This window comes from Peptococcaceae bacterium 1198_IL3148, assembly GCA_036763105.1.
In the GTDB taxonomy this organism is placed as follows: domain Bacteria; phylum Bacillota; class Desulfotomaculia; order Desulfotomaculales; family Desulfohalotomaculaceae; genus JBAIYS01.
This window is the reverse complement of the sequence record JBAIYS010000014.1, coordinates 1-57,671: the sequence shown is the minus strand read 5'-3', so window position 1 is coordinate 57,671 and position 57,671 is coordinate 1. Positions and strand designations below refer to the sequence as shown.

Genomic DNA, 57,671 nt, shown 5'->3' with positions numbered 1-57,671 from the left:
GCGATGCCAACAACACGTTTACCAGTTCTCTCATCTCTGTAATTGTACAGGTCGGAAATGATTTGTTCTTCTAAATCGTACTTGTCTTTGGGATCTACAATCCCGTACTTGTCCCGGCCCTTGAGGTTGATATAAATGTAGTTACTGCGGATCTGCACTGCTCTGGTCTTTTCCCAGTCAACTTCTCTAATGGAATTGCCGTTTTCATCTTTTTTCATCACTGTATAGCCCAGCTCTTCCATAACCTTTGTATTTAGGCCACCGTATTCACCTAAAATAGGAGGTACGTTTTCCCCAACCATCAGTCCATGGTCACTTACAATTAATACAGTCCAGCCTTCATCTAACAAATGCAAGAATTCGCCGAGATAATCATCTGTTTGCTCATAGAATTTTTCAATAAATCCTTGATAGGTTTTTTCATCGGTATAGTTCCATGGCTCCAATGTCTTAGCTAAATGCCATAACTGGTGACCTGCACAGTCAATGTTGTGAAGGTGGGAGAATACCACTTCGTAACCTTTTTCTTTGATGCAATAATTTAAACAATCCGCTTGCCATTTGTTGTAGATAGCCCAAGAGGGTTCAAAGATTTCCCGCACCAGTTCGTCATCTTCCCCACCAATTAAACTAACCGGTGGAACATGACCAACATTTTCAACAATCTCTTGGTAGAGAGTTTTGGGATGCCATAGTTGGTCATTGGAGATATCCAGGGCATTACTAATCCAAACTCTAACATTATTGCCTGCTGGATCCAGTTCTAAGATCTTATAAGAACGGCATGCCGGTTTAGTAACATCTTTTTTAGTTACTTCATCGATAATGCCGGTTACCATTTTGCCTTTTTCTAACACCACAATGGGCTCTGCAGCTTTTTTGTTCTTGTAGATGGCCACCCGGTCGTACTCGCCAGCTTCATTTTTCAGAATCAATGCCGGACGTCTCATTACGCCGCCAGAGGTTAGAATGGTGAATTCTTTAGCACCCTCTGGAGCATTGGCCCAGCCTTTAGCTTCCTTCAGCGGAGAGTTAATGATGTCATAAGCCACTTTACTACCAATAACCACTTCGGTATCTTCATCATCCATCACATAGGTGCGAATCTCGCCACCTTCGCGAGCTTTATCGCCCCACCAAAGTTCCATCATTTCATCATCAACTTCATCGTCTAAGGTGTCTTCCAAGTCAGTGATGATGCAGCCAACACCTGCCGGTTTTTCCACCCTTGGTGCATAACGCACTTCTTCAATGTCAGGAGAAGCAACAATAATTTTTTCCCAGTCTAGCTGGGCCACACCCATATTGACTGAACCTGGTTGGGTACCGTCCACAACATTTAGGTTTTCGCTATTGGAGGTTGGAGGCCAAGAACTGCCAGGCCAGTGCCAAACCATTGTCTTTAGACCAGATTCAGCGGTGATGTTCCAAACTTGTTCTGCAGTACAGTTGCGAGAATCCATATTATAAACCACTGCGTCCAGACTTTCTGGTGATTGTCTCCAGTAGCAGGTAATGCCATGGGTACCTGGATAAGCACCGGTGGCAAGGGTTGTCCAACAAGGAGGAGTAATGGTTGGAATTGCTCCCAACATGTGTAAATCTTCCCGGGCTGCTCCGCGTTCGATGAATTTTTGTAGGTTAGGCATTTTCCCTTCTGCTAAAAATTTCTTACTAATTCTTGGGTCCATGCCGTCAACACCTAATACCAATAATTTATTGGTTAGTGCGGTTCTTTTCATATCATCTATCTCCTTTCTAATTTTTATTTAATTAATATACAGTTGATTTTTTAAATAAGTTAAGTCCTCTATAATTTTGTGAGGACCATCACAATGATTATGTGTTTAATTTATCATTTTTACTTTTCACTGAGAATCAGCAAAAACTGATAGGGGATATAGATAAACTTAGGGATGGGAGTAGATGTTTACCACTTAAAAAAATCAATAAAGTAGGTTATAATTAACTATATGTTTTGTAGGAAAATGTCGTGATATAGAGGGGGGTCGATTACACTATGAAGTTAGGGCAACTTCATCATTTAATTGAAGCAGCCAAGTATAATTCTATTTCCATTGCCGCAGAGAAGAATTATATTTCACAATCAGCGTTAAGTTCTTCCATCACCAGTTTAGAGAAGGAGCTTAGCATTCTTTTGCTTGAACGCAGCTGCAAAGGGGTACATCCCACCCATCTTGGCGAACTGGTTATTGAAAAAGCCAATGATATTTTTTCGATTATCGAAGAAATCCGGGCGCTCTCGCCTGAATATCAATCAGAAATGATTAACATTTCTGCCATTCCCTGCGTCTGTGATTTTATCATTCCCAAATGCATTCTGAGCTTAACAAAGGGTAAACAACCTTTAAAGCTATCCGTTCAAACTGCTGAAAGTACCGAAATCATTCGCAATGTAACCTCTGGTCTTTCAAGTCTGGGGTTAATTCTTAATGACCCAACTTTAGATTTAGGCTCCCTTAAATATCACGGACTATTTGAAGATCGCTATGTATTATATGTGGGGCAGCACTCGCCACTATTTAATAAAGAAAGTGTCACTTTGGAAGAAATGTTATTGCAACCATATATCGCTTATCGCCAGGAATTCCAAACTTATAATACCGGGCTAAGTTCCCTTTTTAATAATATGCCAAAGCCCAACATTGCTTTTCGGGCCGATGAAAATAGAACCATTCTTAAAATGATTGAGTACTCAGATTATGTGGCTTTCTTTCCAGAAAAAATGTCACAAAGGGATATTTACTTGCGTGACGGGCTAATCCATGCCATACCGATTTCAGACTTTGACACCAGCATTTCAGTTGGTTATATTACCAACCCAAAATATAGATTGCCTAAAATTATTAATGATTTCTTAAAATCGCTGCACGAAAACATTGCTGAATTATAAACCACACAAAAAAAGTCACCCTCTGCATTACAGGGTGACTTTTTTAGTCTTAAACACTTTATACGGTAAACCTGTCTATCATTTGATTTAGGTTGTTAGCCATTAATTTAAGTTGCTCGTTAGCGGCAGATATTTCTTCCATGGCGGCAGTTTGCTCTTCGGTGGTGGCAGAAACATTTTGTATACCGGCAGCAACTTGTTCGGCTGCCACCGCAACCCCCTGAATTTGTTTCACCAGATCCTCTATGGAATTGGTAATACCCACAAAATTACTACCGACCTGCTCCACCACCATAACACCTTCGTTCACCTGTCTGCTTCCTTCAGACATAGCCTCCACCGCCTTTTGTGAATCCACTTGAACCCGATTAATCAGGCCGGTAATGTCCTTGGAGGCATCTGCCGATTGTTCGGCCAACTTTCTAACCTCCTCAGCAACCACCGCAAATCCACGCCCTTGTTCTCCAGCCCGGGCTGCTTCAATGGCGGCATTGAGGGCCAGTAAATTAGTTTGCTCCGCTATGCTGGTGATTAGATATACAATTTCATTAACCCGATTTAATGATTGAGCCAGCTCTTCCACCACCCGCGAGGCATCATCATTGGTGCTGGAAATTAGTTTCATTTGATTTGTGACCTTCTCAACACCTATAGAACCTTGTTCCGCCTCCCGGGAAACTTTTTCTGACAGATTGGCCACTTCGTTTACATCACTGGCCACCTGATCTATAGTAGCAGCTATTTCACTGACGGTGGCCGCATTTTCTGACGACCCGGCCGAAGTTTGTTGCGATTGAATATTTAACTGCTCGGCTGAATCATTTAAATTAGCTGAAGAAACTTGCAACCCTTGGATTATTTCTTTAAGATTCTCTTTCATTCGGTTTAAGGCATCTATTAGCAGCCCGTTTTCATCACTTCGTTTAATATCGATATTTTCTACCGTAAGGTTGCCATTGGCAATTTCCTGGGCAAAATTTGCCGAGGTGATTATTGGCTTTGATATTCTGTTGGCAATATATGACGCCAACAAAGCTATGCCTAATAATAACACTATTAACAGCACCATCAGCTGTTGGGCAATGCCGACAAATTTGTCCATCAGCTCCGCCTTTTCCACAATGGCGATAAACTTCCAGCCAGTATCGGCGGAGGTAAAGACATTTACAAAGCAATCCCGACCATTAACATTGGTTTCAAAGTCCCCGCTATTTATGGTGAGCGCAGCGTTTAATTGTTCATTCTTTAGGTCTTGGATGTTTTTACCATTCATTGCTTCATCCTTGGGGTGAGCAATGATGGTGCCGGTGCTATCCGTCAGTATGATATAGCCGGTCTTTTCAATTTTAATATTTTTAATCATGTCGGTAATAATGTCTAAGGTGACGTCAAGCCCTTGCACCCCAATGACCTCACCGGCATCATTTGTAATGGCTGTGGTGGTGGTAATTATAAAACAATCATCTGCGGGATAATAATACGGGTCAATTCGGGACACTTTGCCCTGATTGGCCATGGCGGTCTGAAAAAAGGGTTTTTCTCTGGGGTCATAATTGCTCATGATTTTGCCATCGGGCCATTGCACATAATTACCATCGGTGGTTGCCATGTATACATAGGCCGACCGGGGGTGAGATTCTGCATAGGCTAAGTAAACATCGTATATTTCCTTCTCTATACCTGTGCTCAATGATGGGGACATTTGAACTAAGCCATCTGCCCCGCCGGGATTATTTACGTAGGATGTTATTGTGTCATCGGCGTTTTTCACCGCAACATTTTCCGCCAGAAATTTAACGTTTTCACTGATACTTTCAAAAAACACATTAACCGCATTGTTCACCTGTTGAATTTGCTTATTGGTGTTACTAATAAAATCCTTTTCCACAATGTTGGATAAATATAACGCAAGATAACCGGTCGATATAATCATCGGCACCAATGCCACCGCCAGCAATATGGCGATCAGTTTATTCTTAATTAAGAAAAAGCTTTTCACGCACTTTCGCCCCTTTCCACACATAAAAGCACTCAGCAACATAATTCCAATATCTTGGTTGGTAAATGATAAGGCAAATTAGATATTCAATAACCTAAAGGTAATTAAACGATACCCTTTACACTTGGCGAGTAACGCTATGATTTAACGTATTTGGATGTTTCACTTCATCCAGTTTTAACAACATAGCCCCAAAAATAATCAATAAAGCACCAGTTAATTGGATAATTGTCAATCTATCTCCTAAAAGTAATCCGGCCAATACAATAGCAAAAACTGGTTCTATGTTGCTTAAAATAGAGGCTCGACTTGCCCCCAACACCGCTATCCCCTTGGCATAACAAAAGAGTGGCATGACGGTACATAATAAAGCTGTGCCCAGACCAACTAAGCACATAGCTGAATATGAATGACCAACAAAAGCATTAACAGGAGGAAAAACAATCACAGTTGCTAATAGGCAAACAATTGATGTATAGGTTGTAATGGTCAAGGGTTGCAACTTCTTTTTAGCAAGGTACTGTCCGTTAATATTATATATGGCATAAAATACGGCTGAGCCTATGCCATATAAAACCCCCAACCTACTCATTTGCTGGGTGGACATGCTTATGACGTCTATCACCAGCAAGCAACCAAAAAAAGTAGTCAGTAAGGTTACGCCCTTAATCAACGTTATTTTTTCTTTAAAAATGAACGTTGACATCAGCACCACCATTAGAGGATAAGTATAAAGCAATATATTGGTAATGGTGGCAGACATATACTTAATGGACAGGGTGTAGCAATAGGCGCTGCCAAAAAACACCAAGCCATGCACCACCAATTGGGGTAAGTATGATTTATATGTATAAAACCGGTTGCTTTTGCTCATTAACAATAAAAATACCAATGTGACACTGGCTATCAGAAATCTTAATAACAACATGATGCCTTCAGTTAAACCAAGGTTATAGCCTAGCTTGGTGATTACCGGCAAAGCAGCAAAACCGATGGCAGTTAAAATAATTTGCAAATAGCCATTTAGCATAACCGTTATTTCCTCCTCTCGCTCCCTTTGTTAAAAAGCTGCGGCATAGTTGACCTCAACATTAAAGCCCCCTGCTAACCAGAACAGGAGGCTTTAACATTTAAGGAGAGCAAGTTTTTAATCAGTAAATCTTGTCTTAAAACTATTTTGCTTTAGCGCCAGCTAGTTCAGTAGCTACAGCGGTTTCCGGTTGATCTTCATCCCCTTCAGCAATTGCTTCCAGTGAACGACCAGCTGTTCTTTCGCCCCAGAAACCAGTGACAACGGCTATGGCTACATACATAGCACCGATAATGCCGAACAAAACGGCGTAGCCAAATTGTTGGTAAATGACAGGCACCATCGCCATGGCACCGACGTTAAGGATACGGCCTGTACTAAAGATAAGGCCTGTACCACTACTTCTAAATTCGGTGGGGTAAGCCTCGGCAAGGTAAGACCACATCAAAACAAAGATACCATCCATCAAGATTCTAATAACAAAACCGATAATCACAATCAGCATTGGCAGCTTCAGAGTACCGAACAGCACCGTCAGCACACCGATTACTGCGGCATAGACAACAATTGGAATCTTACGGCCACCTTTATCAGTGAAGTACGCTGCAATGTAGTTACCAATGGGGCTACCGAAGGATACCAGCGCCACCATCCACAGGGCATCTTCCAGCGAAAAACCATACTCGTTGAGCAGGGTAGGCATCCAGGCAAAGAACATGAAGTAACCAACAGTGTTCCAAACCACCAGGTTGATCAACACCAACGTCTTTTTTCTGTACTCTTTACTAAATATAAACTTAAGTACCTCTAAGGTATTGGTTACTTCCTTCTCTTTGTGTACTTTAACTTCGCCTCGTGCTTCGGCACTGAGGTCCACCTTGACATCTGGTCTAAAATACTGGATTACCTCTTCGGCCTCTTTATAGCGGCCTTTACTGATTAACCATCGGGGGGATTCCTTCAACCAGTGACGACTAAATGCTAAAATAACAAAGCCGAAACCACCAATGTACATCACATAGCGCCAACCTTCGGGATCTCTAGGTACAATCCAAGACGCAAATTGGCCAAGTAATGGGATACTTAATAGTCCAGTGGCCAAAGCAATGGCCTGCCATCTTCCCCTAACTGCGGCTGGCAATAACTCGGCAATGTAAACCATTGCCACCACCACCATACCCATCATACCGACACCCGTCAATGTTCTGGCGGCTAGGAATATGTCAGGGTTAGGTGCCCAACCGTTTACTAAAGAGCAGATGGAAAACATTAAAATCGATGCTAAAAATGTTGTCTTTCGTCCAAAGCGGTCAGCAGCCCAACCGCCCAACCAACAACCAAGCAACATACCGATAAAGGCACAGGAGTTGACTAAACCAACCCACTCCATTGATACACCCCAGTACTGTGTCAGTGCTGGAGCCGCGAAGGAAAAGTTAAAAACATCAATCTGTTCAAAGGTATAACCAAATGCTAACAGAAATATGAACTTATAATGGGACTTGTTCATCGTAGCATTATCCATATACTCGGCACTGGTCATTGGCCGATTATTTTCTGCCATAATTTTTCACCTCTAATTTCAAAATTAAATCTTTGGTCACTAAAATTATGCTTTGTTATATCTCCTCCTATTCTTTCTTTCTTAACGCAACCGGTAACGCCCACTGTGGTGATTGTTATTATCTTCACTTTCATGATGTTATTATAAAGTATATTGTCATGCAATGTATAATACATAATATTTATACCGGGTATAAGTAAAAATTGTTGTTACTTGTAAAATCAGACCTCATAACTATGTGTTGATGACGCGGTAATAGTTGGTTAAAGGACCTTCGCTATGGACAAATTTGCCGGTGTTGATGTATGTTAGTAGTGGTTAAACACTTAGCAGTTTCTAACGTTTTGTGCTTCGCAGCACTTTTATTGAATACAAGGAGTAACTAAGTAGTATGGAAAATTCTAAGCAGCAAGGCACCGGCTACCTTATACAGATAGTGGACGATGAACCAGATTTGGTCAGTGGTTTAAGTAACACCTTAACTGCCTCTGGATTTAGAGTGGTTATTGCCAGAGACGGCGGTGAGGCACTAACTGTTTTTAGATTACACATGCCTCAACTTGTTATTCTTGATCTAATGCTTCCGATTAAAGATGGACTTGAGGTTTGTCAAGAATTACGCAAAAACTCCGATGTGCCTATAATAATGCTAACTGCCCGGGACGACAGCATTGATAAAATTTTAGGACTGGAGTTTGGAGCTGACGACTATGTAACCAAACCCTTTAACAGCCGGGAGTTGGTGGCACGCATCCGCTCAATACTGCGCCGCACCAAAAGGCAGTACCATGGAGCAACTATAACGGTTTGCAACGACCAAGTTCGAATTGATTTGCATAAGCAAACTGTTGCTGTACGCGGTAAGCAGCTTACCCTAACCCCCACCGAATTTGCGTTACTTACTCATTTAGCCCGCCACCCCGGACAAGTTTTTTCACGGGTTAGTTTACTAGAAACTGTTTGGGGTTATGATTTCCCAGGTGATTTGCGAACGGTAGATGTGCACGTCAGGAGATTGCGCCAAAAAATAGAGCAAGACCCTGCTAATCCATCAATTATCCTGACAAGGTTTGGTGTCGGCTATGTTCTGGCTAAATAGCAAATTTACAAGTCTGCGCTGGCGTTTGGCCATTAGCTACGCTGTCATTGCCATTACCGTTACTGCGCTATTGACGGGGCTGGCGGTACAAACTTCCCTCAACATGTCGCTGGAAGCCCAAAGGGAAAAGGCCCTTTCCTCTATGGAGGGAATAGTTGCTGCCTTTTCTCACTCCCTTAAATCCTCTGCCGACCCTGCGCAAGCGGCTCAACAACTGGGGTTGTCTGCGGGTGGTCGCCTTTTATGGCTGGGGCCAGACAACCGAGTGCGGGTGGATGGCTATGGTGACGGCAGTTTAAGCGGTAAGCTCCTACCGCTGCCATCTCAACTTATAGAACCTAACATTCTCCGTGCCGCAATCTTTGACACCGGTGAAAGGTGGGTGGCCTACACCGTTGCCCCTTTAAAGATTACAGACAAAACATCCGGTCGTCTATTGCTGATACAGGATTTATCAGTGCTGCGGCAGGAGGAGGCCCAGTTAAAGCACCGACTTTGGCTGCTTGGCGGGGTATTTTCCATAATATTCGCCAGTTTTGGTCTGCTGTTGGCAAACTCAATGTCCAGACCGCTGGAACACCTTACCCATGCCATCGGTCGGCTTCAGGCTGGAGAGTTGAATCAATCGGTTGCTGTGGCTGGGGGGTACGAAATTGTCACTTTAGCTAAGGCTTTCAATAATATGTCTGCCCGCATTGCTAAAATGGATGAACAAAGGCGGGCATTTATAGCGGACGCCGCCCATGAACTGCGCACGCCACTGGCTTCATTACAGGCGCTGGCCGAAGGGATGAATCAAAACTCTTTAACTAAGCCCAAAGAACTTGAGGCTTTTGTACGCCAGACCGAACGACTGGGCCGTTTAGTGGACAGTTTGCTGCTTTTGGCCAGGTTGGATAACCCGGAACTAAAAATTAATAACGTACCCATTAGGGTTACTAACCTTATAGAGGAGGCCCTCTGGGTAATTAAACCTCTGGCCGCCGAACGGCAAATTAAAATACATCCGGCTGAAGCAAAGGAAATCTGGCTCGAAGGCGACCCAGACTGGTTACATCAAGCGTTGGTTAATGTGCTTATTAATGCCGTTTACTACTCACCAGTTGGTGGTTTAGTTCAATTAAAGTCAGAGGCAAAACAAGGCTTCGTCTATATCACCATTCAAGATTCGGGACCCGGGGTACCGCAGCATGTGCTTGCCCAACTGGCAACCAGATTTTATCGTCCAGCCACCGCCCGAGAGAGAAATTCGGGCGGATCGGGACTGGGGCTGTCCATCGTCAAAGAGATACTGGGCTTACACCGGGGCAAATTAGAGTTTGCATCCCCTCCGGGACAGGGGCTTATAGTAAGGATTATTGTTCCCGAACTACCTCCAAAAGCGCTAGCATCTGTAACAAGTTTGTAACATCCCGTAACAGGATTGCAAAACCAACGTGTTATAACTTGTAAAAAAGGAGGTTGAAAAACTTGAGTTTTAAACCATTTACCCGTCCGATAATAATTTGTTTGGTGTTGGTGGGGGTTTGGTGATGCGCTGCAACCCACCTGGTCTTATGACGGTGAGTGCTTGGCTTTTATCCAAGTGACCGATAAAAGTGCAATGAGTGGCCCTCTTTGGCTGGTGCGCAAAGACGGTACCCAGGCTCACCAGGTACAGGGTTTACCGGGCCCGGTGATGGCTGATAAATTTTCTTGGTCTCCCACTGCCAACGTCATGTCTGTAAGTACCGAAGAAGGCCTTTGGCTGTTATCAACAGAGGGGGCACCCCAGCGGCTGGTTAAAACTTCCGGTAAGTTTCCCAACTTCACTTGGTCTCCCGATGGAAAAACCATCGCCTACAATGATACCATTGCCGCTAAAGAACCAGGGAATATGGATGACGTGCTGTTAACGGTGGCTGTTAACGGTGGTAAGCCTGTTAACCACCTGCAAACCCCTGGTACAGGAATCCAGCTGGCAGGTTGGCAGAAAGATGGTGCCGGGCTACTTTTTTGGTTAATTCCCGCCCACGGCCAGTCCATAGCAGCGGATGGAGTTGATCTGTATAAACTGCAATTGGGTGAAACCGACCCCAAACCTAAACCAATTACCTCTGGATTAACCTACAATGAGTGGCTGTCCTTTTCACCACAGGGGCAGTTGTTAATGGTGGCAGGTGGTGGGCGCATTGCCTGGGCGGATAAAAGCCTTGTCTTGGTTAATTTAAAGACCGGCCAGCTTGAACCTTTACAAAACCCAAACGGCTGTGTAACCATTGACCCTCAATTTTCACCGGATGGCAAAAAAATAACCTTTGTTGCTGCCAAAAACCTGGGCAACGATGTCTGGGGATTTGAAAACCTTGATTCTCTAAATGCCTGGGTGAATTCACGAACACTTTATGTAGCCAATGCCGACGGCTCAAATGTCCAGGCTTTGCCAACGGCGGGACAAGGCATTTATCAACCATCTTGGTCTAAGGATGGACGTCACATTTTGTATGTAAAGGATAATGCCCTTTGGAGCATCAAGGCGGAGGGTGGCGAACCAGAAAGAATATTTGGTCCGGTATTTGACCAGCAGGACCCCTTGGGTTTTTATGGGTTTGCTTCCTATCAAAATGTATTATCCTGGTATAAAGGCTAAAGCTTAATGCATATATTTTTTAATAAGTTTTTTTAAAATTGCTATTGACTATCGTTGCTCAATGTGGTAACCTTGCTCCTAACATAATTAATCCCAACGACAATGATGGAGAAAAGTAGATCAAATGCTGCCCTTCAGGGAGAAGAAGTCTAGACTGGAAGCTTCTTTAGGGCAAGGTTGATTGAAGTTCGCTCCGGAGTTGCTTCCTGAAATTCAAGTAGGGACAGCCGGGTTTTCCCCCGTTATCAAGGAAGAGGTATCGGATAAACAATCCCGTACCGGTAAAAGTGGCCAACGCAATTAGGGTGGTACCGCGGAATTAACTCTCCGTCCCTTGCTGGGATGGAGAGTTTTTTTATTAAGGATATCCGATGGGAGGAGGACAATTGAAAGAGAAAAACATTATTCTAATTGGTTTTATGGGAGCGGGTAAAAGCTCAGTTGGCAGCAAGTTAGCAGAGGAATTAGACTTTGATTTTATGGACACCGACAAAGAAATTGAATGTATGATGCAAATGGATATTCCCAGCATTTTTAGACAATATGGAGAAAGCTACTTCCGTTCCGCTGAAACAGCTTTATTAAAAAGGTTAGCTTCCAAGCAAAGGACGGTAATTTCCACCGGTGGTGGCGCCCCTGCGTTGGAGAAAAATTGGCAAACCCTTAACCAGTTGGGTCTGGTGGTTTACTTATATGTCACACTGGACACCGCCATGCAGAGAACCGGAGGCAAAAACCGCCCGCTGCTGCAACAGAGCCGATCCCAACTTGAAAGTCTGTGGCAAAAACGGCAACTTACCTATCAACGGGCAAAGTATACCGTTGACACCGAAGCTAAAAGTATTGAAGCAGTTACTAAAGGTATTTTAGATTTTATTGAACTGGAAGGAATTAAATTTACTAAAAATAAACTTTAGGAGGAAGCAAAATGATTGTTATACTGAAAGAAAATAGCCCAGATGAAAAGCAGGTGGAACCTCTGATTACTTGGCTAAAAAGCCTTAATATCAGTACCCACTTTATGGTGGGAACAAAACAAACTGTCATCGGTCTTATAGGTGATACCAGTATTGTTGATATTGATCTAATCAAATCTCTGGATATCGTGCAAGACGTTCAGCGGGTGCAGGAACCCTATAAAAAGGCCAATCGCAAGTTTCACACCGATGATACTGTAGTTGATATCAACGGTATTAAAATTGGCGGTGGTAATTTTCAAATAATTGCTGGCCCTTGCTCTGTTGAATCCCGGGAACAAATTTGTACCATTGCTGAAAGCGTGAAAAGTTCTGGAGCCACCATGCTGCGTGGCGGTGCTTTTAAACCCCGCACCTCACCCTACTCTTTCCAGGGCATGCACGCCGAAGGAATTAAGCTTTTGCTGGAAGCCAAAAGGCTGACCGGACTGCCCATTGTAACCGAAATTATGAACATCTCCCATATCCCATTGTTTGAAGAGGTGGACGTAATTCAGGTGGGTACCAGAAATATGCAAAACTTTGAACTGCTAAAGGCGCTTGGCAAGCTACAAAAGCCAATTTTACTGAAGCGTGGTTTATCCAATACCATCGAAGAGCTGCTGATGAGTGCAGAGTACATTTTGGCCGGTGGCAACGAAAATGTGATTCTCTGCGAAAGGGGTATCCGCACCTTTGAAACGGCCACCAGAAACACGTTAGATATATCAGCCATTCCGGTGTTGAAGAGTAAAACCCATCTGCCCATCATTGTGGACCCCAGCCATTCCGCAGGGATGTCCCGCTTGGTAAGGCCCCTTTCATTGGCAGCCATCGCAGCCGGAGCAGACGGTCTGATTATTGAGGTGCACAATGATCCCAGTCGCGCCCTTTGCGATGGTCCGCAATCGTTGAAACCCGAGGCCTTTAATCAGTTGGCCGGTGAGGCCCGGGAGTTATTACAACTGATGAGGAGGTTTGAACAATGAACATTGGGGTGGTAGGCCTTGGATTAATTGGCGGGTCCATTGCCAAATCCATTAAACAAAATACCGACTATAAAGTATTTGGCACGGATATTCAAGATTCAGTGATATATTGTGCCAAATTGTTTGAGGCCATTGATGATGCCCTTGATGAAAAGAACTTGTCGGAATGTGATATGCTAATCGTAGCCCTTTATCCTAAAGACACCATCGACTATATAAATACTCACGCAGCCAGCTTTAAAAAGGGTTGCATTGTTACAGATTGCGGTGGGGTTAAAGAAATGGTCTGTGAGGCCCTGCTGGATACCGCCATTGCTAACGATTTTGTTTTTATAGGGGCACACCCAATGGCGGGCATTGAAAATTCCGGCTTTAGATATGCCCACGAGCAGCTCTTTTGTAACGCCTCGATGCTGATAACCCCTTACCACCAAACTCCGCTGGAGATATTGGACTTTATGAAACAATTTTGGCTAAAGCTTGGCTTTTCTAACATTACCCTTTGTTCGCCCGAGGAGCACGATCGGATGATTGCCTACACATCCCAGTTGGCCCATGTGGTTTCAAGCGCTTATGTTAAGAGCAAATTGGCGCCGAAGCATCAAGGGTTTTCCGCCGGTAGCTTTCGTGATATGACCAGAGTGGCAAAGCTGAACGAAAATTTGTGGACTGAACTGTTCTTTGCCAATCGGCAAAATCTAATCAGCGAATTGAACGGTTTGCTAGAACGCCTGGTTGAATATCGAGATGCGCTCCAATTTAATGAACCGGAGCGGGTAAAGGAATTGCTACAAGAGGGAAGAAAGATTAAAGAATCCATTGCTGACTAAAAAGGAAATGAGTATCTATGAAAATTGTTACTGTTAACGCATCAAAGAGTTATGACATCATCATTGAACAGGGAATTTTGCAGCGAACCGGGCAGCAGGTGGCCAAAAGGTTTTCACGTTGTACGGTAGCACTGGTGACCGACGATATTGTAGATTCACTGTATGCAGAGGTTGTAGGCAAAGCGTTGACCGCAGCAGGCTTTACGGTATGTAAATTTGTTTTTAAACACGGTGAAAGTTCAAAAAACATTAATGTTTTAAGTCAAGTGCTGGAGTTTTTGGCTCAGCAGCCACTGACCAGATCGGACCTGGTGGTGGCACTGGGTGGTGGTGTCACCGGGGATTTGGCTGGCTTTGCCGCTTCTGTTTACCTACGGGGCATTGGGTTTTTGCAAATCCCCACTACCTTTTTGGCGGCCATTGATTCGTCCGTTGGCGGTAAAACCGGCATTGACCTGGTGGCCGGAAAAAATCTGGCCGGCACCTTTTACCAACCAAGTTTAGTACTTTGCGATCCGGCGGTTTTTGCCACGTTGCCAGATAAAGTTTATGCCGATGGTGTGGCTGAAGCCATTAAGTACGGAGTTTTAGCCGCACCGGAATTGTTTGACCAATTGGCAGCGGGAAAAGTCCAACAAAACATGGTAAACATCATCACAAAGTGTGTCACCATTAAACGGGACTTGGTGATGCGGGATGAATATGACCACGGTGATCGTCAGTTGTTAAACTTTGGGCACACCATCGGTCACGCTGTGGAACGGTGCAGTGGTTATGCCATTACCCACGGTCAGGCGGTGGCCATGGGTATGAAAACCATCAGCACCGCAGCTTGGCGCTTGGGGCTTTCCGAAGAGGACTGTTCCCAACCCATTACAGCGGCACTGCTGGCCAACAACCTGCCCCTGACTGTTCCCTTTAGCGCCAAGGAACTGGCAGAGGCAGCACTGCTGGATAAAAAGCGTCGCGGAGACACCATCACGTTGGTAATTCCCAAAAGAATAGGTCACTGTTTGTTGCACAAAATACCTGTTACCGCTTTAGAGGATTTTATTAAACAAGGAATTGGTGAGGGGGCCTAGCATGAACGTTCGTATCACGCCATCGGCTTTAAAGGGGCGGGTGAAAGCGCCCGCCTCCAAATCAGATGCCCATCGCATTTTAATATCTGCCGCCTTAGCAGATCAGCCCACAACTGTTAGGCTTAGTTCATATTCCGATGATATTCATGTCACTATGGACTGTCTAAGGGCGCTGGGGGCTAAGATTGCAATTACTGAACCGGATCTGTTGACGGTGACACCCCTTTGGTCAAACCAGTCTGCTGTGGCAGAACTTGACTGTGGTGAAAGTGGTTCTACTTTGCGTTTTCTCATCCCGGTGGTGGCGGCTTTGGGTGTAAAGGCCACCCTAACGGGACATGGTAGGTTGCCCCACCGCCCCATTCATCAAGTGCTCGATCAGCTTAAAGACCACCGTTGCCAATGGGATCGCACTGCACTACCGGTGACGCTACAGGGCCCCATTACCGGCGGAACCTATACCCTGCCCGGGGATGTTAGTTCTCAGTTTGTCTCCGGCCTGTTGTTTGCACTGCCACTGTTGGCCGAAGATAGCCGCATTGTGCTGACTTCCCACTTGGAGTCCAAAGGCTACGTCAACATGACAAAGGCCACGCTGAAAAAATTTGGCATTGTGATAGAGCAATCGGCAGAGGGCTACGTTGTTAAAGGCAGGCAAATCTATCGCTCCCCACAAAGTCTGCAAGTGGAGGGAGACTGGTCCAACGCTGCTTTTTGGCTCTGTGCCGGCGCCTTGCCGGGCAGTGAAATTTTATGTGACGGTCTCAGGGAAGAGTCGCTGCAGGGGGATAAAGAAATAATCAATGTGCTGAAAGGCTTTGGTGCCCAGGTGTCTTTCTCCAATGCCACCGCCCATGCCACCGGAAAAGCACTAACGGCCAGCACCATTGACGCTGCTGAAATTCCCGATTTAATTCCCATCCTGTCGGTGGTGGCCGCCGCCGCTGAAGGTACCACCGAAATCTATAACGCCGGGCGCCTGCGAATTAAAGAAAGCGACCGCCTGGCAGCCATGGCTGAGAATTTAACCAGAATTGGCGTCGCTGTGACCGAGAAGCAGGATGGACTGGTCATCCGTGGCGGTAAACCCCTACAAGGTGGAGTGGTTAATGGCTTTGGAGATCACAGAATTGTCATGTCAATGGCCATTGCGGCCATGCTATGTCAACATGAATTGATAATTGAAGGTGCCGAAGCCATCAATAAGTCCTATCCACAATTTTTTGAGCACTATAAAATGTTGGGAGGGTTGGTCAATGTCCTTTAATTTTGGTACGAAACTAAAGATCTCGATTTTTGGACAGTCCCATTCCGCGGCCATGGGGGTAGTTATTGACGGCTTGCCACCTGGCGAAGCGATAGACTTGGCCCGGGTGCAAAAGTTTCTAGCCCGCCGGGCCCCTGGTAAAAATCAATTTTCCACCACGCGCCGGGAAGCTGACCAAGCAAAAGTTATCAGCGGCCTTTTGGCAGGCAAAACCTGTGGCTCCCCCCTTGGGGCCATCATTGAAAATACCGATTGTCGATCGGCAGACTATGCCAATATTTTGGATGTACCCAGACCTTCCCATGCCGATTATTGTGCCCACATGAAATATCATGGTGCCAATGACATTCGCGGTGGGGGTCATTTCTCCGGGCGGCTGACCGCGCCACTCTGCTTTGCCGGTGCCGTTTGTTTACAGCTTTTAGAACGTCGCGGCATCTCCATCGGAGCCCATATTTACTCCATCGGAGAGATTAACGATCGGCCCTTCGATGCGGTGGCGGTGAATGCCACAGAACTTGAAACTATCACCCAGAAAGAATTTCCGGTGCTCAGCGATGAGGCAGGTAAACAAATGCTTGAGCAAATTCAACTGGTTAAGGGGCAGGCCGATTCCATTGGAGGAATTATAGAAGGCTGCGCCCTAGGCGTTCCTGTGGGTGTGGGCGAACCAATATTTGATGGCCTGGAAAATAGGTTGTCAGCGGCCCTTTTTGCTATTCCCGCTGTCAAAGGTGTGGAATTTGGTAACGGCTTTGCCGCTGCTAAACTGAGAGGTTCCCAAAATAATGACCCCTTCTACTACGATGATCAGGGTCAAGTAAAAACCAAAACTAATCATCATGGCGGTATTTTGGGTGGCATTGCCTCGGGCATGCCAATCATTCTAAGGGCGGCCTTTAAGCCTACGCCTTCCATTGGTATTCAGCAAAACTCTATCAGTCTTGCTGATAAAAAAAATACTGCCCTTACCATTAAAGGACGCCACGATCCCTGTATCGTGCCCCGGGCGGTGCCCTGTGTAGAGGCAGTAATGGCCATTACTTTGCTGGATCTGATACTTTAAGTTAGAAGGAGACAGAGGCATGGACATAAAAAAGTTACGGGAAGAAATTAATCAAATTGATTCGCAGTTGGTGGAGTTATTTTTAAAGCGGATGAACACCGCCGCGGATATTGCCAGTTATAAGATCGAAAACCAGCTGCCTGTTTTCGATAGCCAAAGGGAAAGGGAGGTATTAAACCGCATTGCCGAACTTGCGGGGGAAGAAATGGAGTCCTATGCCAGCCAGTTATATAACACCCTCTTTGACCTGAGCAGAGCCTATCAGAATCAGTTGATCCCTCATAACTCTCAGCTTGCCCAAGAAATTAAAGCGGCCACCTGTGATTTGACCCAATCTTTTCCCACCAAAGCTAGGGTTGCCTGCCAGGGAACCGAGGGGTCTTACTCACAACAGGCTGGTGATAAATTATTTTCACTACCAGCACTGATGTTTTTTAACGATTTTGAAGCGATTTTCCAGGCAGTCGAAAAAGGTCTGTGCGAATACGGCATTTTACCCGTTGAAAATAGTTTGGCTGGTACGGTGGTCCCTGTCTATGACTTAATGGAAAGATACAAATTTTATATCGTGCGCAGTATCCGCCTGAGAATCAATCATGCATTGTTAGCCAAACCCGGGGTGGCTTTGGGCGATATTCGTGAAATTGTTTCCCATGAACAGGCCATTCGGCAATGCAGTGAGTTTCTAAAGGCCCACCCCCAGATCAAGGTGACCTATTTTAGCAACACCGCAGCGGCCGCCAAATATGTAGCCGCTGCAAACCGCCACGATCTGGCTGCCATTTCTTCTGAATGCTGTGCCAAACTTTATGGATTGGATATTTTGTCGGACCACATTCAAAATCGAGACAATAATTATACCCGCTTTATTTGCATTTCAAAAACAATGAAGATTTATCCTGGGGCCAACAAAATTAGTGTGATGCTGACTCTGCCACACAAATCCGGCTCCCTTTACACTTTGTTAGCCAAGTTCTCGGCGTTGGGCCTTAACCTAACCAAACTGGAAAGCCGCCCGATGACTGGCCGGGATTTTGAATTCCTGTTTTACTTCGATTTTGAGGCTTCAGCCTATTCGCCTCAAACTGTTAACTTGCTGAGCCAGCTAGATGCCAACCTGGAAAAGTTTATTTTTTTGGGCAGCTACAGCGAAGTGATTTAGCCGTTACTTGTGGTACGGTTCATTTTTAATTATTTTAAAGGCGCGGTAAATTTGTTCTACTAAAATTAACCGCATTAGTTGGTGGGGGAAGGTCATTTTGGAAAAGGATAGTTTCAGTTGACAGCGCTGCAGCAGTTGTTGGCTGATGCCCAACGAGCCGCCAATGATCATGGTAATGTCACTTTTGCCCCTGAGCATTAAATTTTCCATATAAGCGGCCAGTTCCTCTGAGCTGTACATTTTACCGGCTAAGTCCAGGGCAATTAGCAGGGTGTCATGTCTGATGTGCTTTTCAATCCGCTCTGCCTCTTTTTGTTTTACCTGTTCCGCCCCTTGGGGAGATAGGCCCTCACCATGGGGCTGGTCATTTACTTCAATTATTTCCACTCTGGCGTAGGGCTGCAGACGTTTTAAATACTCCTGCACCCCATCCCTTAGGTATTTTTCCTTTAACTTGCCCACCGCGATAACACTGATACGCACATTATCACCTCTGTAAGTTTAAACAAAAGGGGCACAGGTACTCCTTTGAGCACATGCACCCCTTCGATTATTATAACCGTTATACAATTTTCACATCTGCCCCTAGGTTTTGCAGCTTGCTATCAATATCTTGATAGCCACGATAAATATAGTGGGAATCGTTAATAATGGTTTCGCCCTTGGCCACCAGCCCGGCTATCAACAGTGCCGCCCCGGCCCGTAAATCTGTGGCCTTCACCTGGGTACCGTGTAATGCTGGCACCCCTTCGATTACTGCCATTCTACCCTCTACTTTAATATTGGCCCCCAGCCGCTTCAGTTCGTCAGCAATTTGAAAACGGTTTTCAAAAATATTTTCAATAATGACACTGGTGCCCGGTACAGTACAAAGCATTACCGCCATTTGGGACTGCATGTCGGTGGGAAACCCTGGGTAAGGCATGGTTTTAATATCCACCGGATTTAAAGACTGGTCGGCCTTAACCCGCACATAATCCTCATGCTCTTCCACTAAAACATTGGCTTCCCTTAGCTTAGCAATTACCGGTTCCAAGTGTTTGGCAATCACATTTTCCACCATTACATCGCCGCGGGTGGCGGCGGCAGCCACCATATAGGTTCCCGCCTCGATGCGATCGGGAATAACTGTATACCGTTCACAGCTATCCAATGCGGTTGCCCCTTCAATTTTAATCACATCGGTGCCAGCACCCCTTACTTTGGCGCCCATGGCATTTAAGAAATTGGCTAAATCCACAATCTCCGGCTCTTTAGCCACGTTCTCAATAATGGTCTGTCCTTCGGCCAGACAGGCGGCCATCATAATGTTTTCGGTGGCACCAACGCTGGGAAAATCTAAATATATTCTGGCGCCGGTTAGCTTTTTGGCAGTGCCCACAATGCAGCCGCGGTTAATGGAAACTTTAGCCCCTAATCCGGACAAGCCCTTAAAGTGTAAGTCCATCGGCCTAACGCCGATATTACAACCCCCGGGCAAGGCAATGTTTGCTTGACCATACTTCGCTAAAAGGGGTCCCACCAGCAAATTGGAGGCTCTGAGTTTTTTTACTAAATCGTATGGTGGGTTGTCCTTTAATTCAGCAGAAGGAACAATGCGCAATGAATTGGGTCCTTCCCAACGGACGTTGGCACCAATGGTGCCGATTATTTCTATAATTACACGCACATCGCTGATATCGGGTACGTTATCTAAAACCAAGGGTTTATCGGACATTAGTGCAGCACAGATTAAAGCCAGCGCAGCATTTTTGGCCCCACTAACTCTGATGCGGCCAACAAGGGGCTGACCACCATTAACAACAATTCTTTTCAAATTATAACTGCCTCCTTTAGTGCATACCAGGGATAAATATATTTACATCATATTCCTACATTAACATAAAAATACATGTTTATAAACTCTAATTTCAACACTATCTATGATAACACATGCCAGTTATTATCCAACCACTTATTTAGCTGATTTTCAAAATTTTTTAAATCAACGTCACAGGTGCGTTGTAGCGCTTGGTCCATGGTGGCACCGCTCATCAGCTCATCTAATATTTCTGTTAATACCCCTTCGCCATAGACCGCCACCAAATAATATGTTGCCGCCAGCGATTGTCGATAGGCCAATGATTGGTTAGGCAATTGATCAAATTGGTTGGTTAGTTGTTCAATTGAATAACGTTGTTGATCCAACGTGCCCGCTGGATCTTTAAACCGAAACCCGGTCAATTCTAACTCTATATATTGGGCTATCCCTTCGGTGAACCAACGGGTGTAGTTACCCCTGGTGCGATAATCCACAGCCAAGTGGGCAATTTCATGGGCCATTGGACCAGATGAAAAAAATATTTCTCGCATATCAGCAGCGTTGTCTGTATTAATCCATTCCCGGGGTGCCAGCACTCTAATGGTGCCAGCCCAGTAAACCCCCATGGCACTCTCATCCGCCGGCCAGCCAAAATAGTTATTTAGTTTTTCTCTGGTTGGGTAAACAACAATGGTTACTTCTTGCTCTGGTATATATCCTAATTTTTCTGCAATCGGCCCGACAAAGTTTTCTGCCGCCTCTAAAGCTAATGTCGCCTGTTCTTTATCTCCTGGATAATATTTTACCACAAAATGGTCCCCTTTGAGATAGGACAAATGATAAGTCTGGACTAACGTCCCATATTTGGCTATTTCTCTACCAATACTATAAATATATGAGCGGTGGTTTTGCCAGCCTAGCACTATGCCAACGCCAACCACCAATATCATCAGTAACGTCAATATTACCGTTACAGCGGATGTGCCGTTATGCAGATCTCCCGTTGTCATGTAGTGCACCTCCAATAAAAACATGTAATTAAATTATATATGTTTGTTTGAAGGGGCTTCCAGCGGTAAAATATGCCAACAAAAAAGGGTGCATTGGTTAATGCACCCGTGGTCTAACTACTTTTTAATTTGTTTTTTCCATTCGGCCAGATCATTCTTGGCCTGTTCCACCCCTTGACCTTCTTCGCCAACCATCTCAATGTATTTTTCTATTTGCGCCACCGCCCCTTGATAGTCTTCTTTGGCCGCCAGCACATAGGCATACATGTTAATGGCCCTGGCATCTTCCGGTTGTTTGTCCACCACATATTTAACCTGTTCCTCTGCCAGATCAAATTTTGCGTTGTGGAAATGTACATTGGTCAGCATTAGACGAACATCATAGTTGTCTGGATTGATCTCGATCACTTTATTAAAGTGTTCCGTTGCTTTATCCACATTGCCAACAATGTCATAGCAGATGGCCAGCGCCAGTAAAGTATCGGCATCTTTAGGGTTTTCTTTATTCAGCCCGGACAAAGTATCTATTTGCCCTTGGAAAAACTTCAGGCCCTGTTCGGTTTCACCACTTAACTGGTATATATAGGCCAACTGGGACATCAATGTAATATCCTTTGGCTTTTCCGTTACCTCTTTTTCCAGCTTAGTAATTTGCTCCTTCAATGCCTTCTGCATTTCCTCTTGGGATACTTGCTGGTCGTTACTTGACGTAGCCGCCGGCAGCGGAGCGCTGGCCCATTGGATAGAGCTCATAATTAAACCCACTGATAATACTATGACAAGGATAACAACTATCACCCGTGCATGTCTTTTTAGTCTTTTACGATCGAAAAAGAACAAATATATCTCCTCCTAATATAATCTTCAACATTATTATTATAGCACCTGGTATTATCGTTATAAAGGTAATTCTACTGGTAAAATAAAAACCCCTGCCCCAGTGGCAGAGGTTTTATATTATAAGTAGTTTGCAGGGTTTTGTGGTCGTCCATTAATTAACACTTCAAAGTGCAGGTGTGGGCCGGTACTGCGACCGGTGTTACCTACATTGCCAATAACCTGTCCCCGTTGGACACTTTGACCAACAGAAACGCTGATTTTGGAAAGGTGAGCATAGCGGGTAACCATGCCGTTGCCATGGGATATATCCACGCAATTGCCATAGTCGGCATACCAACTGGCCCTGATCACAGTACCAGCCTCGGCAGCCACCGCTGCGCTGCCGTTTGCGGCCCCTAAGTCTATGCCTTCATGGCTTCTGCCCCAACGTCCGCCAAAGGGCGATGTTATTGAGCCGCCGGCGGGTTTAGCCAATCTGCCACCACCGTAGTTACGGGTGGCAACCAAAGTGCGGGTGCCCTTTTCCACAATTTCCGTTACCGGTTCCTTCAGTGTCTTCTCAGCGATGATTATTTTATCATCCACTTCGCCGTTTTTAGCCACCACTTGGTACTTGACTTCCTTTAACCCTTGCTCACCGGTTTGCACCACTTTGCTCTTGCCCTGTAACATGGTGCTGTTTCTTCTAACTTCAACCGGTGCCGGTACCTTTTCTTCAACTACCTTTTCAAAGGTGCTCACCACATTAATCAGTGGTTGTTTGTCAGCCATCTTTAGCTTTTGTCCAATTTGCATCAGTTCCGGTTTAAAATCCGGATTAAATGCAATCAAGTCATCAACAGATATGTCGTTACTGGTGGCAATATCCCAAAGGGTATCGCCTTCCTTCACTATGTAATAGGGAATGGTGCCAGCCTCTTTAACCTTAGCCAGTGCTTTATTAACAGTGGTTAATTTATCGGTGGTAACTTTCATTTCTGTGACTGCCACTTTTTCTTCAAACTTCACCTTGGCATTATCGGCCACTTGGTACTGTTTTTTTAGTTTGTCGATGAATTGATCGGCTTGCTTTTTATCTTGGAACACAAACTGTACTTTGCCATCCACCTTCACCGCTGCCCCATCAAATTGATAGACCAGCAGTGGACTTAACTTTTCTTGCAGTTGTTTGCTATCAATTATAGAATCTTTATCCTTTTTTACCTGCTGATACTGGATTTTTTGCTTGACTTCCACCGGTTTATCTAATTTTTTAGTCTGTTGGTTAACTAATTCCTTGATCACCGCTTTGGCCTGACCCTCGCTGCTGACCACAGCAATGGTTTGGCCGTCAACCTCAACGGCACAAGCGGTTTGGTAATCTTTAATCATATAATTGGTCAACAATACTAGCCCCAATATTAAACCCAAAATTAAACCCAAACGCCATTTAGAAGGCAGTTGACTAAAAGGTGGTAAATTTTTTTCTACTGTCGGATTGCTCTGAGACAAACAAATGACAACCCCTTTCAGTTTCTTTTCTCTATTTACTTTTTGTTTTTATACGGTAGCAATGGAATAGGTTGGCAAAGCAATAACATTATACCACAGAGAATGTGACAGGTAAATTACTAATAGGACAAGCAAAGCCGCCTTTTGGCGGCTATTTGTCCTGTTTTAGCTAAATTTGATGTTTATTGGCCATTGACGTCTAATCAGCCAGTTTAGCCTTTAAATAAAGGGCACATTCAAGCCTAATTTTGGCTAAATCACAGCCCAGTTGATAGGGTTTGTGCAGATCGTGATTAAAGGATTGGGCGTTGGCATGGCAACCCCCGCTGCAGTGATACTTGGCCCAGCATTCACTGCAACTCTGTTTATTATAGATATGGGCATTTCTAAACATTTTGCTGATTTCTTTATTTAATTGCTTATCGGTAACATGACCGATTTTATATTCTGGACGGCCAACAAATTGGTGGCAGGGATAAAGGTACCCATCTGGGGTTACCGCCATATATTCGTGACCGGCACCGCAACCGGATAATCTTTTGGCCAAACAGGGGCCGCCATCGAGATCGATATTAAAGTGAAAGAAATTGACCGGTTTGTTTTGCTGTTTCATACTTAAAATATGCCTGGTTAGGTTGGCATATTCTTCCTTAATTATCGGCAAATCCTCGGGGCGAAAGGCATAGTCATCCTCAGGGCTGGCCACCACCGGCTCCACTGAAATATCCACAAAACCTTGCTCAATCATGTGCAACACATCTTGGCTAAAGTCTAGGTTGTGTCGGGTAAAGGTTCCCCGCACATAATAACCGCCGGGAGGGTTCTTTTCCACCATGGCTTTGATATTTTTTAATACCCTTTGGTATGATCCATTATTGCCAGCCGTTGGTCGCATTTTATCATGTACGCAGTCTCGACCATCAAGGCTAAGCACCACGCTGATGTGGTTGTCCACCAGGTACTGCTGCACCGTTTCGTCCAACAGCACTGCATTGGTGGTCAGGGTAAACTTAACCTCTTTGCCCAATTCTTTGGCTTTGTTGCGGCCGTATTCCACCAATTGTTTAACCACCCCAAAGTTCATCAGGGGTTCGCCGCCAAAGAAGTCCACCTCCACATGTTTGCGGCCAACACTTTGCTGGAATAGAAAGTCCAGGGCCGCAATTCCAGTTTCCACACTCATTAAACTGCGGTCGCCACCAAAGGGACCTTGGCCGGCAAAGCAATAGCGACAGCGCAAATTACAATCGTGGGCAATGTGCAGGCACAGCGCTTTCACCACCCCTTCTTGAGGGTGATAGCTACCTCCCAAAGGATCGGGGCTAAATAACAACCCCTGGGCCTTTAATTGCTCTATTTCCGCCAATACCTCCGCCACCTCTGCCGGATGATATTTATCACTATATTTTGCTAACAAGGTTTCCTTTGGGGTTACCTCGAAGTCATTTAATAAATCCCAGGTCAAGTCATCCACCTGATGCAGCGCACCGCTATGAACATCCAGCACCAGTTTAGTTCCATCAAACTCAAATTTATGTAGCACTAAAAAACCTCCTCAAACGTTATATCTAACCAATTTATATCAACCACGAGGGAAAACAGTCTATACACAAAAAATTTAACCCAATCCCGTAAGGGATCGGGTTAGTTCTGTCACTGGTATGTAACTAGTTAGCCTCTTTAGCACAAACCTGATTGCCCACAGTGCATGAGGTTTTACACGCAGATTGACAGGAAGTTTGGCACTCACCGCAACCACCAGCTTTAACAGTTGAAGCCAATGACTTAGCATTTAGTGTTTTAATGTGTTTACTCAAATTGTTCAACCCCTTTCCGCATTTTATTATAAGTCAATTATAGAAGACGATGCAATAATAAACTGTTTATTCATAATATGTATGTTATGATTTTTTCTTTATGCCACCGACATTATCTAAAACCGGCTCTATTCTAACCACTGACGACAGTGGGAATATACATTCCCGCTGGTTGTAGACAATTTTAATCAACATCATTTTCTCATCAATCTCTGTAATATAGCCGTAAATATATTTTGCTGAAGGCCCATCGGTATAATGCAATGCCACCTCTTGTTTAGAGGCAATTAGTTTATTTAACAAGTTAATCAATCCTCCTCTATGAAAAAAGGTTATCATCATGATGATGATAACCTCACTGGAGCGGATGACGAGGATCGAACTCGCAACCCTCAGCTTGGGAAGCTGATGCTCTACCATTGAGCTACATCCGCATATACCTTTATTATAGTAAATTTATATCATTTTGCAACTTTTTATTGAGAATAATTAAAAGGACACTTTGTTGTGTCCTTTAATAATGGTGACCCCTACGGGATTCGAACCCGTGTTACCGCCGTGAAAGGGCGGTGTCTTAGGCCGCTTGACCAAGGGGCCAGTATTAAAATGGTGAGCCATACTGGACTCGAACCAGTGACACCCTGATTAAAAGTCAGGTGCTCTACCAACTGAGCTAATGGCTCTAATAAAGGTATTAAAATGGTGACCCCTACGGGATTCGAACCCGTGTTACCGCCGTGAAAGGGCGGTGTCTTAGGCCGCTTGACCAAGGGGCCAATTATTAAAATGGTGAGCCATACTGGACTCGAACCAGTGACACCCTGATTAAAAGTCAGGTGCTCTACCAACTGAGCTAATGGCTCTCAACACTACCTACCCGGTGCGCCAACAAAAGTTATGATACCATAACTGATTATAATAATCAACATATTTTTTGTATTTTTTATTTGCCAATTTTATATGATAGGGGGTTAATTAGTAAGTTAGATGGTGGTGTCGTTAAGCTAAATTTTGTTCCAAAAAGCAATGGCAAAAGACACCTGGGTTTTGTTGGATACTTTTGGCTACATTTGGTTGCTTCGGGAGGTCGCGTGGAAACAGACCTTAACCGAATAAATGTTTAATATTAACAAAAAGGTGCTGTTGCAAAACTTTGCAACAGCACCTTTAGAACCTACTAAAAAACATTTTTTGTAACAATGGTTTGTGACCGCTTCGGTCCCACGCTGACCAACGCAATGGGTACCTTTACCAACTGGCTTAAGCGGTTTAGGTAATTTTGGGCATTTTGGGGTAACTCCTCAATGCTTTGGGCCTGGGTTATATCCTCTTGCCAACCGGGCATGGTTTCATAAACCGGTTCACATTTAGCCAATTCCTTTAAACTGGCGGGGAAGGTTTTGATTAGCTCACCGTTTAATTGATAACCGGTGCAAATTTTAATTTCCGGCAGTCCGGTCAGCACGTCCAACTTAGTGATGGCTAAATAGCTGAGGCCATTAATACGGGCTGAGAAGCGCAGTATCACAGCATCAAACCAACCACAACGGCGAGGGCGCCCGGTGGTGGTGCCAAACTCTGCCCCCTGCTGACGTATTTTTTCACCTAACTGGTCGTGCAACTCAGTGGGGAAAGGTCCTTCTCCCACTCTAGTGGTATAGGCTTTGGCTACGCCAATGACCTTATTGATACTGGTGGGCCCTACCCCGGCACCCAAACAGGCCCCGGCTGCTATTGGATGGGAGGAAGTGACAAAGGGGTAAGTGCCAAAATCTAAATCCAACAATGTACCCTGGGCGCCTTCAAATAAAACATTTTTGCCGTCCTCAATGGCATCGTTAATTACTTCGTGGCCATCGGCAGCGTGTTTTTTAATTAACTCTGCAAACTCTTTATAATCCTGATAAATTTGCTCATAGTTCACGGTGGGGGATTGGTAGTAGTTAGCAAAAAGTTTATTTTTAGCCGCTACATTATCCTTTAGTACCTCAGCAAATTGTTCATCATCAATCAGATCAGCTATCCGTATTCCCACCCGGTTAGCTTTGTCGGCATAGGCTGGCCCAATGCCCCGCTTGGTGGTACCGATCTTTTTGCCTTCGGCTTTGCTATTTTCTTCTGCTTCATCAAGCAGCCGGTGATATGGCATGATGACGTGAGCCCTTTTGTCTATTAAAAGCTTAGCAATTTTGACGTCGCGATCTATTAGTGACTGTAACTCAGCCTTTAGTACTGCTGGGTCAATGACCACACCGTTACCAATGATACAGAGCTTATCAGAATATAGTATTCCCGAAGGAATTAAGTGTAGTTTAAATTCCTTATCATCCACCACCACAGTGTGTCCGGCATTATTTCCGCCCTGAAAGCGCACCACCAAGTCAGCCTTTTCAGCCAAAAAGTCTGTTACTTTACCCTTGCCTTCATCTCCCCATTGGGAGCCGATGAGAACTACGGTAGACAAATACCTCAACCTCCTAAATTACACCTATGTTTTGGTGCATAAATAGTGTAACCCAATAAAACAAAAATAACTCAAATGCATTATTTGTTGCTATTTGAGTTATAGTTTGTGCATTAATTTACAAGTCAACTAACAAACAATATTTTAGCATCGTTGGTATTATTAGTAAAGTCAATTATCGATATTATCTCTGCTGAGGTCCACAAACTTGGTAAATTCCTTTAAAAATGCCAGCTTAACTGTGCCAACCGGGCCGTTACGTTGCTTGGCAATAATTAACTCCGCCACGTTTTGATCCTCTGATTCGGGATTATAATAATCATCTCGATAGATAAACATAACAATATCGGCATCCTGCTCGATACTACCACTTTCCCTTAGGTCTGACATTATCGGTCTTTTATCTTGCCGTTGCTCCACCGCCCGGCTGAGCTGGGAAAGGGCAATCACCGTGACGTTAAGCTCTTTGGCCAACCCCTTTAAAGAACGGGATATTTCGGCAATTTCCTGCTGTCTGCTTTCGGTACGCCTACTGCCCTGCATTAACTGCAGGTAGTCAATCAGTACCAAACCCAGGCCTTTTTCGGCTTGCAATCGACGGCATTTAGCCTTTAACTCATTAATGGAGATGGCCGCGGTGTCATCGATATATATTGGAGCGTTGGCCAAAAAACCAGCCGCCACATTTAGCATTTCCCAATCCTTAGCATCTAACATGCCGGTTCGTACCTTTTGTTGATCCACCATGGCCTCAGCACAGAGCATCCTTTGTACCAATTGATCCTTAGACATTTCTAAGCTAAAGATGGCGGTGGGGGTTTTCCCTTTGGTGGCGGCACTTAGGGCGTAGTTTAAAGCCATTGCCGTTTTACCCATACTGGGTCTGGCGGCCAGAATGATTAAGTCACTTTTTTGAAAACCGGTGGTGACCTTATCTAAATCTATAAAACCGGTGGGAATACCAGTTAGCTGCCCTTTGTTATTTTGTATCTTTTCAATTTGTTCAATGGTTTGCAACAGAATGTCGCTGACAGCATCGAATCCAGAAGAGGAACGGCGGTTAGTTAACTCCGCCAGTGATTGCTCCACCTGATCCAACAATTCTTGGACATCTTTACTGCCTTCGTAACCCATGGTGGTTACTCTGTTGGAAAGTTGAATCAACGTTCTTAACAGGGATTTTTCTTCCACTATGTTGGCATAGTGTTCGACGTTGGCGGCGGTGGGCACTAAACTAGCCAATGTGGCCACATAGGAAACCCCGCCGGCTTGCTCCAGCGCCCCCTTTTGCCTCAGTTCTTCAGAAACGGTAATCATATCCACCGGCTCATTTTTGTCATTTAAGCTTAAAATGGCCTCATAGATAACTTTATGGCTGTCGCGGTAGAAATCCTCCGGCTTGAGAATTTCCATCACTTTATAGATTGCTTCTTTATTTAGAAGCATCGCTCCCAGAACTGATTGTTCCGCATCAATGTTTTGAGGTGGTATTTTGTTGATCATTTACCTGGCCTCCACTACCTGTTGTATTAGTGCACTAACATTTCTGATACTATCATGATAAATTTTTATACTTTCTGACAGTGCAAGAAAAATAACTGGCTTTTCGCCAGTTAATATTGTACTGTGGCAACTTCACTAACTAACCAATGAATTGTTATTTTGCTTGAAAAGCTGATCAATGATTTCTTCGATATTGTTAACCGGCACAATGGTTATGCCCTTCAAGTCAACTGGTACATCCTTTTGGTTTTCTGCTGGAATAAACACCTTTTTAATACCCGCTTGCCGGGCGCCATATATCTTTTCGTAAATGCCACCCACCGGCCGCACTTTGCCTTGAATAGAAATTTCACCGGTGACTGCTATGTCTTGGGGAATGCCGTTGTTGTCGATGGCACTCAATATAGCCAAAGTAATGGCTGCCCCAGCAGATGGTCCATCTATCCGGGCACCACCCACCACATTAATGTGGATGTCGTAGCTGGCAATGTCTTGACCGGTTATTTTTCTAATCACCGACGCGGCATTAAATACAGAATCCTTGGTCATGCTGCCTGCGGTGTCATTAAACCTAATGCTACCGTTATCTTTATTGCGGGCCGGGAAGGCTATGGCTTCTATTTCTAAAACTGAACCCAAAAAACCTGCCACGCCCAAACCAAAAATTTTACCCACTTCCCATTGGTTGCTGGCCCTTTGGGTTACCAGCGGTGACAAACGGCTGGTTTGTACCACTTCGTAAATATCTGGTAAGGTTATGGTTACTGCCGCTTTTGATTGGTTGTTTTCTTTTAGGCGGTAGCATGCCAACGCATAGGCATCGCACAATATATTGGTTGCCTTACGGCCTTCAATGGTATACTGGCTAATTAACTCAGCCACTTGGCCCTCTATCTTAACCCCCAACTTTTGGGCTGCCTGCTCCACAATCTGGCCAATATCCGTTGGGGTTAACGGTTCAAAATAAACCTCGGCACAACGGGAGCGCAGCGCTGGGTTAATGTATTCCGGTTCTAGGGTGGTGGCACCAATGAGAATAAAGTCTGCCGGTGCCCCCTCTTCAAATAGCTTTTTAATATATAGCGGTACATTGTCATCGTCAGGATCGTAATAGGATGATTCAAATTGTACCCGCTTATCTTCTAAAACCTTTAACAGTTTGTTTTGTAATATTGGATCAAGCTCACCAATTTCATCAATAAACAACACACCGCCACTGGCTTCGGTAACCAACCCCGGTTTCGGTTCCGGAATGGCAGTTTCGGCCAAGTCGTGCTTAGCCCCCTGATAGATGGGATCGTGTACTGAACCCAGTAGGGGATTGACTATTTCTCTAGGGTCCCAGCGCAAAGTGGTGCCGTCAACTTCTACAAATTTACCGTCTTTGCTAAAGGGACTGCCCTTAATCTGCTTGGCCATTTCTAAAGCCAACCTGGCAGCGGAAGTCTTGCCCACCCCGGGGGGGCCATAAATTAATATATGTTGGGGAAAGGGGGAGGCCAGCTTGTAAATCAGCGCCCTTACTCCCCTTTGTTGCCCCACAATTTCTGTTAAGTTTTTTGGTCTTAGCTCTTCAAAGGCGTTGGTTGCTAATTTGTTGTGCTCTAACTTTTCTAAAATCGCTAACTTTTTTAGCGTTTGGGCATTCTCCGGCCCGGCGTTTTCTTTCAGTACCTGTCTTTTTACTTCCTGTACATACTCTTCATGGCGCTGTATTATTCTTTCATTAACTTTCTTGTCAATGTCATCCTCCACCGTACGGCGGGCAATGATCTCCGCAATTTCATCTTCAATTTGGTTTAATATCTCTGGCATTCGTTCTCTATCCGGTGTTTCTAAGGTTGGATCTTTAAAAACGATCCTTTGCAGGGCTTGAACTTTTTCTGCCAACACATCAGAACGCAGCAATTTTAATGCTTTCACTTTGCCAGCTTCTAATACTAGGTTTTCAGAACCATAGATGTTAGCCAACAGTTTTGAGATAACATTAACTTGCTTCTGCAATAATTCATCTTCAGAGAATTTATCAGCTGTTTTGAGAGTATTAGTACCTATGAACTTTTCCAAAAGTTGCTTCACAGGTGATGCTCCTTTCAAGCACCTAAAAAGGTCGTCCGTGATGTCATTTTACGGTGCTATAGATCTTTTCTGTCCAATCCTAAGCTTCGGAAACCACTAGCTTTAAATCAGTTTGCACTTTGGGATGTAACTTTAGGGTTACGGTGTACTGGCCCAAGTTTTTAATGGGGGCCTTTAAATTAATCTTTTTCTTATCAATTTTAATTTTATACTCTTTATTCAGGGTATCGGCGATATCTTTATTGCTGATGGCGCCAAATAGCTTACCACCCTCGCCAACTTTAACCTGAATGTTAACAGTTATCTTCTCTAATTTAGACGCTAAATCCCTAGCTTCTTGTTCCTGTTGTTGTTTCTTTCTATTTTCTGCCTTCTTTAGCTCAGCCAATTCATTAAGCTTACCTTGGGAAGCCTCCGACGCCAAATTGCGAGGTATTAGATAATTTCGGCCGTAACCCTCAGCCACCTCTAAGACATCACCTTTTTTACCTAATTTAGCCACATCTTTCAATAGAATAACTTTCATATTTTATACCTCCTTATGCTGCTGATTAAGTTTCCGTATATCTAAAAGGGGATCCAATACCCCCATCACAACCACTAGGTAAGGGGTTAGTGGCAGCAAAATTGCTAGAAATATCAATAGCCACTTTAGCCCTTTACTAATGGGTGCCCTTTTGTAATAAAAGGCCAATACAGATATACCTAGCAGTAAAAAAGCAAAGCTAAACACATATAATATGTTTTTACCCAGCGTCGCCACGGTGGTATAGTCGTAACGATCACCGATAATCATCATGGCCAACCCTATTATTATACCCCATACGGTATACCAGGGGTAGGTCCAATGGCTAAAGGGTGGCAGTGGCAAAACATCGTGATTTAGTCTAACCAACACGGTCCGGGAAATAATGTAACTTATTAGGGTGGAAAACATCGCGCCGATAATTAAAATACTTGGCAAAAGCAATAGCATGGTATCAATAAAATCCTCCATAATTTGGCGCATTTCCTCGGCCTCGCTATCGGATAAATTATTGATATCTTGATAGAGGTCCATGCTATGATTTATTTCCCCCTTTAATTGTGATTCCAATTCACCTGTACTGATACCGGTGAGCATAATAACTAAACCAATGGAAACAAAGGTTAAAACCGCAGCTAATACTGTACCGGCAAAAATACTTTTACCTGCGCTGACCCGATTTTTAAATAACAAACCAAACAGCACGCCCAGCGGGGAAAATTGCATAAAGAAAATGGTGATGGAAATTGGATCGGGATAGAGCATTAGTAGCAGAAAATAGGCGGTGATGAGGGATAAAAAGCCCTTTTTTAGACCTTGCCGGTAGATCATCAGAATTATCGGCACTGGAAACAGTATACTGCTAATAAAAAACAACCACGGGATAAAGAACCCCATGGCAACTAGCACCACTGTTAGGGCTGCAAGTAATGCTCCTTCCACAAGGCCTCTGGTTTGATATGTATCTACCATTTAGTCACCTCTTTTTTCAGCCTGATACTGAAGTAGATCGGTCAAATCCCCGTACCATCGTTCCACTTGGTGGTCATCTTCAATACTCTGCCTCAGTTTAGAATTAATTTTTATATCCAATCTTGAGAAACTAATACCCAAACGCCGCCCCAACACATATGTGGTGATAATTAAACTGGCCAAAGCATCCAGTATCCGTTCCTCGCTACCTTTAACCATGGCTTTAAACAACGCAGACAGCGAAGCTAATAAATCCGCCTTTAACCAATCGATAATTTTAATATTTTGTGCTATCCGGCTATCTTGATTGGGTGATGGAAACATTTTTGCACCCTCCTCAAGTTATATAGTTAACGATAGATAAAATATTCTAGTTATATTATGCTTTTCCTGCCCTATTCTAATGTTATTTGTTACCCAAGTTGTAATGTTTGTACTAAAAAACATTATTTTATAACAAGAAAAGAGAGCCTAGGCTCTCTTTCTCATTATCCATTGTTAAATTAATCGATGGTGTATGGCAACAATGCCACGTTGCGGGCCCGTTTAATTGCCAATGTAACTGCCCTTTGGTGTTTAGCACAGTTACCGGAAATACGGCGGGGTAAAATCTTACCACGCTCGGTAATGTATTTTTTTAATCTATGAATATCTTTATAATCAACAACGTCTACTTTATCCACGCAGAAACTGCAGACGCGCTTTCTACCTCTACGACGATCTCTAGCCATGTTATCGCCTCCTTTTTTTCACTGTCATCTGATTTAAATAATCAGGGATGACAGTATCAGTGCATGTTAGCTTCAGCCTGCGACTTAGGGCTGGGCACAAGCTAAGATTTCTTTAAAACGGAACATCATCATCTGAGAAACTGATTTCGCTGGCAAAGCCGCCGGAACTGCCAAAACTGTCTTGTGATGCAGACGGATTGTTGCTACCACCGCTTTTACCGCGATCTAAAAACCGTACATTTTGGGCCACAACCTCGGCAGCTTTACGCCTAATGCCCTGGCTGTCATCATATGAACGAATTTGTAAATGCCCTTCCACCGCTACCATGTAACCTTTTCCAAGATGATTAGCACAATTCTCAGCTTGTTTTCGCCAAGTTACTATATCTATAAAATCAGTTTCCCTTTCACCTTGACTGTTGGAAAATGGTCTGTCCACCGCCAAGGTGAATCTGGTTACAGCCACGCCACTGGTGGTGTAACGGGGTTCGGGGTCTCTTGTCAGTCTACCAATCAAAATAATCTTATTTAACATGGAACCACCCCGTTTTTTATACTATTATTCTTTTACAATAACCATATGACGCAATACTTCGTCGGTAATTTTCAATACACGCTCAACTTCATGAGAAACCGCTGGTTCAGACTTGAAGTCAACAAGCACATAAAAACCTTCAGTGCGCTTTTTAATTGGATAAGCTAAACGGCGTTTACCCCATTTGTCAACTTTAACTACTTCCCCACCATTTTTTTCAATGAGGTCGGTAAACTTATTAATTACCGCTTCAGTAGCTTCCTCTTCTAAGTCTGTGCGTAAAATGTACATTAATTCGTAGTTACGCAAACCTCTTCACCTCCTCCCTTGGACTTTGGCCCCATCTCTAACGGACGGAGCGGGGGATCGATTTTGGTAAAATCAAAATCAACTGTGATAGTATACCATACATTTTAGCAAATTTGCAAGCTTATGCATTTTATCGGATAATTTTTTTAACGCTTTTTAAAAATTTTTCTCTGGAAATCATTAGTAGGCGTCCACAGGTGGTGCATTTGATGCGAAAATCAACACCGGTGCGCATGATTTCCCACTGATCGCCACCGCAAGGGTGTCCCTTTTTCATTTGCACTATATCTCCCACTTGATACTTAATCACTTTAGATAACCCCTTATTATATTATTGCTCTAAGAACACTTTATAGGCCTGATAGGTTGCGTACACATCCGCTTTACTTGACACCTCAAAGGGTGAATGCATGCCTAATAGCGCCACCCCACAGTCCAATACATCCATGCCGTAGGCAGCCATTAAGTAAGCAATGGTACCACCGCCTCCTTGGTCAACCTTGCCCAATTCCCCCACTTGATAGGGTATGTTGTGACCTTTAAACAAATTGCGAATGTAACCCATAAACTCTGCATGGGCGTCATTGGCTCCACTTTTGCCACGGGAGCCGGTATACTTGGTCATCACCACCCCATAACCACAGCGGGCAGCATTGTTTTTTTCCAGCACATCCGGATAGTTGGGATCAAATGCCGCCGTTACATCGGCAGACAGCGCTTTAGAATTGGCTAAACAACGCCGCAGAATTAATTCATTATAGCTGGGCATGGTTTTACTGATTAATTCGGCCATGAAGTTTTCAAAGGTTTTGGCGTCCATGCCGGTGTTGCCACTGGAGCCAATTTCTTCTTTATCCATAAATATAGTTACCGCTGTGTGCTGAGGCTGCTCGATATCCAATATTGCCCGCAGTGATGTATAGACACATACCCGGTCATCTTGACCATAGGCCCCCACCATACTTCGATCAATTCCGACATCTTTAGCTTTAAAGGCTGGCACCATTTCAAATTCAGCACTGATAAAGTCCTCTTCGACCATGCCAAATTTTTTATTTAAAGCGTCCAATACCGCCAACTTGACGGGATTTTTAGTGTCTGCATTGCCAATCAATGGAATGCCACCAATTAGTATATTTAAACCTTCACCCTTGATGGCTTCGGTCATCTTTTTCTCCATTTGATTTTTAGCCAAATGGGGCAGTAAATCGGTGATGGTAAACACCGGATCATTTTCATCTTCACCTACCACTATATTTACTGTCACTCCATCGGCACGACAGACAACTCCATGTAACGCCAGTGGTATTCCTAACCATTGATACTTTTTGATGCCGCCATAATAATGGGTTTTTAACAATGCCAATTGCTGTTCTTCATATAATGGATTTGGTTTTAAGTCTAACCGGGGCACATCACTGTGGGAACCAATGATATTACACCCCTGCTCTAACGGAGTGGTGCCCACCACCGCCAGCATTACTGCTTTATTGCGATAATTTAGCATTACCTTGCTGCCGGGTCCAATTTGATTAACTTGGTCGATGGGCACAAAGCCATGGGCTCTGGCAATGGATTCTATTTCTGAGGATGTTTCTCTTTCGGTCTTGGCTTTATTTAAAAAGTCTTTATACTCATCGTTGATATAGAATATTTGTGAATACATATTTTGATCATAGAGGTTCCAAGCGGTTTTGGGTTGGTAAGTAAGATTTTTAGCATGATTTTTTGTTTCCATTGATCTGCCCCCTGTATTTTAAATATACTTTTTATTATGACCGATTATATAAAAGACAATCATTGATAAAAACCCAGCAGGGTGTCAATCATCACCTTTCATAGTAATATTATCCATCGTTGATTAAAACCCTGCAAAAAACTACAAACTGCAGTTTACCTCCTGTTCATTAAAGGCATAATCACTAAGGACACCATTAATATTAAGCCTCCATAGCCGAACATTGGGTAGATTTTCTGTACCAATTGGGCAAAATCAAGTTTTGTTAGGGGTAAAACCATTATGCAAATGGCAATGCCGGAAATTTTATATAACTTTCCCCCCTGAGGGGCAACTCTGCTGGCAAAGCCGTGAGCATCGGCAATGGCTGTTGTAATCATTGCCAACCAAATAAGCAAAGCAAAAAATGTTTTTAATATTGGTGCCGCAACGCTGGCCATGTACAACATTGGCACCGGATAGTTTTTGATTTCTGGGTAAAACAACAACCCTGCCAATGTGACTAACCCAGTGACCAACCCCAACATTAACCCGCCCGCCAAGCCACCCACAATGCCAATTTTGGGTTCAATTATTTTGCCCACCGAAGATAGTACCGCCAACGGCACTATCATATTATAGGAAGCATATAATATGCTGGCCCATAGCCAATGGGAAGCCACCAACGTTTGGTTAACTTCCATTGCGGTATCAACTGTATTAACTGTGGGATTTAATATGGCAATAATGGCGATAATCACCACCGCCAATAATTTTATTGGCACCAAGATTAAGTTAGCATTTAAAACCCTGCCCACACCACCACAGATAACCCCAATGGTAATGGTCAACGCCAATAGTATGCCGACATTTATTGGTAATGCCATATACTGGTGCAATACCGCGCCACTGCCAGCCATCATAATACCTAAACCGCCCACCAGCATCACTAAGCTAATAACATCCATTATTTTAGCCACCGGCCCCATTAGATGGGGCAGCAATTCTTGATAACTGCCCGATTTATATTTGGTGGCCAGGTACATTATTGCCCCACCACAATAGCTAAATAAAATGGTTGTTATTAAAACCCCCAGCAATCCCTCATGCCGATAGTTGATAAAAAATTGTAGTATTTCTTGGCCGGAGGCAAAACCAGCGCCAATGATGGCCCCAACATATAAAGTTACCACCTTGATAAACATGCTTAAATTGGTGATTGCGTCTCCCCCCTTTACTGATTCTTATGCACAATCGGCGGCAATACTGACCTTTACGGCGGTAAAAATATATATTTAAATGAATATTTTATTGATCTATGGGGAATACATATATTAGGTAAGTAGTTGAGGAGGGTAATTAAATGGTGGACGCTAATCAGTTAAATCGATCAGATATATCCAAAATGCGCATAAGTATAGAGGATCCCCTGGCCATAGAAAAATTCAGTTGGGATTTAACATATAAGTTAATGAAATTAGGTGATGTAAATAACAGGCCGCTGATACTGGTCTGCATTGGCACCGATCGCTCCACCGGCGATTGTTTAGGACCATTGGTGGGTAGCAAATTAAGCGAAGCCAATCAAGATTTTTATCAGGTTTTTGGCACGTTGGATAAACCGGTGCATGCCAGCAATCTGCAAGATAAATTGACAGAAATTTATCAAAGTTATGACAACCCGCTGATTATTGCCATTGATGCCTGTTTAGGACAGTTGGAAAACGTGGGCACCGTGAGTATTGCTGCGGGGCAATTAAAGCCTGGGGCCGGGGTAAATAAAAACTTGCCCGGTGTAGGTGATCTACATATCACAGGGGTGGTAAACGTAGGTGGCTTTATGGAATATTTAGTGTTGCAAAACACCCGGCTAAATCTAGTAATGAGGTTAGCCGAGTTTATTAAAGATGGCCTATTGGCAACCATAGTTGAATATAAACAAACAAAAGCTCAGGGCATGTAACCTGAGCTTTTATAAGTTCTAATTTACTTATTATTTAATATTTCCTGTTCCTCCGGTGAAAGCAATTGTTCTGCCTGACCAGAGTTTATAATTTTTGCATAAAATCGACTTTCATCTCTGCCATATATACTGGTTAATATCACACCATCATTTTTTTGATCTAACAGCGCTACCGAAAAACTCAGGTTGCTGCCCATATGATCAAATGCGTTATAACGGACAATTTTTGGGGTGCTGATGCAATGTTGCGTTTTTTCCATTATCAGGCCTTGCTGTTTTTTAATTTCTAAAAGTTGTTGAGAATTTTGATCCACTTGATCGTTTACCGTTAAAATTATTTCTTCTAAATTTTTATTATCAATACCCTTTGTTAAACGTTGATAGTTTTTATTAAGTTTTTTTATTTTAGCCCAGGTTATTATTTGAATAATAATAGAAACCAACAATAAACCAGTTAGGGCTAAGATTACATATTCATTATATTGTTCTAACAGCAACTGATACAAGTTCAATTCTCCCTTCACTTAAAACCAACTATTTAGCTGTCCTATATAAGAAAAGTTTGTTTTAGCCACACAAACAGCACCGCAAAAACCACTGCCGGCAATAGGTTGCCTACATTTATTTTTTTAATGCCGAGAATATTGATCCCAATACCAACAATTAATAGGCCACCGGTGGCATTCATTTCTGCTATCATCATATCTGTAAGAAAGGTTTTAAAAAACTCTGCCAGCAGTGTAATGGACCCTTGGTAAAGAAATACTGGAATTGTCGAGAAGATCACACCAATGCCCATTGTGGAAGCAAAAATAATGGCCGTTATGCCATCAATGGCGGACTTGGCATAGAGGGTTTTCGGGTTACCGGTAAGGCCGTCTTCAATTGCCCCCATAATACCCATGGCGCCGATACAATAAATTAAACTGGTGCTAACAAAGGCTTTGGCCACCGCCCCACCGTTATTGCCCACCTTACTTTCTAACCACAGTCCCAATTTTTCCAGTTTGTTTTCTATGCCAATGTATTCACCCAGTAAACCACCGGCAGCCAAACTTAAAATAGGAATCAGTTCATTTTGGGTTTGCCATGCTGTTCTAAAACCAATCAGTATAATGGCTAATCCCAAACCTTGCATAACTGTATTTTGGGCGCCTTTAGATATACCCTTTCTAAAAATTAATCCAATTGAAACTCCGGTGGCTATGGCTGTTACGTTAACAATTGTCCCTAACATGCTAATTATACTCCTCAACTATATAATTGTTTCACGTGAAACAATTATATAAAACCACGCTATTTACTATTAAAAAAGTTTCACGGAAACAAATGTTTCACGTGAAACATTATATATCTATTGACTATTTAAAACAATATCCATAATTCTTGAAAGATCATCATCGTTGTAAAATTCTATTTCAATTTTACCTTTACCATTTTTGTTGCTTTTAATAATAACCTTGGTGCCCAGATGAGACTGAAACTGTTCAGTGATGGCTTTAATTTCCGGATCTGTATTGGCTTTAGGGGGAATCTTTTTAGCAGTATTTTTTTCTAGCATTTTATTAATTAATTTTTCAGTTTGTCTGACGGATAAATGCTGTTTTATGATCTCTTTAGCCACTTTAATTTGTTTATAGTTGTCTTTTAATGGTATTAGCGCCCTTACATGGCCGGTAGATAACACTCCTTCGCTCAAAAGTTTTAGTATGTCCTTTGGTAAAGTTAGTAATCTGAGCATATTGGCCACTAAAGATCTACTTTTACCAACCCTCTTAGCCAATTCTTCTTGGGTAATACCAAACTCATTGATTAAGCTTTGGTAAGCCAGGGCTTCTTCCAGGGGGTTAAGGTCTTCTCTCTGTAAATTTTCTATTAATGCCACTTCAGCTGCAATGTTATCACTGTATTCAGCCACAATGGCTGGTATATCTTCTAACCCAGCCTGTTGGCAAGCGCGCCATCTTCTTTCACCTGCCACCAACTGATACTTATTGTCTGCAATTTTTCGCACCACTATTGGTTGAATTACACCGTGAACTTTAATGGATTCCGTCAATTCGGTAAGTTTTTCTGAATCTATATCCTTCCGGGGTTGATTAGCATTAGGTACAATTTCAGTTACATTAATGTTCCTTAGGGCTTTTTTGTTTTCATCAGTAGTTTGTGGTATTAAAGCCTGTAGTCCTTTGCCTAAACCTCTTTTTTTATTCAATACCCATCACTTCCTTTGCTAAGTCACGGTAAACTTCAGCCCCCCTAGATTTTGCAGCATAAAGAACGGCTGGCATCCCGTGACTGGGTGCTTCACTTAAACGCACGTTTCTTGGCACTATTGATTTGTAAACTTTATTTTTAAAGTATTTTTTTACTTCCTCCACCACTTGTATGGATAGGTTTGTCCGGGCATCAAACATAGTCAATAAAACACCTTCTATTTCTAGTTTGGTATTTAAGTTTTGTTTAACCAGATTATAGGTGTTAAGCAGTTGTCCCAAACCTTCCAAGGCGTAGTACTCACACTGGATTGGAATTAACAGCGAATCGGCAGCAGTTAATGAGTTTAAAGTTAATAAGCCTAAAGACGGTGGACAGTCAATGATAATATAATCGTATATTTCTATTGCCGGTGCCAAAGCTGTTTTTAAGATGCGTTCTCGATTATTTCTAGTTACCAGTTCTATTTCGGCACCTGCTAATTGTACTGTTGCAGGAATGATATCTAACTTTTCTATCATAGCGGATTGTCTAATTTGTAATAATGGCAAACCTTCCACCAGTACATTATAAATGCAGTTTTCTAATTGATCCTTTTCAATACCTAGGCCACTGCTACTATTCCCTTGCGGATCCATATCCACCAAAAGAACCCTTTTGCCTTCCATAGCAATGCTACAGGACAAGTTAACGGCAGTCGTAGTTTTTCCAACACCACCCTTTTGATTGGCAATGGCAATTATTTTAGACAAAAAGACTACCCCCTATAGGAAAAGTACTTAAAAATTCATTGCAGATAGTTTAAAATTCCACATGCGAATTATTAGTTCCTGCTTTATGTAAATAAATGTTGGTTATTTCGCGGCTTTTAAAAGGATTTGTGCTAAGATTTGGTTTAATGTGGTGGAATGTATTATTTTAACTAGTTGGTTATACAACTGACAATTATGTTGTTCTTTTGTAATGTCGGTAGCTTTTGTTGTGGTTGAATACCCGTTTTGCTGTTTGTTTAGTGTTACGGTTAACCCGGTTGCTGCTGCACCGCTCACTTTTAGGATAGTTTTGCAGACTGAGCGCTAAGTCTTGGTCTGCGAAGAAATCGGAGCGAACGGTGCAAAATCACCAGCTTTATAATTATTCCGTCTTAAACTACATAAAAATAACTGGCGCACATAGCGCACCAGTTATTTGATCGGCTTTTTGGCAGGGGTCCCAGCCTTTCTGGGGTACTTAGCTGGGGTGGGATTAATCTTGCTAATTTTTATCAGTGTTCTTTCATCACCGGTAATGGGCAATTTAAACTCTTTAATTTGCGCAATCTGGCCACCTAAAATCTGCACCGCCCTACTGGCGGTGGCAATTTCTTCGGCCGCTTTAGGGCCCTTCATGGCTATGAAGGAGCCACCAAGTTTGACGAAGGGTAGGCAATATTCTGCTAGGGTGGCTAAGTTAGCCACCGCCCTAGATACCACCACGTCATAATGCTCTCGGTGGTTATCAACTTTACCAACTTCCTCAGCTCGACCGTGAACGGCCACTATATCGCTCAGTTCTAACTTTGTTGCCAAGTTATTTAAAAAGTCCACTCTTTTTTGTAATGAATCCAGCATGGTAACCGAAAGGGTGTGATTAAATATTTTTAAAACCATGCCGGGAAAACCAGCACCGCTGCCCACATCAATCACTTGGTCATTATCTTTAATATCCATTTGAAAACAGGTAAGGGAATCGGCAAAATGCTTTACCGCCACTTCGTCGGGGTCTATAATGTTTGTTAAATTAACATGATTATTTCTTTGAATTAGATAATGATAATAGATATCTAACTTCTGTATTTGGTCATCTGATAGTACATATCCCAGTTCATAAACACAGGTCTGCAGCGTCTGCACTAATTTTTCATTCATTTTGTTTCCTCCATGGTTTTAATCTACAGTTTTCAATCTACGCTGCTGTTCCAACCAAATCATCAACACAGATATGTCCGCTGGACTAACGCCAGATATCCGGGCCGCTTGTCCCACTGACTGGGGTTTAATGGCATTAAGCTTTTGCTTGGCCTCGTTTCTCAAGCCAGTGACATCATTATAATCAATATCTTCACTTAATAGCTTTTTTTCCATTTTCTTGAATCTTTCCACTTGGGATAACTGCTTCTTAATATAGCCTTCGTATTTAATTAAGGTTTCAATTTCCTCCTGAACATCCGCCGGTATTTCAGGGTTTTCTATCGGCAATTTATTAATCACTTCATAATTGATTTCTGGTCTTTTGAATATGCTCAGCAACGGGGTTTTTTGATCCAGTGGGGAAGTACCTGCTTCTATTAATACTTTGTTTACTTCTTCACTGGCCGGTACCGATATTTTTTTTAATCTTTCCATCTCCAAGGCAATTAATTCCTGTTTATGATTAAACCTGCTCCAACGCCGATCATCCACCAGACCAATTTTTCGTCCCATTTCTGTTAACCTTAAATCGGCGTTGTCCTGCCTTAATAATAGTCGGTATTCCGCCCTAGATGTCAGCAAGCGATAGGGTTCATTGGTACCTTTGGTTACTAAATCATCAATTAAAACACCAATATACGCATCAGATCTGCTTAACGTAAAGGGTGGTTGATTTTTTACATATAAAGCGGCGTTAATGCCAGCCATTAATCCTTGGGCTGCCGCTTCTTCGTAACCCGAAGTGCCATTAATTTGACCAGCAGTAAATAAACCGGCCACCTGCTTAGTTTCTAAACTTGCTTTTAGTTGTGTCGGCACAAGACAATCATATTCAATGGCATAGGCCGCACGCATAATTTGCACATTTTCTAAACCCGCAATGGTCCGCAGCATTTGATACTGCACATCCTCGGGTAAACTGGTGGACATACCTTGTACATACATTTCATTGGTATCTAAGCCTTCGGGCTCTATAAATACCTGATGCTGGGGTTTATCCGCAAAACGCACCACTTTATCTTCAATGGAAGGGCAGTATCTTGGTCCAATGCCTTCAATTATTCCCGCATAAAGGGGGGAACGATGTAAGTTGTTTCTAATTATTTCATGGGTTTGTTCGTTGGTATAGGTGAGCCAGCAGGATACCTGATGGCGGCAATCAATGTCAGACATAAAGGAAAAATTGTGAACCTTTTTGTCGCCCGGCTGTTCAACCATTTTAGAAAAATCTATCGTCCGGCGATCTATTCTAGCCGGAGTACCGGTTTTAAAACGCACCAATTCTAAACCCAAATCCTTTAGACTATCTGATAATGTAGTGGATGCAAATTGACCATTGGGTCCCCCCGCAAAATGAACATCACCAATAATAATTTTTCCCTTTAAATATGTACCAGAGGTTATGATGACGGTGGGAGCATGGTATTCTGCACCGGTATGGGTGGTAACACCCACCACTTGACCATTGTTAGTGAGCAGTTCCTCCACCAATAGTTGCTTTACCAACAAATTTTGTTGTTGTTCTAAAACCTGTTTCATATTACTCTGGTATCTCTTTTTATCACACTGGGCCCTTAGGGCATGCACCGCTGGGCCTTTGCCAGTGTTTAACATGCGAATTTGAATGGCGTTTCGATCGGTATTAAGGGCCATCTCGCCACCTAGGGCATCTATTTCATGAACTAAATGGGATTTAGCCGGTCCACCTATGGCGGGGTTACAGGGCATTAATGCAATGTTATCCATATTCAGGGTTAATACCAATGTGTTACAACCCATCCTGGCCGCTGCCAATGCCGCTTCACAACCAGCGTGGCCTGCACCCACCACTATGACATCAAAATTTCCTGCAAAATAACGCAATTACAGCACCTCATTTACCAATGCAAAAGTCTTTAAATATTTTGTCTACTAAATCTTCTCCCACAGTTGTTCCGGTAATTTCTCCTAAAGCTTCCCACGCACTTTTAACATCAATTGACACAATGTCCCCCGGCACATCTGCTTTAATACCGTTAATTATTTCTTGTACATGATCCCGGGCCTTTTCTAACGCCTGCTTATGTCTGGCGCTGGTGACCAAAACTTGATCGTCCACTGTGATTTGTCCACCCAATATTAATTCCGCAATTTGTTGTTCCAAACACTCTAGGCCCTGGGCGTACAAAGCTGATATTTCAATTATCGGTCCGGGCAAAAGTTTACTTATCTGATTCCGATCAATTTTAACATCTTTAACATCTATCTTATTAATTATCACCATGATTTTTTTATTTTCAATTAACTTGATTATTTCGTAGTCTTCTTCTTTAAGGCCTAAGGAAGCATCAACCACAAATAAAATTAAATCAGCTTCATTAATCAATTCCCGGGAACGCTCTACACCGATTCTTTCCACCAAATCATCGGTTTCCCTTAATCCAGCGGTATCAATAATTTTTAACGGTATACCGTTAATATTGATAATTTCTTCGATAATATCCCTAGTGGTTCCCGGGATTTCTGTTACAATCGCTCTATTTTCTTTGGTTAAAGCGTTAAGTATCGAGGATTTACCAACATTGGGCTTACCAACAATTACCGTTTTAACACCCTCTTGATATATTTTGCCGTTATCGGCGCTGGCTATCAGCTTGTTTAAATCGTCCTTGATATTACTACATTTTTGCACCACATCTTCTAAGGTTACTTCGTCAATATCATCCTCAGGAAAATCTATTTTTGCCTCTATTTGCGCCAAAATACCCAGCAAATCATTTTGTAATATATTAATTTGGGTAGACAAACGGCCCTGTAATTGGCCCATGGATATTTCCAACGCCTTTTCGGTTTTAGACCTAATAATATTGATGATTGATTCGGCCTGGGCTAAATCCAACCTACCATTTAAAAAGGCCCTCTTGCTAAATTCACCCGGTTCCGCCAAAACTGCACCGTTTTTTAGTACAATATTGAGTATCTTCCGCAGGGGCAAAATGCCGCCATGACAATTAATTTCAATAACATCTTCACCGGTAAAACTTTTGGGTCCCCGCATAATGGTCAGTAGCACTTCATCTATGGGCTGTTGGTTATTTTTATCAATCACATGCCCGTAAACCACACGGAAACCTGGTCCCTGATGCCAATTATTATTGTATTTGGGCTTAAATATTTTTTTAGCTATTTCTATCGATTCAGAACCACTGATTCTTACAATACCGATTCCACCTTCGCCCAGGGGAGTAGCTATCGCAGCAATAGTATCGTCCAGCAACTTAAAGCCTCCTAATGATTGAATATTGTTATTATTGTTCCTAAAAAACCCAGCAACATTTACTGCTGCTGGGTTTTTATCATACTTCTATTTTTGGGTGCAATAACGATTTTTCTGTAGGGCTCTTCACCTTCACTAAAGGTATAAATATCATCTCTGGTCTGTAAAGCGGTGTGGATGATACGTCTTTCGTGTGCATTCATGGGCTCAAGTACAATGCTTTTACCACGTCTTTTGGCTTTATCTGCTAATTTTGCAGCTAAACTGTATAAAGTTTCTTCTCTCCGTTTGCGATAACCTTCCACATCTAAAATAATTTTATATCTTTTTTCTAAATCTTTATTAACAGCTAAGTTAATTAAATACTGAAGGGCATCTAGAGTTTCCCCGCGGCGACCGATCAATACACCTAAGTCATCGCCTTGCATGTTAACCTTAATTACCTGTCCATCATTTTCCACTTGAAATTCCACAGGCAGTTCCATAGCTAGTACAATTTTTCTTAATAACTTAGTGGTTTTATTGACCGGATTTTCCTTAACAATTACTTTAATTCTAGCTTCTTTACCGCCAAATATACCTAAAAAACCTTTACTTGCCTGTTCTAGTACTTCATACTCCACATCTTCAAGGGATACTTCCAGTTTAAGCAAAGCAGAATTTAACGCGTCCTCAACGGTTTTACCAGTTGATTCTAATATTCTCATTGCTTAGCTACCTCCTTATCTGTAGCCAAGACCTGTCTATTAATATAATATTGCTGAAGAGTACCAACAATGTTAAACACAACCCAGTACAACGCTAAACCAGCAGGAACAGTTGCAGCTATCCAACCAATAAATAACGGCATCATGTACAGCATTGTTTTTTGTGTCTGATCCTGTGTGTTAGATGTTAGTTTAGATTGTATAAATGTAGAAACTGCAGCCAAGATTGCTAAAATAAAAGTTGGATCCTTCTCTGCCAGGTAAATTCCAAACAGGTAGGCATCTTGTTTATTAATAAAATCATAATCCAAAAGTGCCCGGTACAACGCTATTAAAATTGGCATTTGTACTAAAATAGGTAGACAACCGGACATCGGGTTGACATTATGTTCACGGTAAAGTTCCATAACCTTTTGCTGCATCTTTTGCGGGTCTTTATTTTTATACTTATCTTGAATTTGCTTTATCTTCGGTGCCAATTCCTGCATCATCTTCATTGACACCATTTGTTTTTTGCTTAACGGATACAAAGCCATTTTAATAATAATTGTCAGCAAAATAATAGCCAACGCATAACTGGGAATTCCAATTGTTCCCGTTAGTGCGTATAATGAATCTATTACAGTTCTCATTCCATTAACCAGTGTAGCCCACAAATTTGTACGCCTCCTCTAAAAATCCACACCAATCACACGGGGTCGTAACCACCAGGATGAAAAGGATGGCATTTTAACAATCGCTTTAGTGTTAACCATAAGCCCCTATTAACACCATATTTTTTTATTGCTTGTATTGAATATTCCGAACAAGTGGGGTAAAATCTGCATGTTCGTGGCTTTAAAGGAGAAATTACTTTTTGATAAAAATAAAGACACATCAACACCGCTCTTTTTAACAATTTTCATCGCCTCAATTTTTTAACTTTTCCAATATCCTAAACACGCTTTTTTCTAAAGCTTTATAATCACAGTTCTGAGCGGCCATCCTAACAATTATGATGTAATTAAATCCTTTTTCAAAACGATCCAAATTTAATCTGCAAATTTCACGCAATATTCTTTTAGTCCGATTCCTTTTAACAGCCTTGCCAAATTTTTTGCTAATGCTAAATCCAATGCGTGGTTCACCGCCAATGGACTTTAACTTATAGATAACTAAAAATCTATCAGCGGCAGATGAACCAGCATTGTATATTTTTCGGAACTCGGTATTTTTTTTCAGACTGACAAAAGTCTTTTTATTGTTACCCATTTATACCAACTATTATAAAGGATTTTTTAATTATAATAACCATTTGCGTTATCACCTATACAGCCTTAGGCTGATAACCTTTTTCTAGACTTCAGTCTTCTCCGCTTCAGAACATTCCGTCCGGATTTTGTGGACATGCGCTTTAAGAAACCATGCAATTTTTGGCGTTTACGTTTCTTTGGTTGATAAGTGCGTTTCATATATATCTACACCCCCTTTAATGTTATCAGCTGTCAAAAACAATTACTTTACAGACATACATTTCAATTATATATTGATAAGCATTTCCCGTCAAGAAATCTATCGCTTGTGCATAACTTTTTGTCCATTTTAGAAAACCTGTTGATAACTAAAGACAGTTTTGTTATTATTTATTTATTCACATATATTAAATTTATTTTATCAACAACCTGTGAATAATTTTGTGCATAACTTTGTTGATTGCTTCTTTACTTCGCCTCAGTTTTTGAGGCTTTTTTCGCGTTTCTTATGGTGTTAGCGCAGGTTGTTTAATAATAAGTTATTCACATTAAGTAGTCCACGGAGGTAACCATGCTGAAATATGAAGTTGTGGAAAGCTGGAATCATGTACTCTCTTTATTAGAAAAGAGATTGAGTAAAAATTCCTATGAGACCTGGGTAACTTCCCTTACCCCTTTAGGTTTGTTTAACGGTAGCATTATGATCGAAGTCCCCAACCATTTCTCAAAGGACTGGTTAGATGAAAGATATACTCCTTTAATCAAACAAGCCTTTGAAGAAGTGCTACAAAAAGACATTAATGTTCAGCTAATACTAGCCAGCGAAGTACCGATGGAATTTATCAGTACTCCACAACCTGTGGAAAAAAGTACTAACATTTCGGTGGATTTTGAAACCAGTCCACTAAACCCAAAATATACTTTTGATACCTTTGTGGTGGGTAATAACAACCGCTTTGCCCATGCGGCATCGTTAGCCGTTGCTGAAACCCCGGCTAAAGCTTACAACCCATTATTTATTTACGGCGGGGTGGGTTTAGGAAAAACTCACCTGATGCATGCCATTGGTCATTATATAGATCAAAATAATGCCAATTTAAAAATATCCTATGTTACTTCTGAAAAATTTACCAATGAGTTGATTAACTCCATTCGGGACGATAATCCGGCAGCATTTAGGAATAAATATAGAAAAATTGATGTTCTGCTTATAGACGATATTCAATTTTTAGCGGGTAAAGAAAGTACCCAAGAGGAATTTTTCCATACTTTTAACACTTTATATGAAGCAAATAAGCAAATCATTATCAGCAGCGACCGACCACCAAAAAGTATTCCCACCCTTGAAGACCGTCTGCGTTCTAGATTTGAATGGGGCTTAATTACTGACATTCAAGCCCCTGATTTTGAAACCAGAATTGCGATTTTACGCAAAAAAGCACAGCAGGAAGGTTTGGAAGTTCCGGATGAAACCATTAACTATATTGCCGATAAAATTAATTCTAACATTCGGGAATTAGAGGGTGCGCTGATTAGAATAGTGGCCTATTCATCTTTAACCAATAGAGCAATAACGCCAGAAATGGCAGCCGAAGTATTAAAGGATATTTTACCCCCCAGCAAACCGAAGGTAATTACCGTCAATTTAATTCAAAGGGTGGTAGCCGAAACCTATAAAATTAAATTTGATGATTTGAAGGCTAAAAAAAGAACCAGAGCAATAGCCTTTCCGAGGCAAATTGCCATGTATTTAGCCCGGGAACTGACAGACCTTTCTTTACCTAAAATAGGGGATGAGTTTGGCGGCCGGGATCACACAACGGTTTTGCACGCCTGTGAAAAGATTAATAAAGATATGGAAGAAGATATTGAGTTGCAAAACAATATTAAAAATCTAATCAAAAAAATCAAGGGTTAAAGATAGTTATTCATGCTATCAACACCGACGGTTAACAAATTGTGGAGAAGCCTGGGGATTTAACATTTTTATGACCACAAGGCCTAATTTTTACTAATAGTAACTAAAAAAATATCACCATTATTACTAACACTACAACAGCCTTGGGGCGTATGAGATTTTTAACGATATCAACAAATTCACAGCCACTACTACTACTACTACAATAAAAATACTCTTAATAAGGGGATTGCTTATGAGAATAAATACCACTAAAAATAATTTATTGTATGGTGTCCAAATGGTTCAAAGAGCAGTTTCTCCCAAGAACCCATTACCGATATTATCGGGTATTATGTTTCACGCTGATAATGACACTTTGAAAGTAACTGCCACCGACTTAGAAATAGGTATAGAATGTTATGTACCGGTTACAACTATAGAATCAGGCTCGGTTGTGATTCCTGCCAGATACATAACTGATATTGTCCGTAAATTACCAGATGTGCCAATAGATTTGATAACCGATGATAGTAATAATACAATTCTTTTAAAATACAGCAATTCTGAAGTTAATTTACATGGCATAAATGCTGAAGATTATCCTTCATTCCCCACAGTGGAAAATGATGTTTCTATTGAAATCGCAGCACCAGCACTAAAGGAAATGTTAAGGCAAGTATTATTTGCTGCCAGCACTGACGAAAATAGACCGGTCTTCACTGGCATACTTTTTGAAATCAAAAACAACAATTTATCATTGGTGGCCACCGATACACACCGTTTAGCTTTAAGAAAGCAGATTTTAAATGGTGACACTCCCGATAGCAAAGTGATTATTCCAGGAAGAACACTAAGCGAACTGGTACGCATCATGGGAAATAGTGACGAATCGGTAAAAATCACCCTCGGTGGTAACCAAGCTTTATTTACCCTTAAGGATACAGTACTGGTATCCAGGCTGATAGAAGGTCAATTTCCGGCCTATGATCAAGTGGTACCCAAAAACTATAAATCCAGATTAAGGGTTCGGGTTAAAGATCTACTTGAATCCACTGAAAGAGCTGCTCTATTGACCGCCAGTGGCAAACAAACGATAAAATTAAGTTGTCAGCAGGATTTACTTTTAATTACAGCGAATACAGAGATTGGCGGTATCCATGAAGAGGTAAACAGTTACCTGGAGGGAGAACCGATGCAGATAGCTTTTAATGCCAGCTATCTCACAGATGTTTTAAGGGCAATCGGCAAGGAAGAAATATATTTTGAGCTTAATGGTCCCCTCAGTCCCGGAGTGATAAAACCAGTTGAAGAAGATAATTATTTGGCTTTAATTCTACCTGTTCGTACAGTATAAGAGGTGAAACATACTTGATTAAAGAAATAGCAATCAAAGATAACATCAAACTGGATCAGTTTTTAAAATGGGCAGGTATAACCAGCACTGGTGGACAAAGTAAAGTTTTAATTCAATCTAATCAAGTAAAAGTAAATGGATCAATAGAAAACCGACGCGGTAAAAAGATTTTGCCCGGTGATATTGTGGAAGTAGACGGTATCGGTAAATTTAAAGTAGTTATTTAGAGGTGTTCCTGATTGAAAATATTAAAAATCAGGGCAGAGATGTTTAGAAATTATAATAATTTTGAAATAACGCCAAGCCCGGGTTTAAATATCATCACTGGTCAAAATGCCCAAGGAAAAACCAATTTGTTAGAAGCGATATATTTTAATTTAAATGGTTTTTCCTTTCGGGCAGCCAAGGATAAAGAACTAATAAACTGGCAAAGTGATTACAGTAATGTGATAGCAATTATCAATAACAACCAACATCAGTGGAAACAAACAGTGGCCATCAATGACAGCGGGCAAAAAAAATTTTTTATTAATGGCGTAGAGAAGAAAAAAAAAGAATTAGGTCATTCGGGTGTGGTATTATTTACTCCGGATGACCTTGCTTTAGTTAAAAGTTCTCCTCAAATTCGCAGAAAATTTTTAGATCAAGAAATTGGACCCTTTACCCCTGGGTACATATATCATATTCAACAATATAACAAAGTGATATCTCACCGTAATCGTTTATTAAAAAGTATAAGATTTAAAAAAGAATCGCTGGACATGTTAGAACTTTGGAATCAACAATTGGTGGAACTTGGAACCAGGGTGTTGTTAGACAGATTAGCCATTTTAAAGAAAATGGCACCTCACATTATCAAATGGTATCGTGTAATGACCAATGGCAAAGAAAATTTGGAAATTAGATACCTATCTTCGCTTAAAATTGAGCCACCGTTGGATGAAATACAGATAAAAAATAAATTTTACCAATTACTTAGAAATACCAGAAGCGAAGAAGTTAATAAATGTCAAACCTTATTTGGGCCCCACCGTGATGACATTGTTTTTTTTATTAATGGTAAAGATGCTAGAAACTATGGTTCCCAAGGACAACAACGTACTGTGGTATTAAGCTTAAAAATGGCTCAGGTTTCTTTATGGGCAGAAGAGCAGCACACAGAGCCGATACTTTTGTTGGATGATGTGTTATTTGAATTAGATAGGTTTAGGCAAGAGATGTTATTGTCAAAGGTGCAACAAGGTATTCAAACCTTTATTACCACAAGTCAACTGGCCACCAACATTAATTTAGCCAGCGATTACAAAGTATATCAAGTGAGTGATGGAGTGATTAGTACTTAATTATATGGGGAGGTTAGTTAATGTTTCTACATTTAGGCGGCGATGTCATGGTTCTGAAAAAAGATATTATTGCCATTTTAGATAGCAGAACCAAGCAAGCCACTGCAACTAATGAATTTCTAGAAATTGCCAAGGATGAGGAGTTTATTAAAAATATTGCTAGCGATAAAGATGTAAAATCGTTTATTATTACTAATAAAGAAATATATTTATCTCCAATATCATGTAATACTTTAAAGAAACGATCCAACAGTGTTATAGCAATCGATGATTAGCTTTAGTCATGATATAAAAACCGTGTAATTCACGGTTATTTTTATTGAAGGGGCTAAAACTTGAGAGAAAAGTCGCTTTATGGTATAATATGGTACTGAATGTTAAATTATGGAGGTCACTCATGGCGGAACAATTAAATGCCAAATATGGGGCAGAAGAAATACAGGTATTAGAGGGTTTAGAGGCGGTAAGACGCAGACCGGGTATGTACATTGGTAGTACCAGTGCCAGGGGTCTGCATCATTTGGTATATGAGGTCGTTGATAATAGCATTGACGAAGCGTTAGCTGGTTATTGTGACAATATTTTAGTGGTGGTAAACGAAGATAACAGCATTACTGTGCGCGATAATGGTCGTGGAATTCCAGTGGAAATTCACCCTAAAATGGGCCGGCCTGCAGTCGAGGTTGCTTTAACCGTTCTGCACGCCGGTGGTAAGTTTGGTGGCGGTGGTTATAAGGTATCCGGCGGTTTACATGGTGTTGGTGTATCTGTGGTAAACGCCCTTTCGGAATGGCTGGTTGTTGAAGTTCATCGCAACGGAAAAATACACAGGCAAAGGTACGAAAGGGGCAAACCGGTAACGGATTTACAAATTGTCGGCGATACTGATAAAACCGGAACCATTGTCACCTTTAGCCCAGACGGTGAGATATTTGAGGAATTGGAGTTCAGTTTTGATATTTTAGCCCAACGGTTGCGTGAGTTATCTTATTTAAATCGTGGTATAAAGATAACTTTAACTGACAAACGCCAAGACAAAGAAGAAATATATCTTCATGATGGTGGTATAAATGATTTTGTTAAACACCTAAACAAAAACAAAACCACCATTAACAGCACACCAATTTATTTTTATGGCGTTAAAGATCAAGTTTTAGTGGAAGTGGCCATCCAGTACAATGATGGCTATAACGAAAATTTACTGTCCTATGCCAATAATATCAGAACTATAGATGGTGGAACCCATGAAGTGGGATTAAAAACTGCCCTGACCAGGGTAATTAACGATTATGCTAGAAAACACAATATATTGAAAAACAATCAAAGTAATTTGATGGGTGAAGATATTCGAGAAGGCATGACCGCCGTGGTCAGTGTTAAAGTTCCAGAGCCACAATTTGAAGGTCAAACTAAGTCTAAACTGGGCAACAGTGAAGTCAGAGGAATTGTGGACTCGGTGGTGGCGGAAAGTTTGTCTACTTTTCTTGAAGAAAACCCCACCGCTGCCAAAAAAGTAATTGAAAAATCGGTGGCAGCCTCTAGGGCCAGAGAGGCTGCCCGTAAGGCAAGGGAATTAACCAGAAGAAAAGGTGCGTTGGAGAGTAACTCATTGCCGGGCAAACTGGCCGACTGTTCAGATAAGGATCCCTCAATATGTGAAATGTACATTGTAGAGGGTGACTCTGCCGGTGGTTCTGCAAAGCAAGGCCGTGATCGCAGGTTTCAAGCAATTCTACCGTTGAGAGGTAAAATCCTTAACGTGGAAAAATCACGGCTAGATAAAATTCTTGGCAATGCAGAAATTAGAGCAATGATTACTGCGCTGGGCACTGGTATTAGTGAAGATTTTGATTTATCTAAGGCTAGATACCACAAAGTTATTATTATGACTGATGCCGACGTGGATGGTGCCCATATCAGAACGCTTTTACTAACTTTCTTTTATCGTTTTATGCGTCCAATTATTGAAGCCGGTTACTTATTTGTTGCCCAACCACCTTTGTATAAAGTGACCAAGGGTAAATCTGAAACCTATGCTTACAGCGATAATGAATTGGAGCAACTACTTAAACGGCTTGGGCGTGATAAAGTAGCCATTCAGCGTTATAAAGGTTTAGGTGAAATGAACGCAGATCAATTGTGGGATACCACAATGAACCCTGATACCAGGACACTGTTACAGGTTGATTTAAATGATGCGGTGGAAGCCGATGAATTGTTTACCATGTTAATGGGGGACAAGGTTGAGCCTAGACGAGATTTTATTCATGAAAACGCAAAATATGTAAGAAACTTAGATGTTTAATTATTATGAGGTGAAAAGATGCCCGATTTAACTGGAAAATTAGTACCGATTGATATTGGCAAAGAAATGCGTCAATCATATCTTGATTATGCCATGAGCGTTATTGTTGGCAGAGCATTACCAGATGTTAGGGATGGGTTAAAGCCAGTACACCGACGAATTTTATATAGTATGCATGAACTGGGCTTAACTCCAGATAAAGGTTATCGTAAGTGTGCTAACATCGTTGGTAGAGTAATGGCTGACTTTCACCCCCATGGTGATGCATCCATCTATGACGCTTTAGTAAGATTGGCCCAGGATTTTTCAATTCGCTACCCCTTAGTAGATGGACATGGTAACTTTGGTTCGGTGGACGGAGATTCTGCAGCGGCAATGCGTTACACCGAAGCGCGTCTATCTAAAATAACGCTGGAATTACTCAGGGATATCGAAAAAAACACTGTGGATTATACGCCTAACTACGATGAAAGAACTAAAGAACCGGTTGTGTTGCCATCAAAACTACCAAATTTGCTGGTAAACGGTTCTGCGGGGATTGCTGTGGGTATGGCCACCAATATTCCACCCCATAACTTGGGGGAGGTAATAGATGGTGTTAACTTATTGATTGAAAACCCAGACACCACAGTGGAAGATTTAATGACTGTGATTAAAGGCCCAGATTTTCCCACCGGTGCGTTGATTTTGGGCACTAGGGGAATTAAATCGGCCTACCGAACTGGCCGCGGATCAATTAAAGTTAGGGCTAAAACAACCATTGAAGATATAGGTAAAGGTAAACAAGCCATTATTGTTACTGAATTACCATATCAGGTGAACAAAGCCCGGTTGGTGGAAAAAATTGCCGAACTGGTGCGAGAGAAAAAAGTAGATGGTATTACTGACCTAAGGGATGAATCAGACCGGACTGGTATGCGGGTGGTAATTGAACTTAGAAGAGATGTAAATGCTAAGGTATTGTTAAACCAGCTGTACAAACATACTCAACTGCAAGATAGCTTTGGTGTAATTATGTTGGCCTTGGTGGATGGTCAACCGAAAGTATTGAACCTGAAGGAAGTGCTATTCTACTATCTAGAACATCAAAAGGATGTTATCACTAGACGAACTAAGTATGAGCTGGATAAAGCCGAAGCCAGGGCTCATATCGTTGAAGGCTTGCGGATAGCTGTAAATAACATTGACGAAGTGGTGCAAATCATTAGAAGCTCTAAAAACACAGCAGAAGCTAAAGAGAGATTAATCAAAAGATTTGAACTCAGTGAGAAACAATCTGAAGCTATAGTTGAAATGAGACTGCGCAGCTTAACCGGTTTAGAAATTGAAAAACTGGAAAACGAATACCAAGAATTAATGGAAAAAATAGCATATTTAAAATCTGTATTGGCAGATGAAAAATTGATATTAGGAATTATTAAAGATGAGCTGGCAGAGATAAAGAAAAAATTTAACGATGACAGACGCTCTACCATTACTGGTGAAGAAGAAGAAATAGCGGATATTGATCTTATTCCTAAGGAAGACGTGGTAATAACTCTAACCAATTATGGTTATATCAAACGGATGCCACTGGACACATACCGCAGCCAAAGAAGGGGTGGACGGGGTATAACCGGAATGGGCACTAAGGATGAAGATGCGGTGGCCCATGTGTTCGCCACCACAACTCACCATTACATATTATTCTTTACCAATAAAGGAAAAGTGTATCGTTTACGCGCCCATGAGATCCCAGAGTCAGGGCGACAGGCTAAAGGAACTGCCATTGTCAACCTAATCTATATCGACAGTGATGAACGTATCAATGCAGTGATACCTATTAAACGCTTTGATGATGAACATTATTTGTTTATGGCCACCAGTCATGGGGTAGTTAAAAAGACTAGCCTGGTGGAATATGATACATCCCGGAGAGATGGCATCATTGCCATTAAACTGGATGAAAATGATCATTTGGTTAATGTTTTACTCACCCATGGAAATGAAGAGATTATTTTGGGAACTCAAAATGGGTTAGCAATTAGATTTTCTGAATCCGATGTTAGAGCGATGGGCAGAGTATCCCGGGGAGTAAAGGGAATTTCTTTAAGTGACGGTGACCTGGTTATTGGCATGGACAAGATTAGAGAGAACAGCTATATGCTTGTGGTGACCGCCAATGGTTATGGTAAACGCACCCCCATAGAGGAATACAGGAAACAAACCCGGGGCGGAAAAGGGATAATCAACATTAAAAACACTGACCGCAATGGTAAAGCGGTGGCACTGCAAATTGTTAGAGATGATGAAGAAATATTATTGGTTAGCGGTGATGGAGTAATCATTAGGCTAGAAACCAAATATATTTCAGTGATGGGCCGATCCACCCAAGGAGTGACTTTAATGAGATTGACAACGGGAGATCAAGTGGTGGCGATGGCCAGATTTCATGTGGAACCACGGGTAGAAGACCAATAAAGCAAATAATAAAGGGCTCAATTTTGGGCCCTTTATTATTTGCTAAGGGTTAAAAAAATATTAAAAAATAATTTTAAAATACCGTTGACACAGATTTGATTGAGTGGTAAACTAAATCTCGTCGCTGATGAGGCGAAGGCAAGTAAACAAGCAAACAGATCCTTGAAAACTAAACAGTAAGAGATGGATGTTGTAGAGGCTCAATTTATTGAGCCTAAATAAAGCAACACATGCAAAACGTTGATAATAATGAGCTAAATCAGCTTATTCATAAAAATATTTTATGGAGAGTTTGATCCTGGCTCAGGACGAACGCTGGCGGCATGCCTAACACATGCAAGTCGAACGGGGTTTAATTGAAAGTTTACTTTTAATTAAACTTAGTGGCGGACGGGTGAGTAACGCGTGGACAATCTGCCTATTAGCCTGGGATAACTCCGGGAAACCGGAGCTAATACCGGATAACATTTTTCTCCGCATGGAGAGAAATTAAAAGGTTTTCCGCTAATAGATGAATCCGCGTCCCATTAGCTAGTTGGTGGGGTAAAGGCCTACCAAGGCGACGATGGGTAGCCGGCCTGAGAGGGTGAACGGCCACACTGG

55 protein-coding genes, 5 tRNA genes, 1 rRNA gene and 1 other annotated feature (1 of these 62 running past the window's edge) are annotated in these 57,671 nt (G+C 42.2%); of the genes, 20 read left to right on the top strand and 41 right to left on the bottom strand.

The annotated features are described in order from the left end of the window. On the bottom strand, positions 1–1,742 hold the 5' portion of the coding sequence (locus V6C27_12765; protein MEG6617277.1) for an alkaline phosphatase family protein. 307 nt of this gene lie to the left of the window's left edge; only the first 1,742 of its 2,049 coding nucleotides appear in the window; the start codon lies at positions 1,740–1,742; the stop codon falls past the left edge of the window. A gap of 278 nt (positions 1,743–2,020) precedes the next feature. On the opposite strand from V6C27_12765, the gene V6C27_12760 reads away from it, so the two are divergent. After that, a complete protein-coding gene (locus V6C27_12760; protein ID MEG6617276.1) occupies positions 2,021–2,914 on the top strand; it encodes a LysR family transcriptional regulator in 894 nt (297 codons plus the stop codon). A gap of 58 nt (positions 2,915–2,972) precedes the next feature. Here the strand turns inward: V6C27_12760 and V6C27_12755 are convergent, their stop codons facing one another. From V6C27_12755 to V6C27_12745, 3 genes are all read right to left on the bottom strand, one after another. Next, positions 2,973–4,913: a methyl-accepting chemotaxis protein gene (locus V6C27_12755; GenBank protein ID MEG6617275.1), complete on the bottom strand. Its 1,941-nt coding sequence runs from the start codon at positions 4,911–4,913 to the stop codon at positions 2,973–2,975. 118 nt (positions 4,914–5,031) lie between these two features. Beyond that, complete coding sequence (locus V6C27_12750) at positions 5,032–5,943, bottom strand: DMT family transporter (GenBank protein MEG6617274.1); 912 nt, start codon at positions 5,941–5,943, stop codon at positions 5,032–5,034. Positions 5,944–6,085: 142 nt separating this feature from the next. Continuing rightward, a complete protein-coding gene (locus V6C27_12745; GenBank protein MEG6617273.1) occupies positions 6,086–7,507 on the bottom strand; it encodes an MFS transporter in 1,422 nt (473 codons plus the stop codon). A 391-nt stretch (positions 7,508–7,898) separates the two neighbouring features. Here V6C27_12745 and V6C27_12740 point away from each other — a divergent pair, with 391 nt between their 5' ends. The 10 genes from V6C27_12740 (at position 7,899) to V6C27_12695 (ending at position 18,587) form a co-directional block, all read left to right on the top strand. Next, positions 7,899–8,606, top strand: coding sequence for a response regulator transcription factor (locus V6C27_12740; protein MEG6617272.1), 708 nt, complete (start codon positions 7,899–7,901; stop codon positions 8,604–8,606). Beyond that, positions 8,590–10,014 (top strand): HAMP domain-containing sensor histidine kinase, encoded by a 1,425-nt coding sequence (locus V6C27_12735; protein MEG6617271.1) that lies wholly within the window; start codon positions 8,590–8,592, stop codon positions 10,012–10,014. Before V6C27_12740 ends, V6C27_12735 begins: the two co-directional genes overlap by 17 nt. A 162-nt stretch (positions 10,015–10,176) precedes the next feature. Beyond that, the gene (locus V6C27_12730; GenBank protein MEG6617270.1) at positions 10,177–11,235 is read left to right on the top strand and encodes a biopolymer transporter Tol; all 1,059 of its coding nucleotides are present in this window, start codon (positions 10,177–10,179) and stop codon (positions 11,233–11,235) included. Between the two features lie 93 nt (positions 11,236–11,328). Further along, positions 11,329–11,573: a binding site (T-box leader), on the top strand. 48 nt (positions 11,574–11,621) lie between these two features. Further along, positions 11,622–12,152: a shikimate kinase gene (locus V6C27_12725; GenBank protein ID MEG6617269.1), complete on the top strand. Its 531-nt coding sequence runs from the start codon at positions 11,622–11,624 to the stop codon at positions 12,150–12,152. 11 nt (positions 12,153–12,163) lie between these two features. Next, positions 12,164–13,180: a 3-deoxy-7-phosphoheptulonate synthase gene (aroF, locus tag V6C27_12720; GenBank protein ID MEG6617268.1), complete on the top strand. Its 1,017-nt coding sequence runs from the start codon at positions 12,164–12,166 to the stop codon at positions 13,178–13,180. Continuing rightward, on the top strand, positions 13,177–14,010 hold the full coding sequence (locus V6C27_12715) for a prephenate dehydrogenase (GenBank protein ID MEG6617267.1): 834 nt from the start codon (positions 13,177–13,179) through the stop codon (positions 14,008–14,010). The genes aroF and V6C27_12715 overlap by 4 nt, the downstream gene beginning before the upstream one ends. Positions 14,011–14,027: 17 nt before the next feature. Then, positions 14,028–15,092 (top strand): 3-dehydroquinate synthase, encoded by a 1,065-nt coding sequence (gene aroB / locus V6C27_12710; GenBank protein ID MEG6617266.1) that lies wholly within the window; start codon positions 14,028–14,030, stop codon positions 15,090–15,092. Between the two features lies 1 nt (position 15,093). Continuing rightward, on the top strand, positions 15,094–16,359 hold the full coding sequence (aroA, locus tag V6C27_12705) for a 3-phosphoshikimate 1-carboxyvinyltransferase (protein MEG6617265.1): 1,266 nt from the start codon (positions 15,094–15,096) through the stop codon (positions 16,357–16,359). Beyond that, positions 16,349–17,425 carry a chorismate synthase gene (gene aroC / locus V6C27_12700; protein ID MEG6617264.1) on the top strand — a complete coding sequence of 359 codons (1,077 nt, stop codon included), beginning with the start codon at positions 16,349–16,351 and terminating at the stop codon, positions 17,423–17,425. The genes aroA and aroC overlap by 11 nt, the downstream gene beginning before the upstream one ends. 19 nt (positions 17,426–17,444) lie before the next feature. Further along, positions 17,445–18,587, top strand: a complete 1,143-nt coding sequence (locus V6C27_12695; protein ID MEG6617263.1) for a prephenate dehydratase domain-containing protein — start codon at positions 17,445–17,447, stop codon at positions 18,585–18,587. Between the two features lie 3 nt (positions 18,588–18,590). Here the strand turns inward: V6C27_12695 and rlmH are convergent, their stop codons facing one another. The 25 genes from rlmH to V6C27_12570 all read right to left on the bottom strand — a co-directional run bounded on the left by rlmH (position 18,591) and on the right by V6C27_12570 (position 37,587). Beyond that, on the bottom strand, positions 18,591–19,070 hold the full coding sequence (gene rlmH / locus V6C27_12690; GenBank protein MEG6617262.1) for a 23S rRNA (pseudouridine(1915)-N(3))-methyltransferase RlmH: 480 nt from the start codon (positions 19,068–19,070) through the stop codon (positions 18,591–18,593). A 79-nt stretch (positions 19,071–19,149) separates the two neighbouring features. Continuing rightward, complete coding sequence (gene murA / locus V6C27_12685; GenBank protein MEG6617261.1) at positions 19,150–20,403, bottom strand: UDP-N-acetylglucosamine 1-carboxyvinyltransferase; 1,254 nt, start codon at positions 20,401–20,403, stop codon at positions 19,150–19,152. Between the two features lie 104 nt (positions 20,404–20,507). Then, entirely contained in the window at positions 20,508–21,398 is an 891-nt protein-coding gene (locus tag V6C27_12680; GenBank protein MEG6617260.1) for a hypothetical protein, read from the bottom strand. A gap of 117 nt (positions 21,399–21,515) precedes the next feature. Next, positions 21,516–22,238 (bottom strand): tetratricopeptide repeat protein, encoded by a 723-nt coding sequence (locus V6C27_12675; GenBank protein MEG6617259.1) that lies wholly within the window; start codon positions 22,236–22,238, stop codon positions 21,516–21,518. 117 nt (positions 22,239–22,355) lie between these two features. Continuing rightward, positions 22,356–23,609: a M23 family metallopeptidase gene (locus V6C27_12670; GenBank protein MEG6617258.1), complete on the bottom strand. Its 1,254-nt coding sequence runs from the start codon at positions 23,607–23,609 to the stop codon at positions 22,356–22,358. Positions 23,610–23,928: 319 nt separating this feature from the next. Beyond that, positions 23,929–25,272, bottom strand: a complete 1,344-nt coding sequence (gene scfB / locus V6C27_12665) for a thioether cross-link-forming SCIFF peptide maturase (protein ID MEG6617257.1) — start codon at positions 25,270–25,272, stop codon at positions 23,929–23,931. A 124-nt stretch (positions 25,273–25,396) separates the two neighbouring features. Continuing rightward, complete coding sequence (gene scfA / locus V6C27_12660; protein MEG6617256.1) at positions 25,397–25,546, bottom strand: six-cysteine ranthipeptide SCIFF; 150 nt, start codon at positions 25,544–25,546, stop codon at positions 25,397–25,399. An 84-nt stretch (positions 25,547–25,630) separates the two neighbouring features. Next, on the bottom strand, positions 25,631–25,849 hold the full coding sequence (locus tag V6C27_12655; GenBank protein MEG6617255.1) for a hypothetical protein: 219 nt from the start codon (positions 25,847–25,849) through the stop codon (positions 25,631–25,633). 56 nt (positions 25,850–25,905) lie between these two features. After that, positions 25,906–25,980, bottom strand: a tRNA-Gly gene (locus tag V6C27_12650). An 87-nt stretch (positions 25,981–26,067) separates the two neighbouring features. Beyond that, positions 26,068–26,143 (bottom strand) — tRNA-Glu (locus V6C27_12645). A gap of 10 nt (positions 26,144–26,153) precedes the next feature. Then, positions 26,154–26,229: transfer RNA gene (locus V6C27_12640), tRNA-Lys, on the bottom strand. Positions 26,230–26,246: 17 nt separating this feature from the next. Next, a tRNA-Glu gene (locus V6C27_12635) sits at positions 26,247–26,322 on the bottom strand. Between the two features lie 11 nt (positions 26,323–26,333). Continuing rightward, positions 26,334–26,409, bottom strand: a tRNA-Lys gene (locus V6C27_12630). 314 nt (positions 26,410–26,723) lie between these two features. Beyond that, positions 26,724–28,010: an adenylosuccinate synthase gene (locus tag V6C27_12625; GenBank protein MEG6617254.1), complete on the bottom strand. Its 1,287-nt coding sequence runs from the start codon at positions 28,008–28,010 to the stop codon at positions 26,724–26,726. Between the two features lie 171 nt (positions 28,011–28,181). Next, complete coding sequence (dnaB, locus tag V6C27_12620; protein ID MEG6617253.1) at positions 28,182–29,513, bottom strand: replicative DNA helicase; 1,332 nt, start codon at positions 29,511–29,513, stop codon at positions 28,182–28,184. A gap of 135 nt (positions 29,514–29,648) precedes the next feature. Beyond that, a complete protein-coding gene (gene lonC, locus V6C27_12615; protein MEG6617252.1) occupies positions 29,649–31,592 on the bottom strand; it encodes a Lon family ATP-dependent protease in 1,944 nt (647 codons plus the stop codon). Positions 31,593–31,671: 79 nt separating this feature from the next. After that, positions 31,672–32,118 (bottom strand): 50S ribosomal protein L9, encoded by a 447-nt coding sequence (rplI, locus tag V6C27_12610; GenBank protein ID MEG6617251.1) that lies wholly within the window; start codon positions 32,116–32,118, stop codon positions 31,672–31,674. 3 nt (positions 32,119–32,121) lie between these two features. After that, entirely contained in the window at positions 32,122–33,090 is a 969-nt protein-coding gene (locus V6C27_12605; GenBank protein ID MEG6617250.1) for a YybS family protein, read from the bottom strand. Further along, on the bottom strand, positions 33,091–33,414 hold the full coding sequence (locus tag V6C27_12600) for a MazG-like family protein (protein ID MEG6617249.1): 324 nt from the start codon (positions 33,412–33,414) through the stop codon (positions 33,091–33,093). A gap of 179 nt (positions 33,415–33,593) precedes the next feature. Then, entirely contained in the window at positions 33,594–33,821 is a 228-nt protein-coding gene (gene rpsR, locus V6C27_12595; GenBank protein ID MEG6617248.1) for a 30S ribosomal protein S18, read from the bottom strand. 112 nt (positions 33,822–33,933) lie between these two features. Next, on the bottom strand, positions 33,934–34,356 hold the full coding sequence (gene ssb / locus V6C27_12590; GenBank protein MEG6617247.1) for a single-stranded DNA-binding protein: 423 nt from the start codon (positions 34,354–34,356) through the stop codon (positions 33,934–33,936). Positions 34,357–34,380: 24 nt separating this feature from the next. After that, positions 34,381–34,665 (bottom strand): 30S ribosomal protein S6, encoded by a 285-nt coding sequence (rpsF, locus tag V6C27_12585; GenBank protein ID MEG6617246.1) that lies wholly within the window; start codon positions 34,663–34,665, stop codon positions 34,381–34,383. Between the two features lie 130 nt (positions 34,666–34,795). Further along, the gene (locus V6C27_12580; GenBank protein ID MEG6617245.1) at positions 34,796–34,975 is read right to left on the bottom strand and encodes a DUF951 domain-containing protein; all 180 of its coding nucleotides are present in this window, start codon (positions 34,973–34,975) and stop codon (positions 34,796–34,798) included. 21 nt (positions 34,976–34,996) lie between these two features. After that, positions 34,997–36,403 carry an aminopeptidase gene (locus V6C27_12575; GenBank protein ID MEG6617244.1) on the bottom strand — a complete coding sequence of 469 codons (1,407 nt, stop codon included), beginning with the start codon at positions 36,401–36,403 and terminating at the stop codon, positions 34,997–34,999. Positions 36,404–36,558: 155 nt separating this feature from the next. Continuing rightward, positions 36,559–37,587, bottom strand: a complete 1,029-nt coding sequence (locus tag V6C27_12570; GenBank protein ID MEG6617243.1) for a hypothetical protein — start codon at positions 37,585–37,587, stop codon at positions 36,559–36,561. A gap of 158 nt (positions 37,588–37,745) precedes the next feature. Here V6C27_12570 and yyaC point away from each other — a divergent pair, with 158 nt between their 5' ends. Beyond that, on the top strand, positions 37,746–38,345 hold the full coding sequence (yyaC, locus tag V6C27_12565) for a spore protease YyaC (protein MEG6617242.1): 600 nt from the start codon (positions 37,746–37,748) through the stop codon (positions 38,343–38,345). Positions 38,346–38,368: 23 nt separating this feature from the next. Here the strand turns inward: yyaC and V6C27_12560 are convergent, their stop codons facing one another. The 12 genes from V6C27_12560 to rpmH all read right to left on the bottom strand — a co-directional run bounded on the left by V6C27_12560 (position 38,369) and on the right by rpmH (position 47,925). Then, the gene (locus V6C27_12560) at positions 38,369–38,851 is read right to left on the bottom strand and encodes a DUF4446 family protein (GenBank protein ID MEG6617241.1); all 483 of its coding nucleotides are present in this window, start codon (positions 38,849–38,851) and stop codon (positions 38,369–38,371) included. Positions 38,852–38,892: 41 nt separating this feature from the next. Then, entirely contained in the window at positions 38,893–39,582 is a 690-nt protein-coding gene (locus V6C27_12555; GenBank protein MEG6617240.1) for a DUF554 domain-containing protein, read from the bottom strand. Positions 39,583–39,699: 117 nt separating this feature from the next. Next, positions 39,700–40,560, bottom strand: coding sequence for a ParB/RepB/Spo0J family partition protein (locus V6C27_12550; GenBank protein MEG6617239.1), 861 nt, complete (start codon positions 40,558–40,560; stop codon positions 39,700–39,702). Next, positions 40,553–41,314, bottom strand: a complete 762-nt coding sequence (locus V6C27_12545; GenBank protein ID MEG6617238.1) for an AAA family ATPase — start codon at positions 41,312–41,314, stop codon at positions 40,553–40,555. The genes V6C27_12550 and V6C27_12545 overlap by 8 nt, the downstream gene beginning before the upstream one ends. A 432-nt stretch (positions 41,315–41,746) precedes the next feature. Then, positions 41,747–42,469, bottom strand: coding sequence for a 16S rRNA (guanine(527)-N(7))-methyltransferase RsmG (gene rsmG / locus V6C27_12540; GenBank protein ID MEG6617237.1), 723 nt, complete (start codon positions 42,467–42,469; stop codon positions 41,747–41,749). Positions 42,470–42,487: 18 nt separating this feature from the next. After that, positions 42,488–44,374: a tRNA uridine-5-carboxymethylaminomethyl(34) synthesis enzyme MnmG gene (gene mnmG / locus V6C27_12535; protein MEG6617236.1), complete on the bottom strand. Its 1,887-nt coding sequence runs from the start codon at positions 44,372–44,374 to the stop codon at positions 42,488–42,490. A gap of 10 nt (positions 44,375–44,384) precedes the next feature. Then, complete coding sequence (mnmE, locus tag V6C27_12530) at positions 44,385–45,767, bottom strand: tRNA uridine-5-carboxymethylaminomethyl(34) synthesis GTPase MnmE (protein ID MEG6617235.1); 1,383 nt, start codon at positions 45,765–45,767, stop codon at positions 44,385–44,387. A gap of 59 nt (positions 45,768–45,826) precedes the next feature. Beyond that, positions 45,827–46,474 (bottom strand): RNA-binding cell elongation regulator Jag/EloR, encoded by a 648-nt coding sequence (gene jag / locus V6C27_12525; GenBank protein ID MEG6617234.1) that lies wholly within the window; start codon positions 46,472–46,474, stop codon positions 45,827–45,829. After that, entirely contained in the window at positions 46,471–47,130 is a 660-nt protein-coding gene (locus tag V6C27_12520) for a YidC/Oxa1 family membrane protein insertase (GenBank protein ID MEG6617233.1), read from the bottom strand. Before V6C27_12520 ends, jag begins: the two co-directional genes overlap by 4 nt. Positions 47,131–47,162: 32 nt before the next feature. Continuing rightward, complete coding sequence (gene yidD / locus V6C27_12515) at positions 47,163–47,372, bottom strand: membrane protein insertion efficiency factor YidD (protein ID MEG6617232.1); 210 nt, start codon at positions 47,370–47,372, stop codon at positions 47,163–47,165. Between the two features lie 11 nt (positions 47,373–47,383). After that, on the bottom strand, positions 47,384–47,725 hold the full coding sequence (gene rnpA / locus V6C27_12510) for a ribonuclease P protein component (protein ID MEG6617231.1): 342 nt from the start codon (positions 47,723–47,725) through the stop codon (positions 47,384–47,386). Between the two features lie 65 nt (positions 47,726–47,790). Beyond that, entirely contained in the window at positions 47,791–47,925 is a 135-nt protein-coding gene (rpmH, locus tag V6C27_12505; protein MEG6617230.1) for a 50S ribosomal protein L34, read from the bottom strand. Between the two features lie 355 nt (positions 47,926–48,280). On the opposite strand from rpmH, the gene dnaA reads away from it, so the two are divergent. The 8 genes from dnaA to V6C27_12465 form a co-directional block, all read left to right on the top strand. Then, positions 48,281–49,624 carry a chromosomal replication initiator protein DnaA gene (gene dnaA / locus V6C27_12500; GenBank protein MEG6617229.1) on the top strand — a complete coding sequence of 448 codons (1,344 nt, stop codon included), beginning with the start codon at positions 48,281–48,283 and terminating at the stop codon, positions 49,622–49,624. 235 nt (positions 49,625–49,859) lie between these two features. Further along, on the top strand, positions 49,860–50,960 hold the full coding sequence (gene dnaN / locus V6C27_12495) for a DNA polymerase III subunit beta (GenBank protein MEG6617228.1): 1,101 nt from the start codon (positions 49,860–49,862) through the stop codon (positions 50,958–50,960). Positions 50,961–50,977: 17 nt separating this feature from the next. Further along, positions 50,978–51,187 carry an RNA-binding S4 domain-containing protein gene (locus V6C27_12490; GenBank protein MEG6617227.1) on the top strand — a complete coding sequence of 70 codons (210 nt, stop codon included), beginning with the start codon at positions 50,978–50,980 and terminating at the stop codon, positions 51,185–51,187. 12 nt (positions 51,188–51,199) lie between these two features. Next, positions 51,200–52,303 (top strand): DNA replication/repair protein RecF, encoded by a 1,104-nt coding sequence (gene recF, locus V6C27_12485; GenBank protein ID MEG6617226.1) that lies wholly within the window; start codon positions 51,200–51,202, stop codon positions 52,301–52,303. Between the two features lie 20 nt (positions 52,304–52,323). Then, positions 52,324–52,578 carry an extracellular matrix/biofilm biosynthesis regulator RemA family protein gene (locus tag V6C27_12480; GenBank protein ID MEG6617225.1) on the top strand — a complete coding sequence of 85 codons (255 nt, stop codon included), beginning with the start codon at positions 52,324–52,326 and terminating at the stop codon, positions 52,576–52,578. A 122-nt stretch (positions 52,579–52,700) separates the two neighbouring features. Then, positions 52,701–54,608, top strand: coding sequence for a DNA topoisomerase (ATP-hydrolyzing) subunit B (gene gyrB / locus V6C27_12475; GenBank protein MEG6617224.1), 1,908 nt, complete (start codon positions 52,701–52,703; stop codon positions 54,606–54,608). 18 nt (positions 54,609–54,626) lie between these two features. Continuing rightward, a complete protein-coding gene (gene gyrA / locus V6C27_12470; GenBank protein ID MEG6617223.1) occupies positions 54,627–57,068 on the top strand; it encodes a DNA gyrase subunit A in 2,442 nt (813 codons plus the stop codon). Positions 57,069–57,348: 280 nt separating this feature from the next. Continuing rightward, positions 57,349–57,671 (top strand): 16S ribosomal RNA (locus V6C27_12465); the annotation flags it as partial.

Coding starts and splice junctions, on each gene's coding strand:
- ssb (MEG6617247.1), bottom strand. CDS start 34,356: ATGTTAAATAAGATTATTTTGATTGGTAGACTGACAAGAGACCCCGAA.
- V6C27_12680 (MEG6617260.1), bottom strand. CDS start 21,398: ATGACAACGGGAGATCTGCATAACGGCACATCCGCTGTAACGGTAATA.
- V6C27_12605 (MEG6617250.1), bottom strand. CDS start 33,090: ATGGTAGATACATATCAAACCAGAGGCCTTGTGGAAGGAGCATTACTT.
- aroB (MEG6617266.1), top strand. CDS start 14,028: ATGAAAATTGTTACTGTTAACGCATCAAAGAGTTATGACATCATCATT.
- gyrB (MEG6617224.1), top strand. CDS start 52,701: ATGGCGGAACAATTAAATGCCAAATATGGGGCAGAAGAAATACAGGTA.
- V6C27_12575 (MEG6617244.1), bottom strand. CDS start 36,403: ATGGAAACAAAAAATCATGCTAAAAATCTTACTTACCAACCCAAAACC.
- dnaB (MEG6617253.1), bottom strand. CDS start 29,513: ATGATCAACAAAATACCACCTCAAAACATTGATGCGGAACAATCAGTT.
- V6C27_12715 (MEG6617267.1), top strand. CDS start 13,177: ATGAACATTGGGGTGGTAGGCCTTGGATTAATTGGCGGGTCCATTGCC.
- rpmH (MEG6617230.1), bottom strand. CDS start 47,925: ATGAAACGCACTTATCAACCAAAGAAACGTAAACGCCAAAAATTGCAT.
- V6C27_12745 (MEG6617273.1), bottom strand. CDS start 7,507: ATGGCAGAAAATAATCGGCCAATGACCAGTGCCGAGTATATGGATAAT.
- V6C27_12760 (MEG6617276.1), top strand. CDS start 2,021: ATGAAGTTAGGGCAACTTCATCATTTAATTGAAGCAGCCAAGTATAAT.
- dnaN (MEG6617228.1), top strand. CDS start 49,860: ATGAGAATAAATACCACTAAAAATAATTTATTGTATGGTGTCCAAATG.
- jag (MEG6617234.1), bottom strand. CDS start 46,474: ATGAGAATATTAGAATCAACTGGTAAAACCGTTGAGGACGCGTTAAAT.
- V6C27_12740 (MEG6617272.1), top strand. CDS start 7,899: ATGGAAAATTCTAAGCAGCAAGGCACCGGCTACCTTATACAGATAGTG.
- V6C27_12735 (MEG6617271.1), top strand. CDS start 8,590: ATGTTCTGGCTAAATAGCAAATTTACAAGTCTGCGCTGGCGTTTGGCC.
- yyaC (MEG6617242.1), top strand. CDS start 37,746: ATGGTGGACGCTAATCAGTTAAATCGATCAGATATATCCAAAATGCGC.
- rsmG (MEG6617237.1), bottom strand. CDS start 42,469: ATGAATGAAAAATTAGTGCAGACGCTGCAGACCTGTGTTTATGAACTG.
- rnpA (MEG6617231.1), bottom strand. CDS start 47,725: ATGGGTAACAATAAAAAGACTTTTGTCAGTCTGAAAAAAAATACCGAG.
- V6C27_12600 (MEG6617249.1), bottom strand. CDS start 33,414: ATGTTTCCATCACCCAATCAAGATAGCCGGATAGCACAAAATATTAAA.
- V6C27_12670 (MEG6617258.1), bottom strand. CDS start 23,609: ATGATTAAAGATTACCAAACCGCTTGTGCCGTTGAGGTTGACGGCCAA.
- rplI (MEG6617251.1), bottom strand. CDS start 32,118: ATGAAAGTTATTCTATTGAAAGATGTGGCTAAATTAGGTAAAAAAGGT.
- V6C27_12695 (MEG6617263.1), top strand. CDS start 17,445: ATGGACATAAAAAAGTTACGGGAAGAAATTAATCAAATTGATTCGCAG.
- V6C27_12480 (MEG6617225.1), top strand. CDS start 52,324: ATGTTTCTACATTTAGGCGGCGATGTCATGGTTCTGAAAAAAGATATT.
- aroF (MEG6617268.1), top strand. CDS start 12,164: ATGATTGTTATACTGAAAGAAAATAGCCCAGATGAAAAGCAGGTGGAA.
- V6C27_12555 (MEG6617240.1), bottom strand. CDS start 39,582: ATGTTAGGGACAATTGTTAACGTAACAGCCATAGCCACCGGAGTTTCA.
- aroC (MEG6617264.1), top strand. CDS start 16,349: ATGTCCTTTAATTTTGGTACGAAACTAAAGATCTCGATTTTTGGACAG.
- V6C27_12570 (MEG6617243.1), bottom strand. CDS start 37,587: ATGTTTATCAAGGTGGTAACTTTATATGTTGGGGCCATCATTGGCGCT.
- aroA (MEG6617265.1), top strand. CDS start 15,094: ATGAACGTTCGTATCACGCCATCGGCTTTAAAGGGGCGGGTGAAAGCG.
- rpsR (MEG6617248.1), bottom strand. CDS start 33,821: ATGGCTAGAGATCGTCGTAGAGGTAGAAAGCGCGTCTGCAGTTTCTGC.
- V6C27_12750 (MEG6617274.1), bottom strand. CDS start 5,943: ATGCTAAATGGCTATTTGCAAATTATTTTAACTGCCATCGGTTTTGCT.
- gyrA (MEG6617223.1), top strand. CDS start 54,627: ATGCCCGATTTAACTGGAAAATTAGTACCGATTGATATTGGCAAAGAA.